Source organism: uncultured Treponema sp., assembly GCF_946187725.1.
Lineage (GTDB): Bacteria > Spirochaetota > Spirochaetia > Treponematales > Treponemataceae > Treponema_D.
In genome coordinates, this window is sequence record NZ_CAMHSK010000004.1 from 1 (window position 1) to 57671 (window position 57671).

Below are 57671 nucleotides of genomic sequence, written 5' to 3' on the forward strand. Positions count from 1 at the left end.
TCATACCGTTGAACTGAGCCTGTGAAGCGATTCGGTCAACCTCAGCGATGAGTGCAGAAACTTCAACCTGAATCTGCATGCGGTCTTCGTCTGTGTAGATACCGTTTGAAGACTGAACTGCAAGTTCGCGGATTCGCTGAACGACATCAGTTGTCTCCTGGAGGTAACCTTCAGTGGTCTGGATGAATGAAATAGCGTTCTGAGCGTTTTCAGAAGCTTTGTTCATACCGCGAATCTGAGCACGCATTTTCTCAGAAACTGCGAGTCCTGAAGCGTCATCACCGGCACGGTTAACTTTCAAACCTGATGAAAGTTTCTCCATGTTTTTTCCGCTGCTTACCTCAATAAGACCTGTTGAACGCTGTGCATACATTGCACTCATGTTGTGATTAATAACCATAGTTTTATCTCCTTATAATTACTATCTGGTTTTTAACGACAGGTCTTCGTTCAGAAACCTGTTGCCTTTTTTTTGTTTGGCGCCCACCCATTGGAGTTTGTGCCCTACAGTAATAGTTTCGGACTCTGGAAAAATTACTTAAGCAAAATTTATAAAAATTTTTATTTTTTTTGAGATTTTTTTTGATATAATGAGCACATGATTATTTGTCCTGCACAACATTTCGACATTTTTTCTATTATGAATATTGAACGCCAGTCTTTTATCCCTGCGATTCAAGAGAAAAAGCGGGTTTTTGAAAAGCGACTCAAAATCTTTCCGGAAGGATTTTTGCTTCTTGCTGACTGCAGTGATGAAGTCGTCTTAAAGAACAAGACTGCCCTAGTCTGCGGGTATTTGTGCTCTGAACGCTGGGATTTCCTTCCTGCTTGTGATGAAAAACTTCTACGGAAGCGATTTGCCCTTGGTCATAATCCGCTGCATACACATAAAACAGAAGGTCCTTTCCTATATATCTCTTCGTTTGCCCTTTTAAAAGATTATCGTTCAAAAGGTCTTGGAAGCAAATTCTTCAAGAATGCCGTGGCCGCACTGTGTTCCTCACTGCATGGAATTGAAAAAGTTGTGATTATCGTGAATTCTGAATGGGAAGCCGCCCTCAAAATCTACAGAAGCATTGGTTTTGAAGAATACTTTATTTTGAAAGAGTTTTTTCCGACAATTCAAAAAAAAGTCTGCTCAGACGGAATCATAATGACACTTGATGCTGCAAAATTCAGGGAAATGGAATTCAGCGGCGGAGAGGAAGCCATAAAGATTTGAGTTGAATATCTTAGTGGACTTTTAATATGATAGACCATATAATTAAAAGCTACACATTTTGTCAGCTTTCAGGGGATTTTTTTGTATACAAGAGAAATTAAAACGCCGCCAGAAAAAATTGTTCACAGCGGAAGAATTGAATTCGGAACATTCTCAGGTCTTTTGCCCCGTCTCGATATTCGTGGTGTCCGCACGCCTTTTGCAGGATTCCCGTTTCCAACTGTCATCACAAATTTCCGCATCCAGAGTTCCCTTATGTTCATGTTCAACATCGGGTCATTTATTGGAACAGTGGATTTTTTTGATCATAAAGTCTTTGGTTTCGCAGATGTCGTCTTCTGGAATAAAGAAAATGGCCGTCGTTTTGCATACCGTTCTTTTATGGGGCCACGCCGTCGTTTTATTCCCCACAACATGAAGATTGGATTTTGCGCCAGTTTCAATAAAAAGCGCTATATTCGAGTGAGCTGGGATCATCAGCGCGACAGACTTTCAATGATTTTCAACTTAAAAGGTGATTCTTCACGCCCGTCTGCTCAGGCCGCCTTTATTGCCAAATATTCAGACAGTGCTATGTGCGAAATGGCCGTGGTTGTTCCGGCACCTTCCAAAAGACGCTGCTCTGCAAGCTATATCGCCACGCCGCAGATTCATGGCAGCATCTCTTTGGAAAAAACAAAGCTTTCCGAAGAAGTAAATCAGGCTGATTTCGACGGTCACGCACTTTTATGTATAACCCGTGCTTATCATAATCTTCACACGCTGGCAGAATTCGTAATTGGTGCCGGTGAAATAAACGGAAAAAAAGTTAGTTTTCAGATTTTTACTACGCAAGAAAACGCCGTAGATTCCGAAAATATAAATGAGAATATTCTTTGCGTTGACGGAGAATGCACTCCTTTGCCGCCTGTCACAATCACTCATCCTTTTGGACTTTCAAGAAAATGGGTGATTCAGGATTTCGAAAATATGGTAGATTTGACTTTCATGCCATCATCTGACAATCGTCGTGATGTATCGTTTTTGGTCATGAAAAGTCAGTTGCGTACGATTTTCGGAACTTTTGAAGGCGTAATAAAAACAAAAGACGGTGAAGACATTGTTCTTCATAATTTTGAAGGCATCGCAAAGAAGCAATTTTTACGACTTTAGGGGATTTTATGGCAGACAGACCTGAAGCAAAATGGGAACCGGGAACGCTTGATAATACCAGGCGCAATATCGGTCCAATTGATGCGGCTGAAGCAAAAAAAATGATGCAGAAACTTGGCGGTGAAGTCTTTACCGAAAAAGACCCGCCGATTGACTATTCCGCTCTCCCACGGGCAAGGGAATATTCTAAGCGTGCCGTTACCGGGCGTTCTGCTTCCAGTGTTGCCTCGCAAACTGCTCAGGGTGGTTCGGGTTTTGCTCCTACAAAAGTTGGCTATGCCGTAAAAGAAAAGCCAGTAAAGGCTTCAAGACTGCCGGATCTTTCCTCAAAGGAACGCGCTCTCATGGACAGAATCATGATGAGCGAAGACTATAAAATCAAAACAAATTTCGGTCTTTTCAATTTTGTCCGCAAATTTAAGAAGAATGGAAATGAACTCGTCCGAAAAAGTTTTGTTGATTATAAAATGCAGCAGAACACGGACCATTTGCAGGAATTCATCACGACGGTAAAGTCAATCATTCAGATTTCGCCGGACACTTACAAGGCCAAAATCCTTTCTTCAGAAGAAGACCGCTTCAAATTCCTTAAAACAGTCGGTTCGTGGACGATGCGTGACATCAAAAAGTACCTTGCTGACTTGCAGAACACAGAAGAAGTTAATGTCGCCATGATGATTCCTTACATCAAAGCTGTCTACAGGTATCTTCTTAAAATTTATTATCTTGGTGAAACAAGGGTATCGGGCTTTTTCAAGGAAATTTACAACGACCTCTCAAAATATCCAAAATTCGACCTTCAGAAATTGCAGATGCTTTCAAAAACCGGCATTTCCGAATGGTTCTATCTTTACAGTCAGGTAATCAAAGGTTATTATCCGCTTCTCATGCGCATGAGCAGTACGAAATTTGACTATTTCCAGGATTTTTTCCTTGTACAGACTGCGCACATTCTCTCTTTCCTCGAACTGACCAAATTTGACTTGCTTCTTCCGAATAAAAAGAGTGACAAAAACGCCGAAGCAAAGGCTGATGAAAAAAGCGAAGAAGAGAAAAAAGAGGAAGAAAAGAAAGAAGAAGAAAAGAAACAGGAAGCCGCAAAAAAGAGCGATTATGTTGAAGCCGGCCTCAAACTTCTCGACAATCTTTTCCCGGATGCAGGATTTGACCATATCGAAAAACTTCCTGACATGTATCCGTATTTCCAGCCTCTTTATCAGTTCCGTGACGGATACAATCTTGTTGCCCCGGAAAATCCGCTTCAGATTACGGTAACGCTTTTAAGAATCACCGAAGACATTTTCCAGGGCTGCCGAAACATCAAATTCACCGAAGAAAATGATGAAGCCACTTCCAAAGATGATGAAAAACTTTCGGTTGTATTGAGCGAATGGTCGGTTTACCGCGAGACGCTTTTTGAACGCCAATATTCCGATATGATTAAAGATTTCGTCAATAACGAGTATTCTCAGGGCGATTTCAAATCAAGTCTTTTTGGAAAGAAAATCCTTACTTCGCTTCTCTGGCAGACAAAGTACAACTTCCTTCCATATTTTGAATTTGAGCAGCTGCTTCTTGAAAAACCGAAGAATGACAGCCAGTACAGGCCGATGTGTATTCGTGTCAGCTTTTTGTTCAAATTCTTCTCTACGCTTTCGGCAAAGATTGATGCGGCAAAAGGTCAAGGAACGGTAATGGGAATCCAGAATCCGTGGGATAAATACAAATTTGACATTCCGAATGTCGTTTCAAAGCGAATGGATGTTCTTCTCGGTGCCAAAAAAACTGTCGATTCTGCTGCAACGAACGCGAACCTCATAAAGTACGCGCTTCTCGTGGTTTCCGTGCTTGACTGGTGGGTAAATAATCCTTCAAGTCCTGCATATTCAACAGATTCTCAGCGAATTTACCGTATTAACGAGGAAGATGGTGCTCCAATGTTCAGCGTTGATACCCGAATTGACCAGAACAAGCTTTTTGCTGACAGAGTTAAGTTGAACATCGAGAGACAGAAAGCCGCTTCTGTTAAATAAAGATTTGAATTTAAGGAAAGAAAATTGACGGAATCCGAAGTCGAAGAAAAATTTATTGCTCTTGAAACGAAAATTGCCTATATGGATGATTTTATTTCAAAACTTCAGGAAGAAACTGTAGAAAATCAGAAGACGATTCAGATTTTGCGTGAAGAAAATCAGATTTTGGCGGGAAGGATTCAGGATTTGCAAGATAATCAAGAAATCCCGAACCGCAGGCCGCCTCATTATTAAGTCAAATTAGTTGCGTGTCTGGAGCCAGCCGACGAGTGCGATTACCCAGCCTGCCAGAATTACGATAAGACCGATGGCGATGTGTGTTCCAACAGCCTGATGAGCGAATTTTGTTAAGCTTTTTGCCCATGGAGCGAGATTGAGGTAGCTGAGGACTACATAAACGCCACCTGCGATTGAAACGATGAGCGAAAGCAATTTAACCGGCAATTTTGCTTTGAGTGAAACGAAGCTGAAAATGATTCCTGCGACTGCTCCAGCGAGCGCAAGGATTGAGCCGACTTTGATGTCGCCTGAACCGTTTGTGATTGCATCGAATGCACTTCGACCGCTACCGAAACTTGTTCCTGTGAGCGGAAGGAAACATCCTACTGCAACAAGCACAAGACCGATTAAATAAAGACTGATTGGACTGGATTTTTTACCCATTTTTAATTTATCCTCCTATTAATAATTGACCGGGCAATGCCCGAATCTTGTTATATTAATTATATCTTAAAGTTTTTAAATTTCAATCACTTTATACATAGGAGTTTCATTTGGATGAAGTTCCAGAATATGCTGTTCGCAGGGGAGGGCTTCACTTGGATCATGGGTTACATGAAGGAGAGTGGTTGTGCCTGTTTCTGCAACGGCTTCGATTAAATCAAGGATTTTCTGGCGGTAATTTTCGTCGAGACCGTGGCATGGTTCGTCCAAAATCAAAATCTTCGGGCTTTTTACTGCCGCTCGAAGAATCAGAATTGCACGCTGCTCACCGTAACTCAGTGAATTGAACGAATCATGTTCGCGACCTTCGAAGCCGCCGAGTTTGAGCCATTTTCGTGCCGCCGCAATTTCGACATCAGTTTTCTGTTCGTAAAGTCCGATTGAATCTTTAAAACCTGAAATGATTACGCTTTCCAAATCCGTGCTGCCGACCATGCGGTATTCGACATGCCAGCGGTAGCTTACGATACCGAGCTGTGATTTGATGTCCCAGATTGTTTCGCCTGTTCCGCGTTTTCGGCCAAAAAGCCATACATCGTTGCAGAAAACCTGATGATTGTCGCCGGTAATCAGTTCCAGAAGTGTGGTTTTTCCGCTTCCGTTTGGGCCTCGAATCAACCAATGCTGATTTGGCAGCACTTCCCAGTTGAAATCGACAAGAACGCGCTTTTCGCCCCAGCCAACATTCACATTATTCATCTGAACGAGAGTTTTTTCGCCGTCCGTGTGTTTTTGTAAGACCGCAGTTTCGCTCTGAATCGACTTGAGTTCGCTTACGAATTCGTTTTTTTCAGCAGCGCGGGATTTTGCCTTTTCTGCTTCGCGTTCGGCACGCACTTTCTCATATTCAGATTTTGTTCCGCAGAAAGAAACTTTGCCACCGGCAAATTCGAGCACATTCGTAATCGTGTCAGGAATTTCGTGATAGCGTTCCATTCCAAGAATAATCGTGGTTCGCGGTTCGTTTGACGCTGAATTTTTCTGTTTTCCGACAATCGTTGCAAAAAATTCAAGAAGAATCGAGCGGCTCTGTGCATCAAGGCCAGCAAATGGATCGCTTAGAATCAGAAGCTTTTTGCCTGAAAGAAGCGCTCGGCAAAGCAAAGTTCGCCGGATTTCGCCAGTGGACATGAATTTCAGTCCGCGTTCAAGAATCTTTTCGACTCCGCAGAGCTTTACTTCTGGAAGCGTTTCGAGTCTTTCTGCAATCGGGGGCAACGGCTGATGACGGTGCTTTGAATCCGGGCCGCCCAAAACCTCACAGATGAAGCGACGGCCGGTTCTGCCTTCATCAATTTTATCCATATATTCGGATTCGTCTAAATCACGCTCTTCCTGAATCAGACTAGCTGCCCTTTCAAGTGAAACTATCTCAACTGAATCCTTAAATTGTGTGGAATAGTCGCCTGTAGAATCGTTCGGCAAAATCTGCTTTTCACCGGCAAGTGCGCGCAAAAAATCAGCTTTTCCGCCGCCGTTCGGGCCAATCACGAGCCATGCTTCGCCCGCGTTCATCTGCCAGTCAAGCTTTTCAATATTCGTGCCGTGCAAATCCTGTACGCGGCAGTTGTTTATGTAAATCAAAGAATTTTCTTTCATAATGAGGGAAGTATAGCGAGTAAACGGAAAATTGAAAATGGAAAAATCTTGTAATGAAAAAAAAAGCCACTGAAACAACGGAAAGCTACTTCAGTGGCTTATAAAAATCAAAGTGCTGGACTAAAGAACGCTAAAGCTTTTTGAATTTTTCTTCAAGCTGTTTGTTCTGCCACAAAGTCCAGGCCTTCTCGCCCTCTTTGTCGATGATTTTATAGTTAATGAATGAATGACTTAGAGAGAATATAAGGATTTTTATGTCAACTCCTGCCTTTATGCTGATTCCAAGTCCTAAATCAATCCTGTGGAGCAGAGGTATTGGCAGAGTGAGAGGATTGTAATAGAACCACAATGGCAGGGACGGCGTTATCGGAATGCTTACATTGAAATTCGCCCATTCAGGTCCTAGTCCGAACAGCGGTTCAAGCGTGAGGCTCGGCGTTAAAGTTACATCCAAAGGTTTAAGCAAATCTTCTGCTTCAACTTTTCCAGAAGCAGCACCGAAATACCATGCAGTTTCGTTGACAGTGTATGGATCTGCAAAGAAGTTGATGTATGGAATAGGTGCTTTGAAAATCCACCAGCCTTTCCATTCTACGCCCCAGCGGGCACCCGCATCAACACCTGCTCCGTACAGACCGACATAACCAAATACAAGGTCAATAGGCTCACCCGTGTTGGTCGCAATTTTAAGTCCAAGACCAAATTTGAGTTTTGTTCCTACAGTGATAGGAACAGGACCTACCATGACGGTCTTTTTGACTTCAGCTTTTAATTTATCCTCAAGTTCCTTCTTGATTTGGTCAAACACACTGTCTGCAAGAGAAACTCCGATATCAAGATAGATTACACCGCCGATTCCTGCTTTTATCTGAGAGCCGGTGACAGAAAGTGAGCCTTTTACACCGAGAGCGAATTTTATGCCGTAATCGCTGAGTGTGGCAGTTTTTACTTTTTCTTTGCCGTTCTCGTCCTTTTCGACATTGCCGTCTTTGTCCTTCTTTTTGCCGAGGTCAATCTTTTTGAGTTCGATAGAGAAATACTGATCGAACTTCTTTTTGATTGATTTTTTTTGTGATTCATAGTCAGTGAGACTCTTTGCCATGCGGGCTGCCGACAAATCTTCTTCTTCAACAGTCTGTTCGATTGAATCTCCAAGATCAATGGCAAGGTACGGATACATTGACTCAATGCTTGGCGAAAGAAGGTCAGCTTTTGGAGACTGGACAAAAAGCGAATCGATTATGCGGCGCACAGCCTGCTCTTTGTTTTGTGCAAGAAGCTCAGTCAAAACACTTTCGGCATTCGCACTCATTTCTTCGTCCACAAGACCGTTCTCTTGGTCAAGAAGAATGTCGGTGGCTTCCTTTCCAAGAGCAAGGATTTTGTTGAGTGCATTGATGCTTTCCTCTGTGCTAAGTTCTGCAGCTCCTTCTTGGGTCAAGCCATTCTCTACTTTTGCAAGCAGGGCGGACGGCATTCGCTTGAGCAAGTCGGCAGGACCGTCATCAGACTGGAACTGGACTGCCTTATATTGGTAAATAGGTGCAAGTGTTTTGTTGTTAAGAGTTGTGTTTGTTGCACTTGACTCAGAATAAGATACTACGAAACTCTGCGTTGTGTTTTCAACTTCACCATTTGTAAGTGAATCAGCTGTATCTTCATTAAAGGCGATTACAAAGTCGCCGTACCGCAAGTTGTAGTCCTGGTAAACTGAGCTTAAAGAACCGCCGTTTGAGTTTACGCCGGTTGAATTCTTGACGAGATAAATGAAGTTTCCGTTTGAGTTTACGCCATAAAGACCGTATTCTGAATTTTCAACGGAAGCGCCGTCTACTGCACGGACAAGGGCACGGTTTACAGAGCCTGTAGATACAACGCTGAACATGGTTGTTGTGGTGCTTGCCGACTGCTTTGTAAGAACTTCGGTGTCACATACGAATTCGAGCCAGCGTGAGTTTTCAAAGCCATCACGAATCTGGTTTGGTTCACGGTATTTTATGTCGATAAGGCCGTCACCGTTTATGTCCGCGCCTTCGCCGTAATTGATTGTATATGATTTTGAAGATTTTCCTGTGCCTTCACTGTTGTAGCGCGTGTAACTGAAACTGATTGATTCCAGTGATGCGTTGCTTATGGTCATGTAGCCGAAAACTGCAAGCTCCGGCTTGTCTTCGCTGACCAGAACTTCTTTTGTAGTTAGGCGAAGATTTGCGGTGTCATAAGTTGTGTTTGAATCAAAACCTGCGGGGGGTTCATAAACTTCCCTCGTTTCATAAGAAGAACTTACAGTTCCTTCACGGACTGCAATGATTGTGCCTGGTTTGAGTTGGTTCGTGCTTGAATCCTCTTGGTTGTAAATGAGCGATCCACCGATATAGGCACGGCCAATGGAAAGATTTGTGTACGAGGTTGGAGAAGTATCGATTATGACAGAATCATCGTTTTTACTGTCGTCATCACCGCTGCTGCATGAAAAAAATGCAGTTAGAACCGTTGCGGAAACAATGGCCGCAAGCCCTTTGAATAAAGCTCTTTTCATAGTCACCTCCTTTAAGTTCGAAAAACAGCTATTATGAGAAATAACTTATTTTCAATAAAAAAAAGTTTAACACAGAAAGTCTAGTTGTCAAGACTTCTTTAAGATGGCTTATGGGCGGAAGTGGCACAGTAAATAAAAATTTGTTCTACACATTGAAAAAACCGAATATTCAACTTATCATATTTTATTGTAATGAAGTTTGTCTTTCTTTTATTTTTTCTGGCATCTCTTTTTGTTTCCTGCTCGTCTGAAGATTCTTCAAATTCCTTGGCTGGCGGAAATTTTGATGAGCCTTTGGTCTGTGTTTTTTACGGATACAATGGACTTGGTGATTTGACTTACAACGATTCAATAAATTCAGGAATCTCAAAAGCCGAAAAGAACTTCGACCTGATTCAGCTGGCTTATTCTCCTGTAGACAGGGACGAGGCACGAAAAAGCATGAACTATATTTTTACGGAGATAAAAGAAAAATCACTTACGAAAAAACATGTTCTGTGCATTTTTATCGGGCCTGAGTACATTAATCTTCTTGGAGAAAACGAAATTTTTATGGCAGGGCTTCCTGTCACGGCATTTATGTTTGATACACCGGAATCTGACATCCCGGAATCACTCAAAGACAAAATACATACAGTTTTTATTCCATATTATGGTGCCTGTTATGCCGCAGGAAAGCTTCTCCGAATGGAAAAGGAAGAGCTGAACACGCAGCCTAATCCGCTGATAGTCCTTCCTGATAAAAAAAATGAATTGCTTTTTGATTACGCCAGAGCTTTTATCACAGGTCTGGGCGAACAGTTTCCATATTCATTTGATGATGTTGACTGGGATGCTTTATTGACTGGCAATAATTCCGGCAATTACACAATTCTGTCACTGAACAATTATTTGATTGAAAAGAGCGGATTTGATAAGGCTGATACTTTATATATGTATGCACGGCTCGTTGACATTAACGGGGATGTAAAATATTTTTTCCCTTTGTGCGGCGGTTCTTCTCTGGGGCTTTTTCATTATGTGCAGGATTGTCCCCGCGGTCCTTCTTTTTCGATTATTGGCGTTGACTCCGATATGTCCTCTTATGCACCGCTTTATGTTCCCTTCTCTGTTGTCAAGGATTCAGGCCGGGTTGCCTATGAGTTGATTGAGCAGTGGCTAAAATCGGCTGAAAATATAGAAGAATCTTTACCAAAATCGCAGTTGAAAACTTTCAGGCAGGGCTATACTTACATTGCTGACTCTCCATATTCTTTAGATTTTTTCTTTACAAATGAGATTATCGAAAGCGTCTATGATGAAGCGGTGGAGTACGAAGAGGGGATTCTTGGAGGGGCACAGTAGATGGCTGGAAAGATTCGTTTTGCAGGATTTTTTGACAAGTTTAGTTTTCTCTTTTTTTTGATTTTGCCTTTGCTCTTTGCCTGCTGCAAAAATAATGATTCTGAAACTGAAATTCAATATTCCGAAAGCCGTGTGGCAGTCATACTTCCGCTGAACAGCCCGGACGGCGAGCGTTATAAAAGAACAATCGAATGGTGCCTTGCAAATTACCGTTCCGTCCGCGACAAGGCCTCTGTGAATATAGAACTTAAAATCGACTGGTATGATGAAGCTGCCTATACTCAGAAAGATTTGACCAAACTGGCTCAGACCCTTGCTAGTGACAAAGATCTTTGTGCAATAATCGGGCCACTGGATGCTTCAAATGTTACGACCGTAGCGAATGTTTGCCGCAAGACAGAAAAGCCATTGATTCTGCCGACTTTTTCTTCTGACGATTATTTGCGCCGCTATTCCGTTAGTGCGACCGGCTCGGTGACAAGACCTTTTTTGTGGGCATTGACCGAAAATGATGTTTCTCAATGTGAGGTTGCGCTGTCAAAATTAAACGGTATAGGTTTTAAAGAAGTTTCGGTGCTTGCAAGTGCAGACCCTTATGGTGATACATTTCATAACTGGGCTTCTTTTATCTCAACTGAACTCAAAATGAATCTTGAAGATAATATCCGCTATAAATTCGACGGTTACAGTGCCTTGCGTGATACTGTTTCGGATTCTCCCATGTCAAAAGACGCTGCCTTTGAGGCGGCCCTGTCGGGAGTAGCTGCGGTCGTTTTGTGTGCGATGCATGATTCTGATGACATGGAGCTTCTTCTTCAAATGCGGCAGGAAAAATTGAGCTCAGGCGGTTTCGCTCCGATGCTGTTCTTTACCGATTCTGTGTTCACTGCTGAAACCATCGCAAAAGGAGATTCTGTTGAAGGGCTTGAAGGAACCGCTGCTTACATTGACCCGACCAATGGATTCATATCAGTTTACAGGGAGCATTTTGGGGATTATCCAATCAGGGCTGAAGCTCAGATTTATGACTCGGTTCTGTTCGCACTTTATGGAATAATCTATAAATCAGAACATCCAGAAGGATTCGAAGAAATAAAAAAGCTGTCAAATGATGAAAACAGGTCAAACAACATCGTGATGAACGATGTCTTTAAAAGGATTGGCGTGAGTTCAAATGAAAACCTCTTGAACAATTCCTGGAGCAAAATCGGAATGCTTTATATGCTTCGGGAATACAGTTCTTCATTCGGTTATGTACCAAAAATTGAGGGCAGCTGCGGTAACATAGAATTTGACTCCGAAACTTTCACTACGCTCTTGTACTCAACATACATCCATTGGAGCATAATCGACAATAAAGTCGTCGTGCTTGATTATCTTTCTTCGGAAGGCGGAAAACGAACTTCTTCGACCCGCTCCGTTTGGGCATGGAATCAGACTGTCGATGAGTTTTTGGATGGCGACACTGATGAAGGGCAGTCACGCATAGAATACAACGACATCGAGGACAGGTATGCGATTTTGATTGCGGCATCTTCCGGTTGGAAAAACTACCGTCATCAGGCCGATGTCCTCAATATGTACAGGTTTCTTTCAAGCAATGGCTTTGACGATGAGCACATAATCATGGTTCTTCAGGATGACATTGCCTATAATAGCGAAAACAAGTCTGATACGGGAAATATTCGGGTCAGTCCGTTCGGCGACAACCTTTATACAGAAAAAGCCAAGAAGGGAATAGACGCTCATCCGTCTGAACTTAACCCAATGGATATACAGGCGATTCTTTTGGGAGACGGCGAGGCATTAAAGCAGGCTCACCTGGATTTTTCGGATGAGAAACTTTCGCGTCTTGTTTACGCAGCCCCACAGAACGAAGAGTCGCTCAACCTGTTTTTGTTCTGGAGCGGGCATGGTCAGGTAGGAAGCGACGGCAATAATTCAGGTCAGCTTCAGATGGCAGACCCTGTTGATTGGGAAAGCGGCGGCGTTCGGGAAAGCGGATTTACTACGGAGCTTTTGCTTGAAACCCTTGAAAAAATGCAGGCACAGAAGAAAATCCGAAAATTCTTTATCGTCAATGAAAGCTGCTACAGCAAGAGCGTTTTCAAGGCAGCAGAAGGATTTAAGGGCGTTCTTGTTCTTGGAGCGGCAAATGAAATCGAAACTTCATTCACCGATGTCAGAAATTCGGAACTTGGTGTGTGGATGACGAACCGTTTTACGCGGAGTTTTATGCACTGTATCGAAAGTCACTTCAGCGAAAATCATTACGAGGACTTTGCTGTAAAAGACATTAACATTTCTTATTATGATTTGTACGCGACGGTCGCAAAACAGACGCTTGGTTCTCATGTGTGCCTGATAAATTCCGGATATTTCGGTTCCGTAAAATCTGATTACACTACTCCCGGTGAATTTTTGATTTACAATTCGATTGTTTATTAGACCAATTCGGCAATGTATGGAGAAAAAAGCTCAAAAAAATCTGAATTTCTCTTGAAATAATAAAAATTTCTGTCAAAATATACTATAGACTTTCTATCTTTGGTACAAAAAAATCCAACATCTGGAGGAAAATATGAAAAACTCATATCAGAGAATTCGTGCGGGATTCGCATGTTTAGCGGGAATTTTCTTTGCTTTCCTGCTTGCTTCTTGCGCTGATTTTTCGGGAAATGCAACTGGCTCGGTTTCATTCAGCTTTGACAAGAGCTTTATTAAAGCCGTTTCTAATGCCAAAAGAGCTGCAGTGCTTGATGACGAAGTTACGGGCACTGGTTCTGAAGAGCAATATAATGAGCAATTTTCTGAGAAGTATATCATTGAAGTTTCCCTCAGAGGCGGTTACAGCGATTTCCAAAAAAAAGAATACAGTATGAAGGATTGGTTTTCAAAAACCGAGGCCTACAGTTCTGGTAACGAAACTGAAAGCAAAACCGATGAAGAAGATTCCACTGCTTCCAACGGATTTGAAACCTTCACTTTTAAAGATATTCCGGTCGGCGTAAAAGTAACGGCTACCGTTGATGTTTACATGGAATACAATTATGAACAAGGCTCTAAGAAGGATCATATGTATACAGGTACTTCTTCTCCAATAGAAATTAAAGCTGGTGAAAATCCGCTTGACCTCAATGTTCATGAGCTCAAATCGTTCTATATTATTTTGGCTCCAGAAGAGAGCGGTTCATTACCAAATCTTAAAAAGGTCAATCTTTATCTTGTTAAGACCGACAGCAAACTTGCAGAAGAGCTGATTGAATACGCAAAAGACGATGATGATGAATCAGTCATAAAAACGCTTGAAAAGACCACTCCATTCAAAACTTACGAAAATCTGTCTTCATCTTATATTTCTGACCGTTATGACCTCAAAACCGGTGATTCTTATTATCTGCTTTCTCTTGCATACACTGATGACGATAAAGCATATTTCGGCCATCCAGCAGATTCTGCGACAGGAGCCTTTACAGTTTCAGAGAACGGAAATTCGGTTTATGTCTATCTCACGCTGATTGAAGAAGATGAGCCTGATGAAGATGATGAATTCGTCAATATGACATTCAATGGTGCGGCTAATGACCCGGCTGAACTTGAAGGCACTTTTGACATCGAGATTACTGATAAGGGAGATTATAAAATCTTCCGTAATTATGGAGAAACATCTGAGGTTGCCGTTACTGCTGGAACTTACCGCATAAACGGAGATTACCTCTATTATACAGAAACTAAATACCGTGCTTTCGATGCAGATAAAATGACTTTTGCTGATTCGTGGACGACGGTTTCAAATCCGAAAGAAAGTGACCCTGTTCTGGTAAAGGACGGCGGAAGCGGAAAAGTCACTGCATTTGAAGTAAAAATCTGTAACGGTAAAGTAAATATTCTTTTCCAGATGCCGCATGAAGTAAATATTAAGATTGTATTCAAGGTTGATGACAATGACGGCAATCCAGAATACGAGTACAAGCAAGAAAATATCACTGTTTCAGTGACCGGCGATACTGATGTTCCAATCGAAGAAATTCAGAAAGCAACGCTTACTATCTGGCAGGCACTTGCTACAGACGGATATACCTTCGTGAAAGAGGATGAACCTGTACTTGACGGCAGTGACTACAAGATTGTCTTGCATTTCAAGAAAGGCACTTCTGAAGAAGTCAAATATTCAATCGATGTTTCTACTCCGTACTACAATTCTGATGTAGACCTTGAACTTAAAAGTGATGTCAAAGACAATTCAATAACATTCACCGTAAAGAGCGGTTATGATTCTTACTATTGGATTGTTGACGACGCAAATAAAACTTCTGCAGCAAACGGTAACAGCATTACAATTCAGGCTGCTGATTATCAGCCGGGCTCTCACTCGGTCATGGTTGTAGCAGATGATTTGTATTCTGCAAGCACGACATTTTTGAAAAAATAGGGGAGGAATAATATGAGTTTTATGACTAAGAAATTGCGTTCATTTGTATCGATTTTTGCTCTTGCGTTTACGGCATTTGCTCTTATTTCCTGCGGTGATATTGCTGATTCTGCCAGCGAAAAACTTGCAAAAGCAGACGGAAAATGCACTGTTCGTTTTTCGCTGGAAAATGCTTCCCGACAGGCAAATCCTGAGCATCTTGATCCGAAAAAATTATCCTATACGATTTCGTATTATCAGGTGATAGACGAAACATCTGAAGAAGAAAAATCACTTGGCAGTCAAAAAGAACCTCTTTCATATTCTGACTTGATGGATGCAGAACTTGAATTAACTGTTGGCAAATGGTTCTTTGAGTTGGTCGCATTCAAAAACGGCGGTTCGATTTTACATTCGGTTGTTTCGTATGATGTGGGTAGTAATTATGAGAACACAATCATCTTCAATCTTGAAGAGTACGCTAATGAAATCGGTACAGGCACCGTTTTAGTTAATTTTACTTATGATAACGAAGATGTCACAAGTGTTACCGCACAGCTTTTGAAATTCCCTTCTTGTGAAGCTATAAGCGGTTATAACGAAAAATCTTTTACTAAGGCAGAGATTACAGAAAGTGGCACGACATCAAATGTCAATTTTTCACAAGTAGATGTAAAAACTGGCTCATACATTCTTCTGTTCACTGTAACCCGAAGCGATGAATCCGTTACAAAAACACCGGTATTCGTGATTGTCCGCCCAGGAAGAGAGAGTGCTTCTTATGAAAGAGAACTCCGTAAAGAAGAATCATATCTTCCATTTGCAATTCATTTCTTGTTTGAGAACGAAAAAGGCGAATATGTAGAGAACGACAAATTCCCGACATTCAATGTTACAGAAGAGAATTTCAATTCTTTTGAGACAGTAATTGACGACTGCATTTCGGCGATTATTCAGCAGGGCTACACCGTTTCCGAGACGAAAGAATCAAGCGACACACCTGTTAAACTTGATGACGGAACTTACGCTATGTACAAGTACTTCGATAAGTTTGAAGTTGAAGCTGTATTGACGGCAACAGGTTCTGCGAGCGACATTGAAAAATACAAAGAATTTGGATTCAAATTAACTACTTATAATAACTTCAAATACGAAATCACTTATACAGACGGTGATTCTATTCTTGACCGCATTGTTTCAACTGGTACTTGGAATGTAAATAGCGACTCTGATTCAATCACAATCACTGAAACTAATTATTTCGATTTCGCTAATTCTGCGGATATCTCAGAGCTTGCGGGTAATGACTACAAGATGGCGACTGTTGAATCTCCGACGGCACAGAAAATCAACATCAGTGATTCATTCCAGTTTACCAGTGCGGGCGGCCCTGTAATCACATTCTTGGTCGGTTCTGTTCCTGCAGGTCCGATGCAATTTGATATTACGGTCAGCGGTAGTGCTTTGCCGACTGATAAAGATCCAAGCACAGTCACAATTTACAGCATCAGTTCACAAAATGCACAGGCTTTGAAAGAAAAACTTGCTTCTTCTGCTTCTAATGCTGATAAGGTTGAAGCACTTGTTACCCTGCTCGAAAAGCATAACGAAACGACTCCAACTGATGCAACATATCTTGGTCAGTATGAACCTTCTTCTGCTTCTACGACTGAAACCGTGACAAATCCAATGACTGTAAAAGACGGCGCAATCTCAATCAACGACAGCTACACAACATGGGGAACTATGGGACGCGGAAATGATGTCGCTCTTGTTGCCCTTGTTGCTTACGGTGACTCATCTAAAATCACTTCTTACTATGTTGGTGTTTCTGATGTGTTTACTGTTGATTCTGCTGAGACAAACACTGTCGAAATTTCAGCAAGCTCAATCGGTGTACCATGTAAAGTCGGATTCATTTTGGACGGCAATTCTGATGAAGAAAACAAATATACTGTTTACGCCTCATTGAACACCCTTGAAATGTCAATTTCTGCTATCGATGCAAAAACAATTACATCTATGGAAAAAGTTCTTGCATCAGACGGTAAACTTCGATTAAGCGGATACACCTACGATTCTATATCTAGCATATCTGTATCTAGCGGAATCCCGGAAATTTCCCTTGCTTATAAAACAAAAACTTCTGCGGCAAGCGGCATTTCTGTAACGCTGGGCGAAGTTGACACAACGGATTTGGGCGAAAACTTCGAAATGAGCGTTACAGAGAGTGACGGTGCTGTAACTGTAACGGCAACACCTATGCTTAACGGCTACTCATATCGGTGGTATCTTGAGGGAGAACCTATTGACGGTGCTACCACTAGTTCATACACCTGGACAGAACAGATGATTTCTAATCTTGATGCTGGAACATATACTGTCATGCTTGAGATAACTGATAATACTGGGGCTTCTGGACCGTATTCTGCTTCAACCACTTTCACAGTAACAAAATAGTCATCTAAAAAAGTCATTTCGCGGGAGCATTGGCACTAGTCGGTGTTCCCGCTTCTTTTAAGTAGTAATAAATGAGGAAAAATATGAAAAAAGTAAAGAGATGGACCGGGCTTCTTGCTCTTTTGTTTTTTGCTTCTTGTGGTGATATTACGGATTCCGTTAAAGACGGTGCAGCCCAAAAGACCTTCGGTAAGGCTCGCGTTACGCTTTCTGTAAATTCTTCCTTTGCAAAGACAATTATGCCTGTAAATGCAGGTGAATCAGATTTCACAAAAATCGAACTTACAGCCAAAAAATTTGAAAAAATCACCGCCACTTATGAGGCTTATGATTTGAACGAAGAAGATTCAGATTCGGTTGCAAAAATCTGGCTTTCTTCTGCTGCGGGTGGCGCTCAAAAATCAGCGTATGAGGCAATGACACAAGATACTGTGCTGCTTGATTGCGGAAATTACATTTTTACGCTCAATCTTTATACAGATTCTAAACTTAACGATGAGCCGAATTACCGTCTTTTGCAGTCAGCAACTCTTGGTGATTCGGAAAATGCCTTTGCTGTCACTGAGGATACGACAAGCCTTGCTTTTGCGGCAGAATATGTTCAGGCGACGGGCGATCTTGCACTGACTTTTAAGTGGAAAATAGAGTCTGGCAGCACAAATCGAATCGGAAAGATTGAAGCCGGACTTTTTACATTAGAAAGCAAGGCTCGGACAGCATATTCAAACGGCAGCACTAGCTATGATTTTGAAGCACTTTCGGTTTCAACGACTTCTGAAACTTCATTTTCAGCAGAATATTCAAAAAGCGATTTGCAGAATGGCACTTACTATCTGAAATACCGCGTTTATGACTCTACAGGTGCAGTGATTTTGAACACGATTCTTGATGTGGTTAAGATTCAGGGCTACAAAACCGAAAAAACGATAACACTCGAGCTTGAAAAAATTAATGCACTTCAGCGAAATGCCAGCGGAGTAATTTTACTCCCTTCTTATGAAGATTCACAGCTTCGATTTAACTGCGCGCCAGAAGGCAAACTCTACCTGAATCAGGGCACTATTCAAATTGATGCGTTTGACCCGGCCGGAGAGAAAATCGATACTTCTGCCATTTCTGCAAAACTTTTCTACGGTGGAACGGAACTTGACGGTTCTTTCTATGAATGGAACGATGACGGATTTGTCTTAATCGGTACCGGCTCAAAACTTGTTACCGGCGGAACTTACCAGCTTTATGTGACCGCCACTGCTACAGTTGATTCTAAAGAGATTACGGAATCTGCCCTGTTTGAAATCACTGTGGAAGAAAAAGAATATTACTATGTTGATGTTACGAACGACAGCGAATATGCGACAACGCTTGCTTCATATATGAAAAATCTTGACGGGGATGCGATTCTTGAAGTTTCTGGAGAAGGTGTTGATACATATATCGATAGTGACGATTCATCTAACAATGTGACTGGAACGCTCAGAACTATTTCAAATGCAATTCAAGGAGATTCCAGTGACGGCTACAATAACCTTGCATATTCTGTGGAACTTGATATGTCTGAGGTAACAGGTGTTACAAAAGTTGCCAGTGGCGACATTCAGGCAATTACACTTTGTGCAGTGGAGCTTCCAAAAACCGTTACATCAATTGAAACAAGGGGCTTTTCTATGTCATCTGTTTATGTGTCGAACAGGGATGTCTATAGCAAGCTGGAGGCCGTTACAATTTCGTCTGGTATTACAAGCATTGCATCTAATCCGTTCTATAACTGCTCAGCGCTTAAAAAAATTTCTGTAGCAGAAGGAAACGAAAACTTTTCTACAGCCATGGATGGAACAATTCTGCTTGCAAACGAAAGTGATGGTGTAAAAAAACTAGTCTGTACAGCAACTGTCTCTTTTGAAGAAATTGATTTTGCTTCCAGTGAACTTTCATCTGTTAAATCTCTTGAAGAATCTGCCTTTAAAAATGCAGAATCAATTGGAACGGTCAAAAATCTTGCCAATATCACTAGTTTAGGAAATAAAGCGTTTGAATATAAGACTATTGATTCCCTTACCATTGCAAATATTCCGACTCTTGAAGATGGTGTTTATCCGTTCTATAACACGACGGTAAAAAATCTTACTATTGATTGCGATGTTACGGAAGAAAATTTTGAAGACTTTGAAAAATTTGTTGCATATCTTGATACGACTTCTTATTATCATTCAAGATCGGGTATAGCAAACATTGAGAAACTTGTGTTCAACGGCTACGCGTATATTAAAGATACTTCTTCACCATCAAGTAGTGCTACTAACGGTAAGGTCGATGCATACATGTTCTATAGTTCTAATTCAACGCTTGAGATTATTCAATTCAATAAAGGCGCCTATGTCGGAAAATATCAGTTCCAAAAGGAATTCTCAAAACTTAAGACCGTTACTTTTGCCGGTTCTGAAGAATCTGTAATCGGGGATTCTGCATTTGCAGAGAATTCTAGTTTAACAACTCTCACCTTGACTGGAGTTACAACTATTGGTGATTATGCCTTTAATGCAAACTCTGGTCTTGAAGCACTCTCTATTCCTGCTACTGTTACAAGTCTTGCTGAAACAGCATTTAGCGGCTGTTCTGGAATCGAAAGTCTTGAAGTAGAAAGTGGTAATACAAATTATAAATCTTCACCTAATGGACAGTTCCTTATAACTGCTGACGGTGCACTTATGTTAGCTATTGGTGACATCTCTGATCTTGATTTTACAAACTCTGGAGTAAAAACAATTTCTAAAGATCCATTCTGGAATCGTGAAACTCTCATTACAAAACTGAATTTGTCAGGAGTTGAACATCTTGGTCAGCAGGCATTCTATAATTGTCAAAATCTTGCTGAGGTTGAATGGGGAACAACCCTTAAATCTATAGGAGAATTGGCATTCTATAGCATAAATATAACTGATATTACCCTTCCTGATTCAATTATAGCTCTTGCACCAAGTGCTTTCCAAGAGTATGTCGCAACAGGAACGGCAACCCAGTACACCTCATTCACAATTGGCGGAGTTGGGGCAGATTCTGCAAGCCAGCCAACTAACTGGTATATGTTAAAAGGTTCTGATAAGGCAACTCTGTGGCAAAATTATATCGACAACAAACCAAGTACAATTACTGAAAGTGATGATATTGTCAAACTTCCTGCAAGTGGTTCAACGGAAACAGTAATCCAAACTATTCAGACAGATGTTTGCAATCAATATCAAAGAAGCAATAATAAATGGACAGGAAACGGATATTATTACTATCGTTTTGTCAGCGAATAATCAGAGAGGTTAAATATGAAAAAGGTATGTAAACTGTCTTTATCTGTGGCAATTTCGCTAATTTTGACGGCGGGGTTTTTCTCTTGTTCTGATGCTGCAACTGAAGATCACAAAAATGAAAGTTCAGAAAAAGTTTGCTCTGTGGGCGGAAAACTTGATTTGGGAAGTGCTCTTCCTTCGGAACTTGTTCCATCTCTTTATGGTGCAAAAAATGCTTCCCGCTCGGCGACAAGTTCTTTTGAAACGGATTTGAATTATCGTCTCTATGCTTATCATCTTAAAGAATCTCAGGATGTTACAGGTGCAACTGTTTATGAGCATGCGTCTGACGAGTATCAGGTTGGTTCGGTGGATAAAAATGAAATGACCTGGTCTGTGGTTTTGAATCAAATCGGTAAATGGGAAATCGAAATTACGTTGTGGCATGATTTTGACAATGATTCTTCTTCAGCAGTCTATATTCTGCGCGGAACAAATATTGTTTCTGTGGATGAGCTTGATTTTGGCTCGTCTATGGAGTGCGAGAATGTTTCATTAAAACCATGGGCTGACACTCGTATCAGCGGTTCAATCAATCTCGCAATTACCGTTCCCGATGAAGTGACTTCTGTATCTTTTACATCAGCTGAACAGACCGAAACAGAAACTCCTGTCATCTCTGGTACAAGCACTGTTTCATCAAACAAAGCTGTAATAACGGCAACAAAAATCCCGGCCGGAACTTACAATGTGACATTTGTTTTCCATAAAACTGCTGGTGATTCGGGCGTTTACAGCTGCAAGGAAACAATCAATGTTTTGTCTGGCTTTACGACAGACACCTGGTACGGCACGGCTCCTTATTTCATGATGCGCGAAAATTCTAGCGGCGGAATGGACACAAGCTTTGTTCTTTCGGAAGATTTGCTCAAATCTTACAAATCTTCACAGACAGTTGCTGCTGATGAATACCCGATTGTTCTTTATGACCGCGACCATGCTAAAAAGGGCAAGGAATTTGAAAATCCGGCTCCTGGCTTGAATGTTTTCACTACACTTTCACCGAATGCAAAAATTGGTGACGGCATGACGCTTGCAGACGGAAAAATCTCTCAGATTAAAGATTTTGCGATTGATCCTGCAACACAGAAGATTTACACGCTTGAAGAAACAGCAAAGGGTGAACTGCGAAAAATCGTAGAATATCCGTCTTATGCAGGTTATGCAATCGGAAAGACTTATGCTCAGAATTTCACAAGCGATACAATCAGCGCAACCTTCGAAACTTTCACGGTCTACAATGGAGAGGTTTACGCATATTCTTCTATAAACGGGTCAATATTCAAAACTGTAGACGGCAAATTTACGCGTTTTCCTATGGTGGATGAATCAGGTAGCGATTTGACTATGCCAAGTCCAATGCGCTCTGTAAAACTTGCTGCTTACGGAAAGTATTTGTACATGACTTTCACAGGCGGTGCATCTGACACAGGCTATTCTCTTTATGTCAAAAAATTCGAAGTCTCAGGCACAAATCTCAAGCAGGTGGCATCCCTTGAGAAAAACTTTACCGATTTGGGAATTTATGGTGTTACTGACGGTGAATATCAATTGGAAGATTATAGCTATTTGGACATCACTGACATTCAGCCGAATTCTACTGGAACGGAGCTGTATATTCTGGCTTCTGAACATGTTTATGAATATCATGGCGATAGTTATCGCTCAGAGAGCCGCGGAGGAATCATCAAAATCACTAATACAGAGACTGAAACGACTTCTGGCGGTGCAACTGTGGTGAATCATGCGCTTGCTTTGCATGATTTTAAGGCCAGCGGGGCAACAGAAAGCGTCTGGATTTACGGCTGGACTTACGGGGCATGGTATCCTGTTGATGACAGTTCAAGCACTGTTTCAGACACAAAGTATTTCTATGGCTGCTCAAAATTCCTTGCGAAAAAGCCTGATGAACTTGTGATTGCTGATGAGGGCGGTTACGAATACGACGAAAATAAGCGAAAGAATAAAAATCGTGTGGTAACAGTAAATCTTGCGACTTTTGCCATGCAGAGCATTGTTGATGTGGATGCCGGTTTTGACTGGTGGGTTAAGGCGGATCCTGAATCTGGCTACGGTGGTTACTCTAACGGTTCAGATTACAGCACTTGCGGTTTTTAATAGAAGCATCTGAACTGCTTAGGTAATTGTAAAAAAGTAAAATCTCTGCTATTTTCTTGTACAGCATAAAATTGAGGAAAAAATATGAAAAAAGTGATTGAAAAGATTGTCGGAGGGCTTTCTGGAATCTTGCTTGCGGCCCTTGTCTTGGCGGGCTGCTCGGATTTAAATGAGCCCAAAAATGATGTGCGCACTGGCGGAAAGGTTAAAATCTCCTTTTCCGTTGGAAATTTGGACTCGCGTACGATTATGCCTTTGAACCTGACCGAAGATGAGGTGGTCAAGGCAGTGATTACGGCTAAACAGCTTCAGATTAACGGTGAATATTCAGCGTACTCTTTTGATGAAAAAGAATCTCTTGAATGGGAAGCGGGCTTAAAAAACGGCACTCAGCTGAATGCGCTCGACATGATGCGTGCGGATTCAGTTACGCTTGATACAGGCACTTACAATTTCACACTTGAGCTTTATGCAGATATTAATGGAACCGAATCTGTAGTTCAGGCTGGCGAGATTCTGGCAAAAACAATCGAATCAGACGGAAATACAATCGTTTTTGATGAAATGAGCTATGTCAGAGAGTGCGGCGACCTTGCAATCACGCTTACATGGGATTATACCGAAGGCAGAAATCCAATCGGCAAGGTTGTGGCAGGGCTTTATACACTTGAAAGCAAAGGCGTAGACAGTGCCCTTGATTATTCTGAAAATCCAGTTGAGTTAACGATAATCGCAGAATCAGATTCTGCGAGCGTAAACTACACCGTTTTGGATGTGCCGAACGGAAGCTATTTATTGAAGATAAAACTTTACGATTCAGAAGACACAACAAAACTCCTCAATACAATTTCTGACATCGTAAAAATCCACGGATTTAAGACCAAAAAGACGATTGAACTCGACCTTGAAAAAGTGAATGTGCTTTACAAGGTGAGCTACAATTTGAACGGCGGCTCTTGGGGCGAAGGTGAAGAGGAATCCAAGAACGACACACGCCGAAACGCTTACACGGCAGTCGCTTTGGATGAAGAAATTCCTGTCCGCGAAGGCTTTGAATTTGGCGGCTGGTATACTGACGAAGATTGCACCGATGAGAACGAAATTTCTGAAATCTCGGCAGGGCTTGAAAGCGCACATGATTACACGCTTTACGCAAAATGGAACAAAACTGAAGAAACAGGCATTTCCGTTACTCTTAAAGTTGATGAAACAAGCGACATTTCTTTTGTGCCGAATGCGAATAACGAACTTGTAACAATCGATGGCAAAAACATCATAATTACGGCAGTAACTGAAGTCGGTGAGGGCGAATCTAAAAAATCACTTGAAACCTACACATGGAAAGTTGACGGCGAAGTTCAGACTTCAAATGAAAATACGCTCAGAATTGACGCAAGTGCTTATCCAAGCGGCGTTTATACCATTTCTCTGATTGCAGTGGATGAAGCCGGCGAATATTATTCATGCCTTGCACAGGTCGAATGGAAGCGAAAATACACAATCACTTTTGATACAACAAATGCTCCTTCAACAGTTGATTTGAGCGGATTTGCAGAACAGCTTGCTCAACAGTATGTAATAGAAGGAAGTCGCGTAGTAGAGCCAGAACTTGTGGTTACAGGTGAGACAACTATTGATTACGCACCGACTTACGGCTGGTACACTGACAGCAAATTTACTGAACTGTTTGATTTTAATGTTACTCCAACACAGAACTTGACCCTTTATGGCTGCTGGGATATCGATACGATTTATGTCGGTCAGAATGGTTCTTCTGGAACTGGCCGTGGAACTGCAGCAATGCCTCTTAGAACAGTTGCTGATGCAGTAGCACTTATGAACGATTCTTCAAAAGACTACACGATTGTAATTGACGGTGAAGTCAGCGGAGGTCAGATAATCGCTGATACGAATGATAACGGTGTAATAACTGTAATTGCGGCAAACTCAATCACTCTTAGAGGTAAAACTAGCAATGAAAAGGACAGCTTGAAGGGTGCTGGCACAGGTCCAGTACTCTCAGTCACAACGGGCACACCTATTACAATCGAAAATCTTACGATTACCGGCGGAATTTCAGAAGGCCAAAACGGCGGCGGTATTATACTTAATGCTGGAGCAAAACTCACTCTTGGTGAAGGTGCTTTGATTACAGGAAACACTGCTGAAGTTCGTGGTGGCGGTATTTATGCAGCAGGTGATCATATCGAAATTACCATGAATAGCGGCGCAAAAGTCACAAATAATAGTTTGACTCATAGTGGTGAAACTGTAGACGGAGACTATATTTATGACGGTGGAGCTGGTATCTTTATTTCAGGTGATGGCATAGCAGATACTGATACACTTCCAGTGCTTGTTGTTAATGAGGGTGCTGAAATTGGTGCGAATTTCTCTCCATATCTTAGACGAGGTGGTGGTGTTCATGTAAACAATGCCAAAATGCAAATTGCAGGTGGTATGATAACCGGAAATGTTGCTGGTGATTGTGCCGCAAATGTTTATGTCAATGGTGCTAATTCTCTCGTAACAATGACAAGCGGTGAAATCTCTTATGGACAGGCTGACAGTACGGATTGCTGGGGTACAAATGCTTACGGTGGCGGTCTTGTTCTGCATGGCGGTAAGTTTACGATGTCTGGCGGAAAAATCTGCAATAATATGGCGAAACCGGATGCAGGGGCAGCAGGAAATTCTGCGGGCGTTCTGATTGGTAGCAATTGTACCTTTGAAATGACCGGCGGTGAAATCAGCAAAAACTATGTTGTTGATTCTGGAACTTGCACAATTAAGGGCGGTGCCGTTTGTCTTGACAATGCAAGCAGTGTCTTTAGAATTGGTGGAACTGCCGTAATTCGTTCTGATGCTGAAACAGGTATTGGTAATAACGATGTTTATCTTGGATATACGGAAGATAGCAATCATAATGTAGTCGGATATGCAAAAATCACGATTATTGGTGAATTGTCTGCAAGCACTGTAGCAACAATTACCCCTTCTGCTTACGATGCTAGTGTTACATGGCTTGAAGTCAGCAATGTTACACAAGAAGGCATGACTTCGACCACTCTTGGTAAAGAATGCGGTAAGTTTGCGGTAACGCCAACGACAGCGACAAATTATTTGTTGACAAAAGACGGAAAACTCGTTGATTATAACGCTACGGCAAGTACGGTCGCATCTTATATAGAAAACATGAGTGAAAGCGGAACCGTGCGTTTGGCGGGTGCAATTGATACGGCAACACTCACAACTATTCGCGATGCACTCATGTCGCTTTCAAGCAGTAATACAATTGAAGTAGATTTGGATTTGTCTTATGCGACAGGCTTGACAAGTGTTCCATCATATTCGTTCTATGAAAATAATGTCGGTTGTCAAAACTTAACAAGCGTACTGCTCCCCGAAGGAGTTACCAGCATTGGAGAACTGGCATTCTGCAGTTGTACAAAGCTTACAACAATCAACATTCCTTCGACTGTAACGACAATTTACGCAAGAGCATTTAATGAATGTTCTTCACTTGCAAACGTTACGCTTGCAGACGGCAACAAAAACCTCAAACTTGCTGAAGACGGTGCAATTTACACGATAAATGGTACTAAACTTGTTATGTACGGCAATAAAACGGCTACAGGAACTTTTGCTGTGCCTAATACAGTTACAGAAATCGGGACTTATGCGTTCTCCCATTGTAACTTTGAAAACGTAACTTTTGGTGCTGACTCGGCATTGACGAGTATTGGGGGCGAGGCTTTCTTTAAGTGTAGAAAACTTGCCTCTATCAATCTTCCTGACAACGTAAGTTCAATTGGACACGAAGCATTTATGTATTGTTCAAGTTTTACGAGCATTACACTTCCTGAATCGCTTACGGCTATAGCTACGCAGACATTCAATTCTTGTTCTTCACTTACAACGGTTACAATCCCTGTGTCGGTAAAGGAGATAGGCAATTGGGCTTTCGAGAGTACAGCCCTCACCACAGTAAACTACAAGGGTACGGAAGAGCAGAAAGATGCGATGACGATTGCATCCAGCGCGTTTAATGGGCGGGATAATGTAACATGGGTGTACAATTATAAAATAGGCTCTAAAACTGCTCCAGATGCTGTCGGCGACATTGTGTTTAATGACGGTTCTGCAATTGCTTATACAGACGGTTTAACATTGACTGCAGACCAGAAAGCCGCCGCAGTTGCTGTAATCTTCTATGTTGGTACTTCAAGTGATGCGTTAGGTGCAAGAAAACTTGGTATTGGTATTCACAACAGTTTTGAAGAAAAAGATGGCACAAATACAGGTCGTTATAGGTGGACAACTTCAACAACTGGAATTAACACAACATTTACTAATATTTTGGTTACACGTTCTTCTGGTACTACGGCTCCGGTAGAACCTTATATTAGTTATATTTATAATTCTGGACAAAATGAATATGTGTCAGGAGATTTGAACGGAAGTGATAACTGGGAAGAAATATGTAAGGTAGATACTTCTGCGGAATTATCAGATTATCCTGTTTTTAACTGGGCAAATAATTATGGTGCAAAGTTCAATCTTACAGGCTCTTATGCAAGCGGCTGGTATTTGCCATCTGCCGCTGAAATGGTCGCTTTATGGACAAATCTTTATAGTGGAAATAAAATGATAAATACTATTTTACCGGCAATAGGTGGAACAGAGCTTGCAGCCGGAGATGCAGGGGATAATTACGATTATCTTACAGCAAACAGGGCAAATACTGTATCAGGTTCATTAACTTATTTATGGAGTTATGTCGGATTTGATACTGGAGCACCTTGTACAGAGGGGGTAAGTCCTTCTACTAATCTTGCCGGAGAAGGTTATGTCTGTGCCATCCGTGAGTTCTAGCACAAGCCTCCGCGCAAGGGTATGAAGCAGCCGCGTAGCGGGCCACTGGACTGAGCGCAGCGAGGGAAGCGGCTGGAGCGACAGCGGAACTGCGGAACACCCGACCGCCCGCCGTAAGGCGGGCGGATGCGCCCATAGAAGAGAGAAAATTGTTGGGATAGGCGGGGGATGCTGCCACAAATTTGAAATAGAAAAAGGAGACATAAATGAGAAAATGTTTTTTGATGCTGGCTTTTGCGGCTATGATTTCGCTGGTCTCGTGCGGAAATGGAATTCGGGAGACTGGTGAAGAATCTTCTGACGGCGGAACTTATCTTGTGATTCGCTCTGCTTTGCTGGCTCGTTCGCTTAATCCAACTGCGAATCCTGCTGATGATGTGAACCGCCTTGAGAACTTTGTGCTTAAAGGTACGCGTGAAGGTAATGATGAAATCACGCTGGCTGGCGGAACTACTCCGATTGCAGACTTGGAAACGCTTCAGGATACAAAGATTCCGATTCAGGTCGGAAACTGGTCGTTTACGCTTACGGCTTTTCTGGACGGACTTGAATTTTCTGGTAACACAGAATCAACGATTAAATCCGGCGTGGAGAACGCAATTTCTTTTGAAATGTCTTCTGTAAAAAATGTCGGTGGAATGAGCATCACCGTTAACTTTGATGACCCGGACAAAAATATCAGATTGGTCACTGCCACCCTTATGGATGCGGCTCAGACCAGAGAACTGGATAAAGTGTCCTTCGACTGGAGCTCTATTCGTGTTACTCAGGTTTCTGACAACAATTCAGACCCTAATGGTTCTGGCATTAACACTTCAGATCCTGACCCATCTGACCCAACCCCGCAAACTGAAAAATATATCTATTCTGTCACTTATACTCGAAGTGCTGTTGATGATGCGGTGCCACTTGAAAGCGGCTCATACTATCTTTTGTTCAATTTTTACGCAGAAGGAACAGGCGACGGAACTGGCGAGGCCACGGACACTCCTTTGACCCCGATTGATTATATCGTTCGTGTTGCAAAGGGCTTTACCACCACGGCCGAGCAGACAATCAAACTGGATGAGACTTATAACATCACATATAATTTTAATGACGAAGATGATGAAGACCATCCTGCTGAATTTGAGGGCGGCGAAGTTGGTCCTGGAAAATACTCACGAAAGAGCGGTGCTATCAACTTGCCGCAACTTGAGCGCGAAGGCTATGTCTTTGCAGGCTGGTACACGAACAATGATTTGACTGAGAAAATCGAAGAGATTCCAGCGGGCAGCACCGGCGATATCGAATTGTGGGCAAAGTGGTATGAAAAGGAAGCTGGCAGCGTTTCAATTGATAACAGAGTGCTTGTGATTGATTTGAGCGCGAACACCTTGTATCTGAACAGTGAAATCGAAATCAGCGCAAAAGACGCAAACGGAAATCCTGTCGAAGATGAAGTAACTTATGATGCACAGATTTTGTATCACGGAAATGATATCGGAAAGTCATATTACTCGCTCGAAGGCAATAAATTAACCTTGTCGAGAACAAAAGTCTTTAACCGACCGGGCACATATCAGCTTTATGTCACGGCGACACAACCGGTAAATAAAGAACATGCAACAACCGTAACCAGCAGCCAGACCTTTGATGTTACGATTTATAACGAATATGCGACACCGAGCACGAATGTGGCGTTGTATAACGGTTCAAATTATTATCTGAGAGAATTTGAGTATATCGGAACTGCTGATGACTTCGAAACTGCTGATTTAAGCGGAAATTCAACAGGTTGTTTTGCTTTCGATGCAGACGGAAATTTGTACACGAAGGGCTATAAAATCATCAAGTCAACTAAAGAAGGATTCCCATCAACTAAAGAAGGATTCCCAGCAGATGGCGTTTCTTGTGATGAGGATGTAAGCGAAATCACTGTTGATATTGCAAAGAATGTGCTCTATGGCTATGACATTTATGAGACAAGAATAGATTTGTATAAATATGCTAATCTTATTTCATCAAGTAATGCTGCTTGTTCTACATATACCGTAACTGCTACTGTTGATGAAGAAGACTTCTATCCATTTGTTGCGGCCGTTGACAATGAAACTCTCTACGCCTTTGGTTATATTGAACTTTCAGGAGAAAAGTATTGGTATTTGCTTACCTTTGAACTTAATTCAGCAAATTCTGACGGTTCAATAACTAGTGCAAAAACTTCCACACAATTTACTGAAACTGAAATAATCAACTCATATAGTGAATCTTATACATATATGTTTACCGATATGCTTGTACAGGAAGGCTGCGCATATATTCTGATGAATTATTCTGGATTTGAATCAGAAAAGCTTTCGTTTAACAGCAGAGGTGGCGTGATTAAGATTGATCCGTCTAAAGACTCTGCAAACGACTTACTCGGTTTGGTAGATTCAGCTCTTAATGGAAGTGATGATTATATCTATGCTTATTTTGCAGATGGCAATACAGTACCTAGTAATAAGTATTATGCTGATGCTGAAAAATCTACAAGCCCTGTTCTTTTTAATTGTAGCGATATAAAGAAAACTTCAACATATATAGAACAGGGAAATGAAGTTACAAAAACAAATTCATTTGGCATATATGCTCCTGCTACTGCGAATTATGATAAATCTTTCTATGGTCCTTTACGATTTGTTGCTCTAAACCCAAAGAAACTTGTTATTTCTGATGAAGGATATGCTTTCTATACGGACAGTTTGGGCGCTTACAAATATAAAAATGTAAACCGTGTCGTAACGATCGATTTGGAAAAATTCGCCATTGTAACTGAAGAAATAAATGATGTTAAGGCTACCTTTAAATCTGATTCTACAAGCAATGTTCCTAATACATGCTCTTATAGTTTTGATGAAGCTAGTCTGTATATCTACAACGATGATGACAATGAGTATCTTGATATTACTTCTGATGAATTGAAAAGTACTTATGCAAGTCTCTATTACTCTTCAAGTGGAAGTACTGCAACATCAAGTGTATTCAGCAACAATGTGATTTCCCCAAGTATTCCTCATGGAACTGGTAACGACTAATCATGGAGATTAATATGAAAACAACGATAAAAACATTTTGCGCGGCATTTTCCGCAATCCTGCTTACATTTGCTGGCTGTTCAGATTTGACTGAATCAAAAAACGATGAGATAAAAACTACCCGCACTGACACAAAAAGCTGTCTCGTTACAGGCAAAGTTTTGGTGTCAGGCGCGCGTTCTGCTTCAAGCTCATTGCCACTGGACGGCCTTTCGTATTCAGTAGATGCATACGAGAGAACCCCCTCGAATCCAGATACTCCAAGAAGCATTGACGGTACTTTTGATGAAACTTCAATGTCCTATTCAATTTTTCTGGATGAACCCGGTGAATGGACGATTTATGTAAGAGCCAAGCGCGACGATTCGGCAAGTCATATTCTGAATGGATTACTCGTAGTCGCAGTCGATGATTACTTTAAAGCAAAGCCTGTAAGTGCAAAGCCTGTAAGTGAAATTGCGAAAAACATGGATATTGCTTTGCAGCCAGGTTACAGCACAATTGAATCAGATGCCGGAGCAATCAATCTTTCAATCCAAGATGCAACTTCGACAAGCAGAGTTAAATCACTTTCTTTCAATGCTGACCTTTATTCTACTGCAGGAAACGACAATTCCCTTGCAGAAACACGCACTGTTGATTTTGAAAGCGGTGTCGCACGAATCAACCTTACAAACATAAAACCGAACCCATACAAAGTTACATTTTCATTTTTCGATGAAGACGGCACTACGCTTTACAAGTGCACCGAAGCAATCGAAGTTTTCGGCGGATTCACCACAGACACATGGTACGGAAGCGGCTCTCACTTGAAGTATGATGAAAATACGGGCAAGACAAACTTTGTGATTACGGATGAGCTGATTGAGAAGTATGGGCCGGATTTTGTGCCAAGTACGCAGATGGTTCTTTATTCGATTGAAGGCGAAGGAGTTAACCAGCATTTTGAATATAATCTTGTCGATTATTCTGTAACTAGTGATGGTGAAGGAAAATCTTCGATTTCGTTTGGAACGATTCCTGCTACTCCTACTGCATCGAATGATTCTTCTAGTGACAATTCATTCTGTTTTGACGGTAATGGAAATTTCTATGCGGTTACAAAAAGACTGGAATCATCAACTTATATAACATCAAATAAAACTGATTTTGGCAAAGAGACTGCTACTGCAAATAACGGAGCGATGTATCTCTATGGTGATTTAGGCTCCAAAATCGCTGTTGACCGAAAAACGAATTTCCTCTACATATTTGATTCGCAAAATATGGAATTGCATCGCATTACAAACGAAGACGGTTCATATACTTATAATGACCAAAATTCATACTATTGCGATTCCAAGACTTATAAGCTTTCAAGTGACGAAATTGTTAGTGATTCTACTTCTTTTATGATGTATGACGGAGTTGCTTACTTTGCAAGAATTCGTTCTGAGTATGATGGTGCACTCGTTGTATATCTTGATGTAGCCTGGGTAGATCTTTATAACGAATCAGGCGATGGATGTCCTGTAGAATCTGTAGGAACTCTAATCACTTCTTTTGGATTTGGTGATTCAACCGAAATTTCTGACATGATTTATCAGGATGGACTTTTGTACCTTCTTGCACGAGAAATTGTTTTGTCTCCAAATGGATTGACATTTAAAAGTCGCGGTGCCGTTCTTCAATATGATTTGTCTAGAAGCACACTCAACTGTATTGGTCTTGCAGGCAATATAGTCACTACAGAATCTGAAACTGAATATGTGTATACTGCATATCACGAATCTACATCTCAGAATACCCTTGATGGTTATCAGCTTTATACAGATGAATTGCTTAAAGAACCGCTTTTGCTGGATGTAAGCACGATTAAATCATCAGGTGGTGAGCCAATATTCGAAATCTGTTCTCCTAAAACATCATACGAATCAGGTGAACTTACATTAAGCAATTCGGCATTCTATGGTCCTCAAAAGTTTATTGCACTTAAACCCAAAAAACTTGTGATTGCCGATGATGGCGTTGCTTTCTATACGGACGCTTACGGTGCATATAAATACAAGAATGTAAACCGTGTTGTAGAAGTTGATTTGGAAAGTTTCTCAACAGGAACGGCTAATCTTGCCACAAAAGAAACTGATAAAGACTTTGATTTTACGAATACTGATACCGTTTATTCTGATTTGGGAATGAGTGGTTCATATTGGGCGCATACACTCTCTCAAAGTGTAGATGCCTATGCACTTGATGAAGATGGAACAGTGGATGGATTTGGTATAGGCGATGTAACTACATTGTATTCTTCACTTAAAAACGGTTGTGGCTTCAGCAGTTTCTTTTCTAATGGCGGTCGTCCAATCATCCCTTGTGGTGACTAATATCTTCTCTCTCTTAAAAGCAATATAAATCAAATTCAGGGGGATGTCTAAAAAAAAGTTGTGTGGTGGTTGAGCTAGTCGAAACCACCATGTTTAGTCTGAGAGGTCATTTCGACAAGCTCAATGACCGCAGTGCTTAACTTATTGGACATCCCTCTTGTCACATCCGTTCTGTAATCCCAAATGAATAATCCGATAATTTCTGTCTGTATCCCTGTTTTCTCCACCGAAGCGTATCTTGCACAGTGCTTGCGTTCTGTATATACGCAGGATTTTGATTCGTTTGAAGTTGTTGTTGTGAGTGATGCCAGCCGTGGAAAGGATGAAAAGGGCAGAACTGCTAAAAAAATCGTTAAGCTAGCTCAAAAAGAAAGTGATAAATTCCGCAAAGAAAAGAATCTTCCGCGTGTGTTGTTCCGTTTTATCGAGCACAAGGAAAATCGCGGTCTAATCGAGGTCCGGCGTTCGCTCTGTTACGAGGCGCGCGGTTTTTACATGACTCAGTGCGACAGTGACGATGAAATGGAAGCTGGAGCACTCACGGCTTTGTACAAGGCGGCTTTCATTGAAGATGAGCCAAAAAACGCCTTGAATGACGGTGAATCTCAAAATCAACATGAAGATACGAATTTCTTTGACATTGTCCACGGCACTTCTACGGCGGGAACTTTTGACGAAAGCGGCAATTTTACTCCTGCACAAGACAATCGTTACGGCAAGATTTTTTACGGAAAGATTGAAGGGCATGATGTGTTCCGAAGATGGCTTTTGAACGGTGATTTTACCGCAAACACCTGGGGCAAGCTGATTAAACGCGAACTGTGGGTAAAAGCCTACGAGAACATTCCCTACACAGAGTGCAACATGGCGGACGATGTGCTTTTATTCTTCTTTTTGGGGCAATATGCGCAATCGTACATCGGAATTGAAACAAAGGTTTACCGTTACCGCGTGAACACCGGCATGACCAGCCATCGCAAAATCGACACGATGCACAAATGGAAAATGATTTGCTCCACCGCGAGCGTTTTCAGCGTAATCAGCACATGGATTGAAAGTCAGTCGGCTCTTTCTGAAGACGAAGTGAATAAAATCCGCGGCATGACAAGATATTATCTTGCGAACAACATAAGGCAGATGAATGAAGTCGTTGTTCCTGAGCTAAAAGAAAAAGCCCGCTCCATGCTCTGTGAGTATTGGGGAACGGGCTTTGTTGAAAAGATGGAAGCTGCCCTGCGTGCCAGGGAGCAACCGAATTAGTTAACCTGCAACCGAAGAGCTTCCCACTTCTTGTAGTACAAGTCGAGGTCTTCGCCCAAATCGTCTTTAAGCTCGCAGTTATTCATTGCGCTTGCCGGATAGAGCGGAGTTGACTTCATGTACTGCTCTGCTTCAAGGTTTACGAAGCACGGGAAGTTGAAGAAGTCAAGGAACTGAGCGTAATTTTCTGGTCTGTGAATGAAGTTGATGAATTCTGTTGCAAGTTCGGCATTCTTTGAATCTTTAAGAATACACATGCTGTCGAGGTAAGAAGCACCGCCCTGTTCAGGAATGAAGAAGTCGATTGTGCTTTCCCATTCATCTTCCGGAACTTCGCCGTACATAACTTCGGCATAACCGTGACAGAGCCACAAATCGCCGCGAGCGAAATCTTTACCGAATCCTTCTGCGTCGAATTTTACGATGTTCGGGAGCCACTGCTTTTTGATTAAATCAACTGCATCAGCAACTTCGTCTTCGTTTGTTGTGCTTACTGCATATCCTTTGTATTTGAGTGCGTCACCGATTACTTCACGGTAGTCGTCCATCATTGAAGCATGACCCTTGAATCGTGGATCTGCGAAGATGTTCCATGTGCGCTCGTAGTCACCAGCCGGCATCTTCTTTTTGTTAACACCGATTCCTGCTGCACCGAAGTAGTATGGAACTGCATAAACCATATCCGGGTCGTAAGTGACTTTTTCGAGGATTTTTGGGTTGATTTTGTCGCGGTTTGTGAATTTTTCCTGAATCAATGGCTGGAACATTCCGCGCTTCATCATGATTGAAACATAGTCCTGTGATGGAACAACGATGTCAAAACTTTTTGCGCCGCCGTTAATGAGCTTGTTGAACATTGTTTCGTTTGAGTCGTATTCTGTGACGATGACTTGACAGTTGAATTCTTTTTCGAACGCTTTGACTACGCTTGTTGGAGTGTAGTATGTCCATGTGAAAAGTTTTAATGTCTTGCCCTGACCACAAGAGCTTAGACCCAAAGCAGCGGCAACCCCGAACGCCGCCAAAGAGATTTTTGAAAGAAGTTTCATTTCTTTTCTCCAAAAAAAGATTTATCTGTTTGCATCATGCGGATGCTTAGTGTGCTGCTGCGAAACCTTTAAGGCTCTTTCTGAGAAGAACCGCCAAGCCGCCGATTAGCAGAATCAGTACGAATGAAAGTGCGTTGATTACAGGACTTACACCGTGCCGAATCATATTATATACATAAATAGGTAAAGTCTCAACATTGCCGTTTACGAGCGAAGTGATTACGAAATCTTCGATTGACATTGTAACGCTCATCATGAAGCCGCTCATGATTCCAGGCATGATTGCAGGAATAATGACTTTGAAAAGTGTCTGAGTTTCATTTGCGCCCAAGTCGTGGCTCGCTTCGATGATTGAATAGTCGAATTCGTCAACGCGGGCAGAAACCATGAGGTAGACAAATGGAAGACAGAAAGTTGTGTGTGCAATGATGATTGTGCCAAGACCCAGATTCATGTTGATTCCGCTGAGGAAGATGAGAAGCGAAACACCCATGATGACTTCTGGCAAAACCATTGGCAAAAAACTGACCGACTGAATGTATGAGCGGCCGAAGAATTTGTACCAGTTGTTACCGATTGCGGCAAGACTTCCCAAAACAGTGGAAATTGCTGCCGAAACGAGAGCGACGATTGCACTGTACAAAAGCGATATCCAGAGACGGCCTGAGCTGAAGAGAAGTTCTTCGTACCAGACCAAAGACACGCCCGTGAATTTTGAGCCTTTTGAGGCATTGAATGAGTAGAAGATAATCACGAAAAGCGGCACGAAAAGGAAGAGCAGTGCGATGATTAGTACGGTGTTTGAAAAAGAGAATGCACGGCCGTGTTTTTTCCAGTTTCGCTTTGCATGTTTGTTTCCTTCGGCCTTTGCGAGAGGATTTCGTTTTAAAAGTGCGAGTATTACCGAAATAAGAAAATCCATTATGTAAACTCCTATTGTATAGCCACAAGGATGTGGCAGCCGGGCGAGTTTTTGCGTGTAAAAACTCGTCAGAAAGAAAAATTGCACGGATGCAATTTTTCTTTCAATTTTTCATCTTTTTGAGGCTAGCTTCCTTCTTATCCGAAGAAATCATGAACAAAATTGCTGCCATACTGACGACTGTGAGCACCACGCTGAATGCAGATGCAAGCGGCAAATTGCGTGCCTTCTGAATCTGATCCATGATGATGTTTCCGAGCATATAGCTTTCTGTTGAACCGATAATCTGTGGAACCGTGTAGTTTCCGAAAATCGGGATGAATGTAAAAATGAGCGCACTGATGATGCCGGATTTGATTCCAGGAATCATGACGCGCATGATTGCACCGGCCTTAGTGGCACCCAAATCGCGTGCGGCTTCGAGCAAAGTGAAATCAAAGCGGTCAACCGAAGTAAAAATCGGCAGAATCGCATAGGGAAGATACATGTAAATGCTTACAAGAATGACGGCGCCTTTTGTGAACATGAACTTATGCGGAACAAAAACGCCGTTCTCGTTCTGAGTGACGAAAAAGCAGAATTTGGCGAAAAACTCGCAAACCCAGTTCAAAGTGCCGTTTTCTCCAAGAATTGTCATCCATGCAAAGATTCGGATGAGCGAGTTTGTAAGGAACGGAACGATTACGAGAATCAAAAGCGTAGTCTGATGGCGGCTTCGGGCAATCGCATATCCGCAGGGAAGCGCAATCAGAATGGAAATTGCTGTCGCAACCAAGGTCATGCCGAGCGTGCGCAGGAAAATCTTTCCGTAAGCGGGCGTGAACATCTGCTTGTAGGCATCAAGTGAAAATTCTTTAATGACACCACCGAACATGTCTCGCTTCATAAAAGAATATGCCACGATTATAGCCAGCGGCACAATAAAAAACAGTGAGAACCAAAGCCCCATAGGGTATGAGTAAAATGGGCCTGGATTCGCTTTTGGGATTTTATTTTTCATGTAAAGAATCTCCTAAAAAGTTAGTTAGCAGTTAGTAATTAGCAATTAGCAGTGAGCAATTAGCAATTTTACTGGACATCGCGTTGCTCGTCCTTAATTTCTCATTTCTAATTTCTAACTTCTCACTTTTCTATGTCTTCTACAATGTAGCCGTCTTCTGCTGACCATGAGATGTATACGGTGTCCTTCCACTGAATTTCCGGGCCTTCATCGAGGTAGTTCTGATGCTGCTTAAAGACTTTGACGATTGTGCCTGTTTTTTCGAGTTTTACATAGAATTTTGACTGGAAACCTGTGTAGACCGGCTCTTCGACGATTCCTTTGAAAACATTGATGTCTTTGCGGCCATTTACATTTGGTTCTTCGAGGGTGATTCGGATTTTTTCTGGACGCACGGTGAATGCGACCTTCTGACCTTCATCGGTGTGCTCATAATCGGTAACGAGGATGTTTTTGTCTTCTTCTTTGGTGGCCTGTGTGTCGCCTGTGAGCTGTGCCTGCATACCGAGCGCCGGAACATTGAGAGTGACCATGTGCTCAATGTCGGCTTTGCCTTCAACTTTGTAGCTTTCGCATTTTACGACGCTTGCTTCAAAAAGATTTGTCTCGCCGATGAACTGTGCGACGAACTGAGTTGCAGGACTTTCGTAAATCTCGTATGGAGAACCGACTTGCAAAACATGCCCATGATTCATGACGGCAATTCGGTCTGAGACGGCAAGTGCTTCGCTCTGGTCATGAGTGACGAAGATGAAGGTGACGCCGATTTTGTCATGAAGACGGTCGAGTTCCACCAGAAGATTTGAGCGCAATTTGGCATCAAGGGCAGAAAGCGGTTCATCGAGAAGCAGAACTTTTGGCTCATTAATCAATGCGCGTGCGATTGCGACTCGTTGCCTCTGACCGCCCGAAAGCTGATTCGGCTTTTTGTAGATGTGTTCGTCAAGCTCAACAAGATGAACATATTTGCGGACTTTTTCATCGATTTCGTTCTTTGGGAGTTTCTGAAGTCTAAGAGAAAAAGCTACATTTTCGTAGACGCTCAGGTGCGGAAAAAGTGCATAATTCTGAAAAACCGTGTTTGAATGGCGTTTGTTCGGAGGAAGTTCTGTTACATCGGTTTCATCAAAAAAAACTTCGCCTTTATCAGGAAATTCAAATCCTGCCAGAATTCGGAGCAAAGTGGTTTTTCCGCAGCCACTTGGTCCTAAAAGTGTGAAGAATTCGCCTTGCTTGATGGTAAAATCAATGTTGTCCAGTGCGACAAAATCTCCAAAATGCTTGTGTACATTGCTGATTGTTACCTGACTTCCTTTCAATATTTTCGCGCCTCGTGTGTAAAAAAAATGTCTCTGGCCTTATGACCCGACAGTCTTTTTATATTCCATTTAATAGAAATAATCAATATTTTCTATAGAATATTTTTGTGATGACAATTTTATTTAAGAAAAAATTTGCTTTATTCAGAAAATACAGATAAGATATTAAGAGAATCTTAATATAGGAGTCAAAATGAGGAGTCTTAAGCTTTCTACCAAAATCAGTATGCTTGCTGCTGTAGCGATAATTATTGCATCTGTTTCAGTTGCTTTTATCGCCACTCAGGTCACAAGTTCTGAAATCCGTAATATAACTGTTGAAAACCTTGAAACCACAGAACTTGGTGTTATGGACACCCTGGACAACTGGAAGGAAATCCTTCAGAACGCCACGCTCGTTCTGGCCGATAAAACCCGTCTGGCTGAAGCCCTTCGTACAAATCATTACGATACGGTTGAACAGCTTGTAACAGACCAGAAAATGGTTGTCAATATTGACATGCTGCTTGTTACTGATGAACAGGGTATTGTCGTTGCCGGTGCCAAACGGCTTACAGACATGTCAAACTGTTATGCAGTAAAGCGTGCTCTTGCCGGTGAAATCGACTACTGCTATGAAGAAACAGAACTTTGTCCTTACAGTTTGATTTTTGCATATCCGGTTCGTGTACAGGGTTCTATCGTTGGTACGGTTGTGGGTGGATTCAGCCTCGTAACCGATGAATTCATCGATGAGGTCAGAACACACTTCAAGGTCGAATGTACAATCTTCAGCAAAGATATTCGTGTTGCTACAACGCTCGGTGTTAAGCTTATCGGCTCAAAACTTGACAATGCAGAAATTGTAAACACTGTCCTAAAGAAAGGCCAGAAGTTTGGCGGCGAAAGTATAATCAACGGAAACAGCTATCTGAGTGTATATGTTCCTATCGTAGACAACGGCGGTAACATTTCCGGCATGATTTTCGTTGCAAAGAGCACTGCTGTAATCGCAAATGCAGTCAGAAAAATCACCAGAATCATCATTCCAATCATAATCGGTTTGGGTGCGGCTCTTGTAATCGTTGCTATGCTTCTTGTCCGCTCAATGCTCAAACCGCTCACTGGTGTTAAGAACACTCTCCAGGACATTTCTTCGGGCGATGCAGACCTCACAAAGCGAATCGAGCTCAAAACTCAGGATGAAATTGGTGATGTCGTCAACGGATTCAATACCTTTGCCGGTAAATTGCAGAACATCATCGGGGATGTCAAAACTTCTAAAGATGAACTCATGGTTGCCGGTGAAAATCTTGCCGGGGCAACTCAGGACACAGCAAGTTCTATCACAGAGATTATTGCAAACATCGACAGCATGAAGCGTCAGATTGATTCTCAGAATCAGTCGGTCAACCAGACGGCAGGTGCTGTAAATCAGATTGCATCAAATATTGAATCTCTTGAGAGAATGATTGAATCACAGTCATCTGGTGTTACTCAGGCTAGTGCGGCTGTTGAAGAGATGATTGGTAATATCTCTTCTGTAAACGGTTCAATGGAAAAGATGGCTCATTCATTCAATGAACTTCGCGCAAATTCTCAGGTCGGAATTTCAAAGCAGAAAGCCGTCAATGACCGAATCGAAGAAATTGAAAGTCAGTCACAGATGCTTCAGGAAGCGAATGTTGCTATTTCGGATATCGCAAGTCAGACGAACTTGCTCGCTATGAACGCGGCAATCGAAGCTGCACACGCTGGTGAAGCAGGAAAGGGCTTTGCGGTCGTTGCAGATGAAATCCGTAAGCTTTCAGAAACATCAACTGCTCAGTCAAAGACAATTGGTGACCAGCTCAACAATATTAAGGAATCAATCAATGAAGTCGTTGCTGCTTCTTCTGAGTCAAGCCTTGCATTTGAGACGGTTTCTAAAAAACTCGAAGAAACAGATGCTCTCGTAATGCAGATTAAGGCGGCAATGGAAGAGCAGAATGAAGGTTCTCAGCAGATTACTGAAGCTCTTCACAACATGAACGACAGCACTGTTGAAGTCCGAAATGCATCGACCGAGATGCAGGAAGGAAATCAGATGATTCTTAAAGAAGTTCAGCTTCTCCAGAATGCGGCAATGACTATGAGCCAGAGTATGGAAGAAATGTCAATCGGTGCACGCAAAATCAATGAGACAGGTGCGGCTCTCACCGAAGTTTCCGGCCAGATGAACCAGTCAATCGGTAAGATTGGTGAGCAGGTCGATCAGTTTAAAGTTTAAAAAGTTTGAAAATATATACACTTACAAGGAGTTTTTTAAAGTATGGCGAAATCTGCTAGTACTTCAAAGGATAATCGCACAAGCTTGATCAAAAGATTGGTCATTCTTCTTGGGCTTGTCATCGTTGCGGTCAATGCCGTTCAGCTTATCTTCGTAACTACGAATGCCAAAAAGGACATCGTTGAAGAAGATATTCACATGTATGAGAACATGATGGACGGTTATTCGGCCGCATTGCAGAATGATATTAAGGGCTACTATCGGCAGCTTAATGCTTATATTCATGCTGATGTCGTAAAAGAAGGCGATTTGGAAGCTTGTTATGAGTGGATTCAAGAGCCTGAGCATCAGAAATTGCACGGAGATTTTGACTATGTAATGATTACCGGCCCCGATGGAAAAGCTCGCACGGACTTGGGCGGAATCACGAACATCGTTGAGCGTGACTACTTCAAGGCAATCATGCAGGAAGGCAAAGAAGAATTTGTTGATAACCCTGTAATCGGCAAAACTACAGGAAAGCCTGTTATTCATGTTTCACGCCCGCTTAAAGACAGAAACGGCAAAAAATTCGCTATGGTCACGGGTATCGTAAACCTTGAAAACCTCACTAAAGAAATTGCCCAGATTAAAATCGGTAAAGAAGGCTTTGGTTATCTGCTTGCAAGCACAGGTATGGTTATTGCTCACAAGCAGACTGATTTGATTATGCAGCGAAACTTTCTTACTGACTCAGGTATTAGCGCAGCGAATGTAGCAATTGCAAAGGCAATGACAAACGGAGAACGTGGTGAAGGCTGGAAAAAGGCAAATGGTCGTAACGGTCAGGATTTAATCGTTTATCGCCCTGTCGCAGGTACTCCATGGTCAATGGCACTTTCTATCCCAGATGATGAGATTTACGAGTTGGTCAACACAATCCGAAACCTCATGTTCTTGTTCGCTGGTATCAGTGTTGTTGCTCTTGCTTTGATTACGGCACTTTTGCTTGTAAGTTCTCTCAAACCGCTTGCAATCGTCGAAAAAGCAATTTCCGGCATTGCTTCGGGCGATGCAGACCTTACAAAACGAATCGAAATCGACTCAAACAACGAAATCGGATATGTCGTCAAAGGCTTCAACGCATTCAGCGGCAAGCTCCAGACAATCATCGGTGATGTCAAAAATTCAAAAGACGAGCTTATGGTTGCCGGCGAAAATCTTTCCGGGGCAACTCAAGACACAGCAAGTTCTATCACAGAGATTATTGCAAACATCGACAGCATGAAGCGTCAGATTGATTCTCAGAATCAGTCGGTCAACCAGACGGCAGGTGCTGTAAATCAGATTGCATCAAATATTGAATCTCTTGAGAGAATGATTGAATCACAGTCATCTGGTGTTACTCAGGCTAGTGCGGCTGTTGAAGAGATGATTGGTAATATCTCTTCTGTAAACGGTTCAATGGAAAAGATGGCTCATTCATTCAATGAACTTCGCGCAAATTCTCAGGTCGGAATTTCAAAGCAGAAAGCCGTCAATGACCGAATCGAAGAAATTGAAAGTCAGTCACAGATGCTTCAGGAAGCGAATGTTGCTATTTCGGATATCGCAAGTCAGACGAACTTGCTCGCTATGAACGCGGCAATCGAAGCTGCACACGCTGGTGAAGCAGGAAAGGGCTTTGCGGTCGTTGCAGATGAAATCCGTAAGCTTTCAGAAACATCAACTGCTCAGTCAAAGACAATTGGTGACCAGCTCAACAATATTAAGGAATCAATCAATGAGGTCGTTGCAGCTTCTGGTGAGTCAAGCCTTGCATTCGAGACTGTTTCTAGAAAACTCGAAGAAACTGATGCTCTCGTAATGCAGATTAAGGCTGCAATGGAAGAGCAGAATGAAGGTTCTCAGCAGATTACCGAAGCACTCCATACTATGAACGACAGCACTGTTGAAGTCCGAAATGCGTCATCTGAAATGGAAGAAGGCAATAAGATGATTCTCAAAGAAGTTCAGCTTCTCCAGAATGCTGCGATTGCAATGAGTCAGAGTATGGAAGAAATGTCAATTGGAGCCAGAAAAATCAACGAGACAGGTTCTGCGTTGACAGAAGTTTCTGACCAGATTAATGGTTCAATTGCAAAAATCGGCGAACAGGTTGATAAGTTTAAGGTTTAATAATTACATCCTGTAACTCTCGTCGTTTACCCCGCATCCGTGCGGGGCATTTTTTTGTCTTGTCAGGCTATCCCGCATTTGTTGACATTTTTTGTCGTTTTCTGCTAAATTCTTTCTATGCTGAAAAATATTGATGTTTTTGAGAAAGACCCGATTCCTAAAGCGGTCTTCAAGTTGGCTCTTCCTACCGTTTTGAGCATGATTGTTGCTGTCTTTTATAATATGGTTGACACATTTTTCGTAGGAAGAACAGGTGACCCTAATCAGGTTGCTGCGGTGAGCGTGGCGACTCCAGTGTTTTTGTTTTTTATGGCTGCCGGTAACATTTTCGGTATGGGCGGTTCATCTTTTTTAAGCCGTGCTCTAGGCGAAAAGCAATATGAAAAGGCAAAAAAAATAAGTTCGTTCTGTCTTTATGCAGGAATTTTTGTCGGAATTGTGGGTGCAATCTTGATGCTCAGTTTCATGACACAGATTCTCAACGCTGTCGGTACGAGCGAAAACACTTTCGGTTTTGCAAAATCTTATCTTTCATGGATTGCTTATGGTGGACCGGCAATCGTTATTTCTACGGCTTTCACAAATCTTATCCGTGGTGAAGGTGCTGCTCAAAGTTCAATGAAAGGCATGATGGCTGGAACAATCGCAAACATCATTCTCGACCCGATTTTTATCTTGGACTCAATCTTTGGCATTCCATGTCTGGGACTTGGAGTTGCTGGAGCGGCAATTGCTACTGTCATTGGAAATCTTGTTTCAATTCTATTCTATTTTATTCATGTTTGTAGAAAAACTTCAGTGCTTACATTGAATCCGAAGTATTTTACTATTAGAAACGGAATTCTGAAAGGAGTTCTTCTTATCGGACTTCCGGCTTCAATTACAAACATTCTTATGAGTTTGAGCAACATTCTGATGAATAAGTTTTTGGTTGCTTACGGGGATGTTGCGGTCGCAGGCATGGGAATCGCCATGAAGGCAAATATGCTCGTCGTTTTCGTTCAGCTTGGTTTGGGTGCAGGTGTTCAGCCTTTGATTGGCTATAATTTTGGAGCAAAAAATTTCCGTCGCATGAAAGATACCATGAAATTTGCCGTTTTGTGCAATATTATCGCAGGAATCTTGCTTGGCGCGCTTTATATAGTCTTCACTCGTCAAATCGTCAGCGTATTCATTAATGATGAGTCTGTAATCGAAATGGGAATGAAGATGCTTCGTGCGCTCATGTTCTCTAGTCCTCTTTTGGGAATCCTGTTTGTCTTCAACTTTTCTTTTCAGGCAATGGGAAAAGCAAAAGAGTCACTTGCGCTCGCTGTCAGCCGTCAGGGATTTGTGTTTGTTCCATGTACAATTATAATGAACAAACTGATTGGTCTTGAAGGGTTGATTCTTTCACAGCCAATTGCTGATTATGTTTCGGTCGTTATGGCTTTTGCGATGTTCTTCTTTATGAACAAAGAATTTAAGCGTACTGAATAAAATTTTTCTTGCCGAATTCACTTTTTTTTATTACTTTTATTGTTGTACAAACTTAAATAACGACTTGATGATGTTGAAAAATTTCGGCATACACAAGTCTTATAGGAGATAAAACAAAAATGGCTAAACAGTTGATTTTTAATGAAGATGCCCGCAAAAAGATGCTTAGTGGCGTTGAGCAGATTGCTCGCGCTGTAAAAGTTACACTTGGTCCTTGTGGCCGTCTTGTAATGCTCGACAAAAAATTCGGTGCACCGACAATCACAAAAGACGGTGTTTCTGTTGCAAAAGAAGTTGAGCTCAAAGATCCTTATGAAAACATGGGAGCACAGCTTGTAAAGGAAGTTGCTTCTAAGACAAACGATGTTGCTGGTGACGGTACTACTACTGCTACAGTTTTGGCTTACGCTATCGTTCGCGAGGGTTTGAAGAGCGTTTCTGCCGGTATGACTCCAATCGAAATCAAACGCGGTATCGACAAGGCTACTGCTGTTGCTGTTGAGGCTATCAAAAAGAACAGCCGTGCAGTTAAGGGCAGTGAGGATATCACTCATGTTGCAACAATTTCTGCTAACAACGATCCTGAAATCGGTAAAATCCTTGCTGATGCTATCGAAAAAGTTGGCAAAGACGGCGTAATCACTGTTGAAGAGTCAAAGAACATGGACACAACTGTTAAGACCGTAGAAGGTATGCAGTTCGACCGCGGTTACATCTCTTCTTACTTCGTAACAGACCGTGAGCGCATGGAAGTAAACTACAACGATGCTTTCATTTTGATTCATGACAAAAAAATCTCTACAATGAAAGACCTTCTCCCAGTTTTGGAGAAAGTTGCTCAGACAGGCAAACCTCTCGTAATCATCTGCGAAGACATGGATGGCGAGGCTTTGGCTACTCTCGTTCTCAACTCAATCCGCGGAACTCTCAAATGCGTTGCTGTTAAGGCTCCAGGATTTGGTGATCGCCGAAAGGAAATGCTTCAGGATATCGCTATTTTGACTGGCGGTACAGTAATTTCTGAGGAATTGGGCCTCAAGCTTGAAACAACTGAACTTGCTCAGCTTGGTCAGGTTAAATCAGTTAAAATCGACAAAGACAACACAGTTCTTGTTGACGGTGCAGGTGCAAAAGACGCAATCGCTGCCCGCGTTGCAGAAATCAAAGCTCAGGTTGAAAAATCAACTTCTGAGTACGACAAAGAAAAGCTCAAGGAGCGCCTTGCTAAACTCGCTGGTGGCGTAGCTGTTATCAACATCGGTGCTATCACTGAGACAGAGATGAAAGAAAAGAAATTCCGCGTTGAGGATACGCTTGCCGCAACTCGCGCTGCTCTCGAAGAAGGTATCGTTTGCGGTGGTGGAATTGCTTTGATTGAGGCTGCAAAAGCTCTCACAGACGATGCTGCAAAAGACTTGAGCGAAGACGAGAAAGTCGGCTTCCGAATTGTCCGCCGCGCACTCGAAGAGCCAATCCGCCAGATTGCAGAGAACGCAGGTGTTGACGGTGCTGTTATCGCAGACAAAGCAAAGAGCGAGAAGAAAGGCACTGGTTACAACGCTTACACAGGCGAATGGGTAGATATGATGGACGCTGGTATCATCGACCCGGCAAAGGTAACACGAAGCGCACTCCAGAACGCAGCTTCTGTAGCAGGAATGCTCCTCACAACAGAATGTGCTATAACTGATATTCCTGAACCTCCAGCTCCAACACCGGCAGCTGCTCCTGACATGGGCGGAATGTACTAATAAGCAAGGAAATTCCGCGAGTTTTCGCAAGAAAACTCGTTAGCTCGCGTAAGCGAGCATGAATGGGAATGGATTATTAGTAAGCAAGGCGAGAAATCGGTAACGATTTCTCGTGAAGAAGTCCGTAAGGACTTCGGCGAATGTACTAATTCATTCTGTGCATCTTTCTTAATTAGACGAAAAAACGAAGCTCGCTCTTTTTTGGGGCGAGCTTTTTCGTTATATTGGTATTATGAAATCACAACTGACTACACTTTGCTATATCGAAAAAGACGGATGCTATCTCATGCTGCACCGCGTCACTAAAAAAAATGACATAAATCACGACAAATGGATTGGAGTTGGCGGGCATTTTGAAGAGAGAGAAAGTCCTGAAGACTGTCTTTTGCGGGAGGTAAAAGAAGAAACCGGACTTGTGCTCGACAGCTATCGTTTTCGTGGAATCGTGACTTTCGTTTCTGATGATGATACTGCTGAATACATGCACTTGTTTACAGCTACGGAATTTCATGGTGAGTTAATTGATTGCGATGAGGGGAAGCTGGAGTGGTTTCCGATTGACAAAATTGATTCGCTTGAACTCTGGGAGGGAGACAAGATTTTTTTCCGTCTGCTTCGTGAAAATTCCCCGTTCTTTTCGCTTAAACTTGTTTATCAGAAAGGCGTGTTGATCGAGGCCGTTTTGAATGGCAAAAAGATTTCATCTTGAAATTATATTGAAAATTAGACTTCCCTAAAATTGTCCAAAGTGATATATTATTTTCTGTCGATGGCGACCTTGTTTTTACGGGGTCGCTGTTTTTTTTGCTCCGAATCTGTTTCGGAAATGACGAGGAAAAAATGCCACTCAATAAAAATATTCATAAAGTTATGATTATCGGGTCGGGCCCTATTGTAATTGGTCAGGCTGCAGAATTTGATTACGCGGGAAATCAGGCGTGTAAGGCTTTGAAGCAGCAGGGATTGGAAGTTTGTCTTGTAAATTCAAATCCTGCTACATTGATGACAGATCATGTTATGGCCGATCAAATCTATCTGGAACCGCTTACTCTTACAACTTTGCAGAGGATTATCGAAAAAGAAAAACCTGATTCTTTGCTTTCGACTTTGGGCGGTCAGACTGGCCTTACTTTGAGCATGGAACTTGCAAAATCAGGATTTCTGGAAAGTCACGGGGTAAAGCTTTTGGGAGCACGGCCTGCAACAATTGACAAAGCTGAAGACAGGCAGATGTTCAAAGACACGATGGAAGCAATTGGCGAACCCTGCATTCCTTCAAAAGTCGTGACAGATTATGAAAGTGCAGTGGAATTTGTGCATAACGAAATCGGTTTTCCGGCAATTATCCGGCCTGCATTTACTCTCGGCGGAACAGGCGGCGGAATCGTAAAAAATGACCGTGAACTTGACGAAATCGCTCATAATGGTCTTCACCGTTCCCCGATTCATCAGATTCTCGTGGAAAAGTGTATTTCTGGTTGGAAAGAAGTTGAATTTGAGGTTATGCGTGATTCCAAAGGAAATGTAATAACCGTGTGTTCAATGGAAAATTTTGATCCGGTTGGCGTTCATACTGGTGATTCCATTGTAATTGCGCCCACAGTAACTCTTGCTGATAAAGAATATCAAATGCTGCGAAGTGCGGCACTGAATATCATTTCGGCACTGGAGATTGAAGGCGGTTGTAACTGTCAGTTTGCACTCAATCCTGACACTTTTGAATATGCCGTAATCGAAGTTAATCCGCGTGTTTCACGCTCATCTGCGCTGGCTTCAAAGGCGACAGGCTATCCGATTGCAAAAGTAGCAGCTTTGATTGCGATTGGCTATACTCTCGATGAAATTCCGAACTTTGTTACAAAGAAAACGGCTGCTTGCTTTGAGCCGGTTTTGGATTATGTTGTCGTAAAAATGCCTAAGTTCCCGTTTGACAAATTCGTTTATGCGGCTCGAAAACTCGGAACTCAGATGAAGGCGACTGGTGAAGTTATGGCAATCGGGCAGAACTTTGAGGAAGCGATTTTGAAGGCAGCTCGTGGTGCTGAAATCGGTGTAAAAGATTTGAATCTTCCTGCTTTTGAAAAGGAAGGTGATGAAAAAATTCGGGAGCGGGTTGCTCAATGCACTGACCAGAGAATTTTTGCGATTTATCAGGCTTTAAAGCGAAAATTGCTCACAGTCGATGAAATTCATGAAATCACTAAAATAGACGAATGGTTCCTTTGGAAACTCGTGAATATAGCTGAACAGGAAAATGCCGGGGCGTTGCGGGGTGTCCCCGCAGAAGGGGTAGCGGAAAACGCCGTGGCGTTTGGAGCGAGGGGAAGGCTTTCCCCTTCAATGCTTTATCCTCCGCGTTCTTTCAAAATGGTTGATACTTGTGCGGGTGAATTTGATGCGGAAACACCTTATTTTTACTCGACGACGGGCGGCGAAAATGAGGCGGAATTGTTCTTGAAAGAGCGAAAGAAAGCCTAAGCCAAACTTATTCTTCGACCGTGATTATATCTTTTAAAATGTAGCAGAAAGATGGTGCCGAGGAATGTTCGTTTTCTTTGAACTCTTTACGCAGGTCGCAGGTGTCATCTTCGTCGTAGGGATTTACGCCAATGTAATTTCCGACGAAGACCGGTCGCCTGCCTTTTTTGAACGCCTGAATTTCTTTTGCGACTTTTTCTTCGGTTCCTTCAGCCGTGATGATTGAATTTAGTTCGAGCATTTGAACCCAGCCCAAATCGAATCCCGCACCGACATCGGTACCGATAGCATGTCCTTTGATTGATTTTTCGATGTTCTTTTTTTTGAGAATTGCATCGACGGCACCAGTGATGTATGGAGTCCAGTTTATGCGTGTTGATGTGAGGGATGTGGTGGGCGCGATGTTAACCATACTTTGATTGTATCCGACATGGAAGACGATTTTGTCAAAGGCTTCTTCACAGGCAACTGCCGGTCCTATTGTGTCTGAGTGCTGTGAGATGATGTGGCATCCTTCGTTTATGAGGTAGCTGGCCTTGATTTTTTCTTCGGAAAAGCTGCTCCAGGTGTAAGTGTAGGTTACGAGCATTTTCGCTTGTGGAACAATGGAACGCACACCCAGCAAAAATGCCGTGAATCCTGAAATTACTTCCGGGTAGGGGTAGGCCCCGACATAGCCGACTTTTGCTTCGTCTTCTTCGATGAGATTTCTGTCAATCAGCTCTTTTAACTTCATTCCAGCAACGATTCCTGAAACATAGCGACCCTGATAAATTTCACCCATGAAAGTGTGATAGTTTTTGAGCACGGGTTCCTGCGCGGCATTGTCGCCCGAAGCCTGACAGAAATGAATTTTTGGGTACATTCTGGCGAATTCTTTTGCGATGATTGCGTGTGAATAACTTGTGGTAAAAATCAGTGAACATTCTTTGCTGACTAGCTCAGTTAAGGTTTTTTCTAAATCGTCAGGATTTACATTGCTGCGCGAGAGAATCTGAATGTTTTCGCCGAATCTCTCTTCGATAGTGTGCTGTGCGCGGATGAAATTGTTTGTGTAGGGAATGCTTTCGTCGCCGTCGTAGACAAAGCCGATTTTCAGCACTTCCTTAGGTGAATTTTGCGGGTCGAAGAAAAAATGATTGATAGAAAATGCCGTTATGAAAATCAGTGCCGTGATGATTGTGATTTTGTTTTCGCGCTTCATGCTTGTTCTCCTGCCTGTCCTTCTGATTCAGCGGATTTTTTTGCTTTTTTGTAAAGCTCTTCAACATTGATTTTCTTTGTTTCAATCAGATGAAGCATAATGTCCGCGATTTTTGGGTCAAACTGTGTTCCACGGCAGCGTTTGAGTTCAGAGAGCACATAGTCGAAATCAAGCTGCTTTCGGTAGACACGATTGGCCGTCATGGCATCGAATGCGTCTGCCACACCGATAATTCGCCCGTAGAGCGGGATTGCCTCACCTTTTAAGCCCTGCGGATAACCTGTGCCGTCATATTTTTCGTGGTGATAGAGGGTGCCTTCATGGACATGTTCAATCATCGTGAAATCTTTGAGAATTTGTGCTCCGCGCGTTACATGAGACTTCATGATTGCATATTCTTTATCATCGAGTTTTCCGGGCTTGTTTAGGATTCTGTCTGGAATACCGATTTTTCCGATGTCGTGGAGAAGGGCGGCTTTGCGCAGATTTTCACATTCCGCTTCAGAAAAGCCGAGTTCCCGCGCAAGCATGACAGAATATTCTGAGACGCGCATTGAATGTTGGCTTGTATTTTCGTCTTTTGCATCGACTGCCTTTGCGATAGCGAGAATCGTTTCATTACCGAGCCTGACCTGCTCTTTTGCCAGCTCAACCTGTCGTTTCTGAATGTCGAGCCTGTGCTGAAGCTGGTTGCGTACTAAAACCCATGTTAACCAGGCGATTGCAAGCACCGAAACCAAAAGCAGATAGACTTTGAAATAAGTGGTGTCGTAAATCGCTTTTTCTTTGATAAGACGATAGCTGCTCTGTTCGATGATATTTTCGTCCTTGTCAAAAACGGCGATGTGGAAAGTATAATTGCCGGAAGGAAGATTGGTGTAAGTGACTTTTGTTAGCTGAGTTTGCGGGATGATGATTTCAGATTTGTCGAAACCTTCAAGCCAGTAGCTTACTAATGGATCAAGAACCGTGTAATTGACGACTTCCGGAAACAGTTCAATTTTGCTCGTTTTCCTGTTTATGATGAATGGTTCACTTCGCTCGATTTGAAAAGATACGCCGTCAAGATTTATGGAAGAAACCATCATGTGGTAAGAAAGTTTTGCGAAGATGTAATTGTTCATATCGAGGACATAAACGCCTGTTCCGCATGAAAGGTACAGTTTGCCGTCTTCATCGCTGTAGTTCCATGCGTTTGCGGTGAGGCTCGAATTGAGGCCGCTTTTTGAATCAAGCAAATCGTACTGAAGTTTTTCGGTGTCAGAGAGAAGGGCTTCACTGTCCACGACATAAATTCCGGCACTTCCAAGCACAAAGAAATTTCCGTCTGAATTTGCTTGAATGTCGTAATTATTGAAGTAGGGGAAATTTTTGAGCGGGCGGATTTCAAAATCTTCGCTCATATAGCACAGGGAATTGCTTGTTACGATGAATACGCCGTTTCCTTCTGGCTCCTGAACCGTGCGTAAAATTACATCACTCGTAAGGCCATCGTCGAGGGTAAGAATTCGGACAATTTCATCATTTTGGATGATTGCAAGGCCGTCACCGTCAGTTCCTGCAAGAAGAGTGCCGTTTTTCATTTGCATGAGGGAAAGTGTCATGGCACTGTTTGCGCCCTTGTTATAATTGATTGTTTTGGTGACTTTATTGTTTCTGATGAAGGAAAGTCCGCGTACTCCGCCGGCTACAATTGTTCCGTCAGAAAGCTCAACTGCAACCCTCATTCGGTTGCCGACATTTCCGTTCGTTGTGTCAAACACAGTGAATTTGCCGCTTTTTTCGGTTTTGATTAAGCCCAGACCGTAAGTGCAAATCCAGAGATTGTCAGCAGAATCTTTTATGAGACAGCGAATTCGGGCATTATCCAGCATTTGTGACAGCGGTGTGGAAATTTTCTTTTCATCTTTGATGATGTCGAGGCCTTTGTCTGTTCCGACATAAAGTGCATCATTCCATTTGATTACGGAATTTACGACTTTTGAGGAGAGACCCAGCGTGCCGTAAATGTTTGTAAATGAAGAAGATGAGATTCTTAGAAGTCCCTGCCGTGAAGAAGTGAACCAGTAGTTTCCCTGATAATCGATTGTCATGTTGTCGATTGAACTGTTGAAACTGCCGGTTTTTATGATGTGAAATGGATTTCCGTCCGTGAAAAAACCGATTCCGTTGTCCGCACAGACGAAAACCCGGTTCTCGCTAAAATAGATTTTGTTGATGTAGTTGAGTGAATCGCATGAATCTTTGCCGAGCAGCGTTGCACTTTCTTCTGTGATTTTGTAGCGGTAGATGTGATTTTTTGTAGTTCCGACATAGAGAATGCCGTTTTCGTCAAAAGTGCAGCATTTGAAAATTTCTTTGTTTGCGGAAAGTGACTGTGAAAATCTGACTTCTGTTTCATTAAGAATAAAAAGCTCGCCGCTTGAAGTGATTGCCGAAACGAAGCCGTTTTTGTCCGCGCTCAAATCGACAGTGTAACCTACATCTTTGATAATGTTGCATACCCGCAAACCGCTGTTGAGTTCAAGAACGAGAATGCCGATTGAGGTTCCCACATAATAATAACCGTCGGCACCTTTTACGATTGCACGCACTGAATTTGAAGGAAGTCCGTCATCGTAGTCAAGAGTCGTGATGATTTTGTCATTTATGCAGATTGAGAGGCCGTTATCGTTTGTGCCAATCCAAAGTCGGCCTTCTTCGTCTACATAAAGACAGTTCGCATTTCGCACTGAATTGAAGTCTTTCATCCAGCGGAATTCGCTTCCGTTGTAGCGGTAAAGACCTGCATAAGTTCCGACCCACAAAATGCCGTCTGGAGTTTGTGCGATATCGTTTGCTTCGCCACATGGAAGTCCGTTGTCGCTGGAATAAATTGTCTGAACATAAGAGGTAAAATCCTGATTTCTGAACTGACTTTCTGCCTCGCTTTTAGAAAGCGGTAAAAAGGCTGCAAGGAGTGCAAAAATCATGAAGCGGGAAGAGCTGTTATTTTTGATTTCCTTGATTTCGGAGAGAACAAGCTGCCGTTTGCGCCATACTTTTAATAGAAGATAAAGCGTGCCCAGCGTGATTACTTTGTCCAAAAAGTCCATATAGAACTGACCTATAATCGAACTGATGAAAACGGGCATTCCCTGTTCTTCAAGATATTTGATTACGCCGTCACCCCAGATATTGTTCGTCATGCCGTCGTTGAAAATCCAGTTAACGCAGACTGCAAAAACGACCGAAAGTGCAGTGACCAGAATGCTCGCACACATTGTACCGAAAAAGTTTTTGAACCAGTTCCTTCGGGCAACGATTCCGACCGTAACTCCTAGTACGATGCTTGAAATGCTGTAAATGTATGAAAGTGCAGAAAAATGGCTGTAGGTGATGTTCATTGTGACGCCAACTACAGCCCCGCAAAAGGGCCCGATTGCGTATGCGGCAAAAACTGTACCAAAAGAATCAAGCCAAAGCGGAAGCTGAAAGGTTTTCGCAAAGTATTTCCCGGAAAGATTGAGTAAGATGCAGAAAATTACAAAAAGGGCAGTCTTTAAATCTTTTTTAGAAAGCATACGCTATTATTATAACTGATAATTTCAATAAAGCTAGCGTTATGCTTGCATTATATGATTTTTTTTATGCCGCAACATCCTCTTTTAAGTCATTGCTGACTTTCTGAATTTCCTGCAATTTTGCGAGCGTTTTGCCACTGTCGATTGCTTCAAGAGCCATTGCATATCCGTCTTTTAAGGTGCGTGCTTTTCCGCATAGATAAAGGACTGCCGCCGTGTTCAAGCCAACCGCATATCGAATTGTTTTTCGGCCTTTTCCATTTAAGACTTCCATTGCGAGAGCAGCGTTGTCTGCACCGTTTCCGCCGTAAAGTTCGCTTTCGTCTGCATCAGTGATTCCAAAATCTTTCGGATTGATTATGTACTGATTTTCACGGCCTTTTTCGTCAATCTGATAGACTGTTGTGGGCGCACATGGCGAGATTTCATCGTAGCCGTCAGCAGAATTGACAACCATGACGCGTCTTGCTCCAAGAGATTTTGCCGCATGAGCGTAATCCTTGAGCAAATCTTTTGAATAAACCCCAAGAACTTCGTATTCGGCATTAGCTGGATTCAAAAGCGGTCCGAGCACATTAAAGACCGTCTTGATTCCGAGCGTCTTTCGGACTGGAGCCGCAAATCTCATTGCCGAATGATAGACCGGAGCCATAAGGAATCCGAATCCTGTTTTCTTGACAAGTTCAGCTGTTTTTCCTGGATTTGCCATGATGTTTACACCAAGATTTTCAAAGAAATCTGCCGCCCCTGATTTAGAAGAAACTGCCCTGTTTCCGTGCTTTGCCATAGTCTGACCACAACTTGCCGCAACGAGAGCCGAAAGCGAAGAAATGTTGAAAGACCCCTTGCCGTCACCGCCAGTTCCGACGATTTCTGCAAGACCGACATTTTCAAGCGGGAATTTCGCCTTCTTTTTGAGCATTGCACTTGCCGCCCCAGTCATTTCGTCTGCCGTTGGAAGACCACGTGCTGCCATTGCAGTGAGGACAGATGCCGCAATTTTTTCATCCATTGAGCCTTCTGCAAGCTCGCCAATGAAGCCTTCTGACTGTTCGCGTGAAAGCGGTTTTTTCTCATCAATCAGCTGGTTCAGAAGTTTTGAATAACACATGTTTTCGCGGCGGTAATTCAAAAATCCCTTGAAAAGTTCATCACCTTTTTCACTGGCAATTGATTCCGGGTGAAACTGAACGCCTTCGATTACAAGTGACTTGTGGCGGATTCCCATGATGTCACCGTCTTTTGCACGAGCAGTGACCTCAAAATCGTTCGGAAGAGTTGCTTCGTCCACGACAAGTGAATGATATCGTGTGAAGCTGCATTTTGGTCCGACATTACGGAAAATTCCTTTGCCGTCCGTGCTGATTTCTTCGACAATGCCGTGACGGATATATTTTGCACCCACGATTTTTGCCCCGAAAGCCGCTCCGATTGACTGATGGCCAAGACAAATTCCCAAAACCGGAACTTTGCCCGCAAAATAGCGAATTGCTTCTATTGAAATGCCGGCTGTCTCAGGAGTTCCCGGTCCCGGTCCAACGATAATATGGCTCGGTTTAGCCGCTTCGATTTCAGCAACGGTAGATTCTTCTGAGCGGAAAACGCAAACTTTGTCGCCAGAAACCCGCTCAAGGCTCTGAACGATGTTAAAAGTAAAACTGTCCTTGTTGTCGATAAAAGCAATCATATACACACCTCTTTTTATTTAGGGAGGGGAAAGCCTTCCCCTGCGCCTCATCTAAAGAATCGGCTACCCCTTCTGCGGGTTCCCCCGCAACGCCCCTTTGTTTCTGTTTATAGTAACAGAATAACAGATGAGAATGTTTCTGTCAATAGTAACATCACAATTTTTGTGTAAATGATAGAAATTTCGTGCTTCGATGGATAAGCCGTTTACATAGCGAAGATTTCATCGGCGGAAACGAGATGAATATCTTTTTCCCTTGCAAATTGCATTGCTTCTTTTGTGAATCCACTTAATGAAAAATACCATAAATAGATTTCTGCATTGTCCTTTTTCTTGAGATTTGACAAATCTTTTTTGAGGTGTTTTCCAAGATCAAAATCATTCACGGGAGTGTTATGGAATTTACACTCAGCCGAGATTATTTTTGATTTATCTTCATTTGTGGCAATAATATCTATTTCGATATTTTTATCCCACCAACGCCCGATTTGCGTAAAGATAAATGGCAAATTTCGCTTTTTATTCTGAATCCGAAACCATTCAATACAAATATCTTCAAATGGAAACGAAACAAATTCATTCAGCTGTGGCTCAACAATCGTATCATAAATGTTTTCCCAATCGCCGAATTCAATTGAAGAATAATTCGGGAACACAAATCTGTACCAGAAACGGAAAAACAAATCCCGGAGCTTATAAATCCCTCGTTGTGCATTTTGTTTTTCTTTTTTGGTGCTTAAAACAGGAAATTCTCTGCTCACAATACCAAGTTCGATTAAATTTTTTAGATAAACAGAAAGTTTTCCTTTTTCAATAAGAGTTGCTTGCTGGATTTCATTGAAAACAGTTTTGCCTGTTGCGATTGCCTGAATAATCGTATTATAAGTTGCTGGCTCACGAAGTTCTTGCCGGATTAAGAATTCAGGCTCAGAATAAAGAATTGAACCTCGCCGTAAAATATTGAAACAAATATTTTCTTTGAGATTTTTTGTTTCGTCAAATTGGCTGAGATAGTACGGAACGCCACCCAAAATAGCGTGTGCAATGATTTTGTTGCGAGAGTTCCAATTTGGAAAAAATTTCGCCGAATCAGAATATGGCATTGGAAGCATTTTGTAGATTCCTGTTGCACGGCCATAGAGAGGATTCTTTTCGGAAAGAATTTCTTTTTCCATATAACTCATAGAACTTCCACAAAGAATCAGCATAAGATTCTGATTCTTCAGCTCTGTGTCCCAAAGTTTTTGAAGAATAGAAGGAATTTCAGAATTTTCGCGAGCCATATACGGAAATTCATCGATTATGACAATATTTTTGGATTGATTGGAATGTGGAATATCTTTTATGGCGAGAAAGGCCTGTTCCCAGTTTGAAAACTCCGTGATGTACTGACTCTGCGGAAGATTGAAAGAAAGAAGTTTTTGACTGAAATTTTTAAGCTGATTTTTGTCCTCAGTTTGTGTGCAAGTAAAAAAGACTGAATTCTTATTTAAACAAAAATGGCTTATCGTTTCAGTTTTGCCTATACGACGACGACCATAGACGATGACAAGCTCGCCGTTTTGAGACTCATATTTTTCCTGTAAGAACGAGAGTTCTTCTTCTCTGCCCCAAAAAGTTTTCATAGTTATATTTTATCTGTCAAATCGTGATTTGTCAAATCACGATTTGTTGAGTAGCCGGATTCTTTTGAAAACAAAAGAATTTGCATTTTATTCTTCCGCGTGCGGAATTTTCTCTTCTTCTTCGTTCCAGCGCAGATAGACATTTGCCAGAATCGCGCCTGAAATGTTGTGCCATACCGAGAACACGGCTCCCGGAACTGTTGCCATCGCAAGGTTCGGGAATGCACTTGCTACTTCACCCCCGCGCGTGAATTCTGTTAAAATGAGGGCATGAATATTCTTCGAGAAGGGCTATTACAGCTTGGTTTTGACAAGGGCGAGTTTTTTGGAATCAAGATTCTCCCGATTGATGAGCTTGAAGCCAAAATGGAAAAATACATTGCGATTTTGCAAGAATATAACGCAAAATTTGATTTGATTAACGCTGATGAGCACGATGAAATTGCCGTCAAACACATTCTTGACAGTCTTTCGGGGCTTCCAAAAGTGTGCGAGATTCTTTCTGCTCGATTCAATGCGAACTCTCTTCCTGTTTTGGAGAACGGTCTTGTTTCAGAGCTTTCGCTTGCTGACATTGGCAGCGGTGCGGGCTTGCCTGGAATCCCTCTTTCAACGGCTTTGCCTCAGTTCAAGTTCACTTTGATTGAGCGCATGACAAAGCGGTGTGCATTCTTGAATCATTGTGCGGGTGAG

Annotated in this window: 32 protein-coding genes and 1 pseudogene (1 of these 33 running past the window's edge); 21 read left to right on the forward strand and 12 right to left on the reverse strand. The window is 42.3% G+C overall.

Features of this window, described 5'->3' with window-relative positions; translation table 11 throughout:
* Positions 1-400 (reverse strand): annotated as a pseudogene (locus Q0Q74_RS02550) (flagellin); the annotation flags it as partial.
* A 198-nt stretch (positions 401-598) separates the two neighbouring features.
* Here Q0Q74_RS02550 and Q0Q74_RS02555 point away from each other — a divergent pair.
* The 4 genes from Q0Q74_RS02555 (at position 599) to Q0Q74_RS02570 (ending at position 4641) form a co-directional block, all read left to right on the forward strand.
* Entirely contained in the window at positions 599-1222 is a 624-nt protein-coding gene (locus tag Q0Q74_RS02555; protein WP_294428211.1) for an N-acetyltransferase, read from the forward strand.
* 81 nt (positions 1223-1303) lie between these two features.
* Complete coding sequence (locus tag Q0Q74_RS02560; RefSeq protein ID WP_294428212.1) at positions 1304-2374, forward strand: DUF2804 family protein; 1071 nt, start codon at positions 1304-1306, stop codon at positions 2372-2374.
* Between the two features lie 8 nt (positions 2375-2382).
* A complete protein-coding gene (locus Q0Q74_RS02565) occupies positions 2383-4407 on the forward strand; it encodes a hypothetical protein (protein ID WP_294428213.1) in 2025 nt (674 codons plus the stop codon).
* A 24-nt stretch (positions 4408-4431) separates the two neighbouring features.
* Complete coding sequence (locus Q0Q74_RS02570) at positions 4432-4641, forward strand: SlyX family protein (RefSeq protein WP_294428215.1); 210 nt, start codon at positions 4432-4434, stop codon at positions 4639-4641.
* A gap of 6 nt (positions 4642-4647) precedes the next feature.
* Here Q0Q74_RS02570 and Q0Q74_RS02575 read toward each other — a convergent pair whose 3' ends face one another.
* The 3 genes from Q0Q74_RS02575 to Q0Q74_RS02585 form a co-directional block, all read right to left on the reverse strand.
* On the reverse strand, positions 4648-5070 hold the full coding sequence (locus Q0Q74_RS02575; RefSeq protein ID WP_294428217.1) for a hypothetical protein: 423 nt from the start codon (positions 5068-5070) through the stop codon (positions 4648-4650).
* Between the two features lie 75 nt (positions 5071-5145).
* Positions 5146-6729 (reverse strand): ATP-binding cassette domain-containing protein, encoded by a 1584-nt coding sequence (locus Q0Q74_RS02580; RefSeq protein ID WP_294428219.1) that lies wholly within the window; start codon positions 6727-6729, stop codon positions 5146-5148.
* Positions 6730-6859: 130 nt separating this feature from the next.
* On the reverse strand, positions 6860-9268 hold the full coding sequence (locus tag Q0Q74_RS02585) for a hypothetical protein (RefSeq protein WP_294428220.1): 2409 nt from the start codon (positions 9266-9268) through the stop codon (positions 6860-6862).
* A gap of 192 nt (positions 9269-9460) precedes the next feature.
* Between Q0Q74_RS02585 and Q0Q74_RS02590 the strand changes: the two genes are divergently transcribed.
* The 10 genes from Q0Q74_RS02590 to Q0Q74_RS02635 all read left to right on the forward strand — a co-directional run bounded on the left by Q0Q74_RS02590 (position 9461) and on the right by Q0Q74_RS02635 (position 34496).
* The gene (locus tag Q0Q74_RS02590) at positions 9461-10612 is read left to right on the forward strand and encodes a hypothetical protein (protein WP_294428222.1); all 1152 of its coding nucleotides are present in this window, start codon (positions 9461-9463) and stop codon (positions 10610-10612) included.
* Positions 10613-13060 carry a C13 family peptidase gene (locus tag Q0Q74_RS02595; RefSeq protein WP_294428223.1) on the forward strand — a complete coding sequence of 816 codons (2448 nt, stop codon included), beginning with the start codon at positions 10613-10615 and terminating at the stop codon, positions 13058-13060.
* Positions 13061-13193: 133 nt separating this feature from the next.
* Positions 13194-15044, forward strand: a complete 1851-nt coding sequence (locus Q0Q74_RS02600; protein WP_294428225.1) for a hypothetical protein — start codon at positions 13194-13196, stop codon at positions 15042-15044.
* Between the two features lie 12 nt (positions 15045-15056).
* Complete coding sequence (locus Q0Q74_RS02605; RefSeq protein ID WP_294428227.1) at positions 15057-17483, forward strand: hypothetical protein; 2427 nt, start codon at positions 15057-15059, stop codon at positions 17481-17483.
* Between the two features lie 83 nt (positions 17484-17566).
* Positions 17567-20782, forward strand: coding sequence for a leucine-rich repeat domain-containing protein (locus Q0Q74_RS02610; RefSeq protein WP_294428229.1), 3216 nt, complete (start codon positions 17567-17569; stop codon positions 20780-20782).
* 15 nt (positions 20783-20797) lie between these two features.
* Positions 20798-22939 (forward strand): hypothetical protein, encoded by a 2142-nt coding sequence (locus Q0Q74_RS02615; RefSeq protein WP_294428231.1) that lies wholly within the window; start codon positions 20798-20800, stop codon positions 22937-22939.
* Positions 22940-23023: 84 nt separating this feature from the next.
* Positions 23024-27814 (forward strand): leucine-rich repeat protein, encoded by a 4791-nt coding sequence (locus Q0Q74_RS02620; RefSeq protein WP_294428232.1) that lies wholly within the window; start codon positions 23024-23026, stop codon positions 27812-27814.
* A gap of 206 nt (positions 27815-28020) precedes the next feature.
* The gene (locus Q0Q74_RS02625) at positions 28021-30873 is read left to right on the forward strand and encodes an InlB B-repeat-containing protein (RefSeq protein WP_294428234.1); all 2853 of its coding nucleotides are present in this window, start codon (positions 28021-28023) and stop codon (positions 30871-30873) included.
* Positions 30874-30887: 14 nt separating this feature from the next.
* Positions 30888-33236 (forward strand): hypothetical protein, encoded by a 2349-nt coding sequence (locus tag Q0Q74_RS02630; protein WP_294428236.1) that lies wholly within the window; start codon positions 30888-30890, stop codon positions 33234-33236.
* A 183-nt stretch (positions 33237-33419) separates the two neighbouring features.
* Positions 33420-34496, forward strand: a complete 1077-nt coding sequence (locus Q0Q74_RS02635; RefSeq protein ID WP_294428238.1) for a glycosyltransferase family 2 protein — start codon at positions 33420-33422, stop codon at positions 34494-34496.
* On the opposite strand, the gene Q0Q74_RS02640 is transcribed toward Q0Q74_RS02635, so the two are convergent.
* From Q0Q74_RS02640 to Q0Q74_RS02655, 4 genes are all read right to left on the reverse strand, one after another.
* Entirely contained in the window at positions 34493-35545 is a 1053-nt protein-coding gene (locus tag Q0Q74_RS02640; RefSeq protein ID WP_294428240.1) for an extracellular solute-binding protein, read from the reverse strand. The two genes, Q0Q74_RS02635 and Q0Q74_RS02640, sit on opposite strands and share 4 nt — an antisense overlap.
* A 46-nt stretch (positions 35546-35591) precedes the next feature.
* Positions 35592-36467: an ABC transporter permease gene (locus Q0Q74_RS02645; RefSeq protein WP_294428242.1), complete on the reverse strand. Its 876-nt coding sequence runs from the start codon at positions 36465-36467 to the stop codon at positions 35592-35594.
* Positions 36468-36570: 103 nt separating this feature from the next.
* Positions 36571-37467, reverse strand: coding sequence for an ABC transporter permease (locus tag Q0Q74_RS02650; protein ID WP_294428244.1), 897 nt, complete (start codon positions 37465-37467; stop codon positions 36571-36573).
* Between the two features lie 122 nt (positions 37468-37589).
* A complete protein-coding gene (locus tag Q0Q74_RS02655) occupies positions 37590-38786 on the reverse strand; it encodes an ABC transporter ATP-binding protein (protein WP_294428246.1) in 1197 nt (398 codons plus the stop codon).
* A 193-nt stretch (positions 38787-38979) separates the two neighbouring features.
* On the opposite strand from Q0Q74_RS02655, the gene Q0Q74_RS02660 reads away from it, so the two are divergent.
* The 6 genes from Q0Q74_RS02660 (at position 38980) to carB (ending at position 48899) form a co-directional block, all read left to right on the forward strand.
* Positions 38980-41034 carry a methyl-accepting chemotaxis protein gene (locus tag Q0Q74_RS02660; RefSeq protein WP_294428248.1) on the forward strand — a complete coding sequence of 685 codons (2055 nt, stop codon included), beginning with the start codon at positions 38980-38982 and terminating at the stop codon, positions 41032-41034.
* 42 nt (positions 41035-41076) lie between these two features.
* Positions 41077-43191, forward strand: a complete 2115-nt coding sequence (locus tag Q0Q74_RS02665; RefSeq protein ID WP_294428250.1) for a methyl-accepting chemotaxis protein — start codon at positions 41077-41079, stop codon at positions 43189-43191.
* A gap of 117 nt (positions 43192-43308) precedes the next feature.
* The gene (locus tag Q0Q74_RS02670; protein ID WP_294428252.1) at positions 43309-44670 is read left to right on the forward strand and encodes an MATE family efflux transporter; all 1362 of its coding nucleotides are present in this window, start codon (positions 43309-43311) and stop codon (positions 44668-44670) included.
* 119 nt (positions 44671-44789) lie between these two features.
* Positions 44790-46421 carry a chaperonin GroEL gene (gene groL / locus Q0Q74_RS02675; protein WP_294428254.1) on the forward strand — a complete coding sequence of 544 codons (1632 nt, stop codon included), beginning with the start codon at positions 44790-44792 and terminating at the stop codon, positions 46419-46421.
* Positions 46422-46653: 232 nt separating this feature from the next.
* A complete protein-coding gene (locus Q0Q74_RS02680; protein WP_294428255.1) occupies positions 46654-47130 on the forward strand; it encodes an 8-oxo-dGTP diphosphatase in 477 nt (158 codons plus the stop codon).
* A gap of 131 nt (positions 47131-47261) precedes the next feature.
* Positions 47262-48899: a carbamoyl-phosphate synthase large subunit gene (carB, locus tag Q0Q74_RS02685; protein ID WP_294428257.1), complete on the forward strand. Its 1638-nt coding sequence runs from the start codon at positions 47262-47264 to the stop codon at positions 48897-48899.
* Positions 48900-48906: 7 nt separating this feature from the next.
* Here carB and Q0Q74_RS02690 read toward each other — a convergent pair whose 3' ends face one another.
* From Q0Q74_RS02690 to Q0Q74_RS02705, 4 genes are all read right to left on the reverse strand, one after another.
* Positions 48907-50103 (reverse strand): BMP family ABC transporter substrate-binding protein, encoded by a 1197-nt coding sequence (locus Q0Q74_RS02690; RefSeq protein ID WP_294428259.1) that lies wholly within the window; start codon positions 50101-50103, stop codon positions 48907-48909.
* Entirely contained in the window at positions 50100-53666 is a 3567-nt protein-coding gene (locus Q0Q74_RS02695; protein ID WP_294428261.1) for an HD domain-containing phosphohydrolase, read from the reverse strand. Before Q0Q74_RS02695 ends, Q0Q74_RS02690 begins: the two co-directional genes overlap by 4 nt.
* Positions 53667-53730: 64 nt before the next feature.
* Positions 53731-55353, reverse strand: a complete 1623-nt coding sequence (locus tag Q0Q74_RS02700) for a bifunctional anthranilate synthase component II/anthranilate phosphoribosyltransferase (RefSeq protein WP_294428264.1) — start codon at positions 55351-55353, stop codon at positions 53731-53733.
* Between the two features lie 206 nt (positions 55354-55559).
* On the reverse strand, positions 55560-56978 hold the full coding sequence (locus Q0Q74_RS02705; RefSeq protein WP_294428266.1) for a DUF234 domain-containing protein: 1419 nt from the start codon (positions 56976-56978) through the stop codon (positions 55560-55562).
* A 270-nt stretch (positions 56979-57248) separates the two neighbouring features.
* Here Q0Q74_RS02705 and rsmG point away from each other — a divergent pair, with 270 nt between their 5' ends.
* Positions 57249-57671, forward strand: partial view of a 16S rRNA (guanine(527)-N(7))-methyltransferase RsmG gene (gene rsmG / locus Q0Q74_RS02710; protein ID WP_294428267.1) — the 5' portion only. 309 nt of this gene lie beyond the right edge of the window; the window shows 423 of its 732 coding nt (coding positions 1-423); it begins with the start codon at positions 57249-57251; the stop codon falls past the right edge of the window.

Coding starts and splice junctions, on each gene's coding strand:
- Q0Q74_RS02645 (WP_294428242.1), bottom strand. CDS start 36,467: ATGGATTTTCTTATTTCGGTAATACTCGCACTTTTAAAACGAAATCCT.
- Q0Q74_RS02690 (WP_294428259.1), bottom strand. CDS start 50,103: ATGAAGCGCGAAAACAAAATCACAATCATCACGGCACTGATTTTCATA.
- Q0Q74_RS02640 (WP_294428240.1), bottom strand. CDS start 35,545: ATGAAACTTCTTTCAAAAATCTCTTTGGCGGCGTTCGGGGTTGCCGCT.
- Q0Q74_RS02700 (WP_294428264.1), bottom strand. CDS start 55,353: ATGATTGCTTTTATCGACAACAAGGACAGTTTTACTTTTAACATCGTT.
- Q0Q74_RS02660 (WP_294428248.1), top strand. CDS start 38,980: ATGAGGAGTCTTAAGCTTTCTACCAAAATCAGTATGCTTGCTGCTGTA.
- Q0Q74_RS02555 (WP_294428211.1), top strand. CDS start 599: ATGATTATTTGTCCTGCACAACATTTCGACATTTTTTCTATTATGAAT.
- Q0Q74_RS02695 (WP_294428261.1), bottom strand. CDS start 53,666: ATGCTTTCTAAAAAAGATTTAAAGACTGCCCTTTTTGTAATTTTCTGC.
- Q0Q74_RS02610 (WP_294428229.1), top strand. CDS start 17,567: ATGAAAAAAGTAAAGAGATGGACCGGGCTTCTTGCTCTTTTGTTTTTT.
- Q0Q74_RS02670 (WP_294428252.1), top strand. CDS start 43,309: ATGCTGAAAAATATTGATGTTTTTGAGAAAGACCCGATTCCTAAAGCG.
- Q0Q74_RS02575 (WP_294428217.1), bottom strand. CDS start 5,070: ATGGGTAAAAAATCCAGTCCAATCAGTCTTTATTTAATCGGTCTTGTG.
- Q0Q74_RS02620 (WP_294428232.1), top strand. CDS start 23,024: ATGAAAAAAGTGATTGAAAAGATTGTCGGAGGGCTTTCTGGAATCTTG.
- Q0Q74_RS02625 (WP_294428234.1), top strand. CDS start 28,021: ATGAGAAAATGTTTTTTGATGCTGGCTTTTGCGGCTATGATTTCGCTG.
- Q0Q74_RS02635 (WP_294428238.1), top strand. CDS start 33,420: ATGAATAATCCGATAATTTCTGTCTGTATCCCTGTTTTCTCCACCGAA.
- Q0Q74_RS02590 (WP_294428222.1), top strand. CDS start 9,461: ATGAAGTTTGTCTTTCTTTTATTTTTTCTGGCATCTCTTTTTGTTTCC.
- Q0Q74_RS02650 (WP_294428244.1), bottom strand. CDS start 37,467: ATGAAAAATAAAATCCCAAAAGCGAATCCAGGCCCATTTTACTCATAC.
- Q0Q74_RS02580 (WP_294428219.1), bottom strand. CDS start 6,729: ATGAAAGAAAATTCTTTGATTTACATAAACAACTGCCGCGTACAGGAT.
- Q0Q74_RS02630 (WP_294428236.1), top strand. CDS start 30,888: ATGAAAACAACGATAAAAACATTTTGCGCGGCATTTTCCGCAATCCTG.
- Q0Q74_RS02680 (WP_294428255.1), top strand. CDS start 46,654: ATGAAATCACAACTGACTACACTTTGCTATATCGAAAAAGACGGATGC.
- Q0Q74_RS02615 (WP_294428231.1), top strand. CDS start 20,798: ATGAAAAAGGTATGTAAACTGTCTTTATCTGTGGCAATTTCGCTAATT.
- Q0Q74_RS02605 (WP_294428227.1), top strand. CDS start 15,057: ATGAGTTTTATGACTAAGAAATTGCGTTCATTTGTATCGATTTTTGCT.
- Q0Q74_RS02585 (WP_294428220.1), bottom strand. CDS start 9,268: ATGAAAAGAGCTTTATTCAAAGGGCTTGCGGCCATTGTTTCCGCAACG.
- Q0Q74_RS02665 (WP_294428250.1), top strand. CDS start 41,077: ATGGCGAAATCTGCTAGTACTTCAAAGGATAATCGCACAAGCTTGATC.
- Q0Q74_RS02595 (WP_294428223.1), top strand. CDS start 10,613: ATGGCTGGAAAGATTCGTTTTGCAGGATTTTTTGACAAGTTTAGTTTT.
- Q0Q74_RS02600 (WP_294428225.1), top strand. CDS start 13,194: ATGAAAAACTCATATCAGAGAATTCGTGCGGGATTCGCATGTTTAGCG.
- carB (WP_294428257.1), top strand. CDS start 47,262: ATGCCACTCAATAAAAATATTCATAAAGTTATGATTATCGGGTCGGGC.
- Q0Q74_RS02565 (WP_294428213.1), top strand. CDS start 2,383: ATGGCAGACAGACCTGAAGCAAAATGGGAACCGGGAACGCTTGATAAT.
- Q0Q74_RS02705 (WP_294428266.1), bottom strand. CDS start 56,978: ATGAAAACTTTTTGGGGCAGAGAAGAAGAACTCTCGTTCTTACAGGAA.
- groL (WP_294428254.1), top strand. CDS start 44,790: ATGGCTAAACAGTTGATTTTTAATGAAGATGCCCGCAAAAAGATGCTT.